Here is a 57,671-nt window from a genome sequence, read left to right on the forward strand (position 1 = left end):
TCTCGCGCGGGGAATGCAGCCGCTTTACACTATGGAGCGGACGACGAAGACATGTCTCAATCCCCTCTCGCGCGGGGAATGCAGCTAAAAAGACCTTAATCATTGTTCACTCCTTTTCTGTCTCAATCCCCTCTCGCGCGGGGAATGCAGCTCAAACTGGTTTAGACCTTGAGCATGGCGGGTTTGTCTCAATCCCCTCTCGCGCGGGGAATGCAGCCAATGACACGGTTAGTTATCTTACCGATCATAAGTCTCAATCCCCTCTCGCGCGGGGAATGCAGCTAATTGCTCATTGACGACCTGCGCCATGTCAGAGTCTCAATCCCCTCTCGCGCGGGGAATGCAGCCTCGGACAGCATTTTGCCGTTTAGCTCAATGCGGTCTCAATCCCCTCTCGCGCGGGGAATGCAGCTTAGCCGTCACTGGTGACGGCTGCTTATTTGGGGTCTCAATCCCCTCTCGCGCGGGGAATGCAGCGGCCTGCTCTAAAGCACTTGTAATACGAGCCCATAAACAGGCTTTTGCGCTAACCTCGGTCAATTTTGACCTAGGCAGATCCATACTGCATATCAAAATTACACAATATGATAATAAACATAAGCATACAGGAGCGCTAACCTCCCGGGGTTTTCATGAGAACCACAGGTTAGCGCAAACGGAGTTGTCTGAAGGTAGATTCCGCATCAAGTGCGGAATGACGGAGAGTGGTTGGCAAGCACTGTGTAAAAAGCTAAATAGTCAAACGGGGAGTATTCAAACATCTCCAAAAGGAATTGGAGCGTTTCTTCTAACAGTCATAATCCCCTATCAAACGGGGAGCGTCCAAACTTGTGAACAACAGCAAGATTGGGAGCTAGTTGTTTCGTCTTTATCTCCAGTAGTCTCAAACAACTAAGGATCACCCGGCCCGACCTACTTGTGCAATTCTGGGTCTGGGCCGGGTGACAATCCAATTTCCAAATTGTTAAAGAGCGTTGCGTCTTGGCGCTTATTCAAATGCTAATCAGGCGATTAACCGATAGCGGCCGAGGCCGAAGGTGGTTTTGCCGCCTATGCCGATAAGCTCGCCCAGTTGCAGCCAGGGGATGGCGTCGGCTATTTCGCCGCAATAGCTGGACTGGCCTTTCATGCCGCCGAATGGGATCTGCGCCTGTTGCTTGTTTGAAAAACGCTGCCAGTTTTCAAAATACATAAAATCGCTGTGTTCATGCTGACCCAGCACCGGGAGTGATTGGTGTAACCCTTGCAGTAGGGTGTTGTCGTCACATAACCAGAAGCGGGTCAGTAAGGTCAGCCGTCGCTTTATTTGCTGGCATAAAATGGCAAGCGGTGGCGACTTGCGCAGCTGTTGTTGTGCCACTTTGAGCCTTAACGGGGTGACAAATTCCAGTGCCACTTCCTGAGAAAATCCGCTATTCATTGGCGTGAGCCAGCTGCCAAGGACGGATGGCTGAATGCCCGGTTTAAGGCCATCAGGGGTCTGGCTGGCCACACTCAGCAATTGCACCCGAGTGCGAGCTTTGCCCAGCCCGAGTCGACAGCCGGCCTGCAAGGCTTCAACTATTCGCTCTGCCAGCTGGCATGCCTCCGCAAACAAATACAGAGTAAAGTGGATAAGCTCGCCTTTACGCCAGTGACTGCGCTGATCATCTTCAACCACCACCGAGTAAGGTTTGGGCTGGCCTTCGGCATGTTCACCAAAGAGCACAAAAAAGGCATGCTCATCATGGCTTTTTAATGCCTGCCCCAGCCAGCCGTGCCACATGCTGCCTTTAAATACCGGCAATTCGCAATCAGCCCCCAGCCTAAACGACAGGCGCAGGGGTAAAATGGTAAAGTGCCCGGCCACGGCAGAAACCGCATCATTTCTCATACTCAACTCCATATGATTTTTCTAGCGCCTCCAGCAGGCCCTGACGCTCCCTGAGCTGGGCTTTTTTCCGTCTATTGAGGTTGAGATAGTCACATAATGCAGTATTTCTGGCCAATGCAAGTAATCTGGTCGCGATGGCTATATCGCGCTCTTTCTCAGTCAGCTCAATCACAAGTGCGTTAACCTCGTGAGTCAGATTACGTTTGCGATTCACACTGTCCTGATCGGTTTTACCATTCAGGTTCAACAGCTCACTTTCTAATTTCTCAAACCGTAATACATAGTCAGGTTTACTGCTTGATATAGGAGCAATGTCTTCTGTTAGAGCGCTCTTTTTGAAAATGTCTGCATCTATCGTGTTTTCAGGGGCCCCTTCCTCAATCAGGGCGCTTAGTCTTCCTGCTGAAACAATTTCAGTGAGCGGTTTACTGTGGCTAATCGACGGAGCAATACCATCCTTTCTTGGCAATACCTCTTTACCATTATGCCAATCGGGCAGAACCTGTTTCTGCCTGCCAGCCATAGAATCACTATAGGTCATCACATCCGGATCTTTACTTTTCTGGCACTGCATATAGGTAAGGTTCTTGTGCTCGTTATTTTCTACGTCGGCAAAACTTATCATATGCCGGATCTGCGGACTGTTCTGCCACCCTGTTGTTGCCGGGCACTGACTTTCCATTAGGTCTGTAAACGAAGACATCAATTCGCTGATTTGCTCCACTTGCAAAGGTGCTTCGTTGTTGCTTGTTGTCACTGTCATGGCAGCAAAAGACACACCTCCAGCCCCTAACGGTCGGCCATGTCCTAAACTGTGAAGATGCCGCTGCGTATCTTGTGTTTGGCCCATACGTAAAACCCAGATTAGCGCCCCTAACTCTTGTGGTTTAAGGTTATGAAACACAAGGCGGCCACTGAATTCAGCGTTAGGTTTTACCAATTCTAAGTTGCTTTGAACTTTCACTTTTTTCTCAACTGCACTGGGTAAATACTCATTAAAGCGAGGCTGAGCCGGATATCTTTTCCAACCGCTGAGCTTATCCCCATCCCGGTATTGGGCAAGTTCACGTTCAGAATCTGAAACTTTCACTTCTGCATTGGCGTCTTTGTTGGGCTGTTCAAGGTAAGCGCCCAAATAGCTTGCCAGAGGCTGGCCAAGCACCACAGAGCCCGTTGTTTGAAATTGAGCATTTTGGCTTGTCGCATCAGAAAAAAAGACTCTGCTTTTCAATGAAAAGCCTCTGTCTCTCAGTGTACCAAACACCAGTTCAGCCATATCAAAGCAATACTGTGAATCATTCAGGGGCTGCTGAGCTTTAAGTAGCTGCTTTATCGAACGGTCGTACGTCAGCCTGGGCATTTTCGCAAACCCCATGTTCAGTACTGTGTTGTTTTTACCTACCAGTGCAAAGACCGGTATGCCGTACTCAGGATGCGGGTTCTTTTGTAAGTAACTCACCAGATCGGCGTTATTATTCTTGAACAAATTGTTTACGATTGCAGAAGAGTTGGTAAAGCCCATACTTTCGGGCTCTATGTCATAGTACACATAACTGTAGTTGTACCGGGGTTTACGTCTTTGTTCGTCATCTACAGGGCGGTAACTGCTGAAAACAGGTATTCCCTCGAGCTTGCCTTTACCAAAGTTACACGCTCTTAAAACATCAACTAGCTCCCCTTTCTTTTCAGCAGGCAAAGCGAGTGGTTCAATATCAAACCGTATCTTAGGTTTGTCCAGAGGGTACAGCTTGAATTTGTCGCGTGCGGGTTGTTTGTGAGATTGATTGATGAAATGACCTCCTTCAACCTCCCGATTAAATTCATTGTGAAATAGTTTCGTGTGTTCACAAAAGCGGATCTCCCAACATTCGCTCACTGCATTGTACTTTATCCAGGCAGACCGAACTTCACCGCCAGATATTTTCTTGGCGTAGTTGCTGTCTGAGTTAGAAATGTTACGCTCTGCAAAATGCCGTTCATCCACCTGACCAAACTTTCCAAAGCTGGCGATTTCCAGCACGCTGCGCAGCATCCCTTTTATGCTGCTGCCGGGGATGATCGGGTTGCCCTGAGGATCTCTGGCCCATTTTACCCCGGTCGGGGCGTTGTCTTGTTTTACGTGTTCCTGACCAACGCACAGGGGCGTTTGGTTTACCAGCGTATAGTCAATGGTGCCGCTCAGGCCGTTCTCAAACGGCACGTCGTGGCTCACCAGATGTGCCCAGTCGGGCATATACACCCACTTTGACAGGGGCACAAAATGATAAGGGGCATGTACCTGGGCCATTAGCTGATCTCCTTCTGTAAAGCCTGGCTTGTGTGCCAGCCCATAAATTGCTGTGCCACCGGGCGCCAGGCCCATTGCTCTGTGGGCTCTGCGGTTTCACTCAGCAAGGGGGTGTTTTGTTTTTGGTACCACAGCCGGTAAATGGCATGCTGTTCGTCAAGGCCGTCGCGTAACAATACACGCTGATCGCGATACACCTGATCTGCGCCTGCGTCTGTCTCCCTGTGCATGCGCACCAGCCGATACTGCTGTGGTGCTACCAGCCGGGCGCTTAGCGACACTTGCTCGTTACACCACTGACCTTCGATCACATCCTGACGCGCGCTGTCCAGGGTGGTGCACAGCACCAGGGCATCGCGCCACATTGCCCAACCTGCGTTTGCTTCTATCGACTGCACAGACTCCTGTAGCTGCTGTGCATTAACCAGCTGAGACTCAACTATCAGGCGTGCCGCTGTCAGCTCAGGGAGCTGGCTGCCAAGGCGCTTTGCACTGCCCGGCTGGTTTCGTAAGCTGTTATATACTGTTACGCTCATAGCGCGACCTCCTTTAACATCTCTGAATCTTCCCGACTTTCTGCGCCAGGTTGTAGCAGGCTGGTGCCTCTTCCGCTGCCTGCCCCGAGTGGCAGTAAGCCCTGTTCAAGATCATTGAGGGTGGCTTTGAGGGCCTGTTTGGTGGTTGTGTCCAGCTGCTCAAATCTGGCCTCATTGGCCAGCCAGACTCGTATGATCAAAGTCGGCTGATACAGCAGCTCTTCGGTATACAGTGCGCCCTTGCGAACCCCGCCGGTAAAACGGTCCAGGCTGGTGTGGCTGCGCACCTGAATATCTTTCGCCTTGTACACCACTTCGCAGTCATCTACCATCAGGCAGCCGGCAAATGAGTTGTCATGGTCTTTCTCATCCAGGTGGCCAAACAACTCATCCACGCCGGCAACGCGTTTTTGCCAGTCTTCATGGCTGTCCTGTGCTCTGGCTTCGGCGTATAGCTTGTTCAGGCGGCAATAATGAAATGCCACCCGGTGCGCCAGTATGCCTTTAATGGCACTGCCGCACAGCACCACGTGCTGGCCTTTAAGGTGTGGCCCCGGTTCGTCCCATGTCACCCTTGGCTCGCTGTAACACAAAATATCCGGGCTACGGTCTGCGCTCCCCTCAGCTGGTGATTTAAGTCGACTCACCCCGGCTCCAAAGCGCCAGTAATCCAGCCCTTTGACCTTCATTTCGCACAGCGCTTTGGTGGCTGCGGGTAACTTGCCCTCTGGCAGCCAATCCTGAATTGCTGAAAACGGCTCTGTTTGTGCAGCGAGGTTGCTATCTGGCTGATAAAACGCACGCAGTGCCGTGCGCGGATCATGTTCGGATGTTTTTTGCAGCGGTACGTGCTTAACGTCCAGCCCCAGCAACGCCATTTGCCCCAAACCGTTGCGAGTCGAGCCACCCAGTGCAAATTGTCTTTGTTGCCAGACAGATAGCACCTGAGCGAAATAACGCTTTGCTTCGTCCTGCGCGAGGTGCGCCGAGTCAAACTCATACTTAACCGTCAGAACAAAGCGGACTCCGGCGGGCAGCAATAGCTGGTCAAACTTGGCGTTGTGTTTGGCTACACCCCGGTCGTTAATGGCAACTCGCTCGCGATGGTGAGGTCTGGCCTGCAACAGGCTGGCCAGATAATCATCCTGCTCCAGCTGCTGCTGGCTCTGACAGGCCTGCACTGGCTGATGCTGTTTATCCACCACCACACCATGACTGACAGTCAGTGACGAGCGCAGCTCTGAACTGCCAAAAATGGCATCGCACAGTGCTTTACCCTGCTCGCGCAAGACTAACGTACGCCATACCCCTGTAACACTGGTTGCGGGCAAATAAGGTAAGCCATTGGCATCGCGTGCCAGCTGCGTATCAAAATTATGCTCACGTCCGCCTGAGCTTATGGCCATAGGCGCGACATTACTGACCAGTAATCTGGCTAATAAGTAGTGCTTCATTGTGTGACCTCCTCGTTACTCTGCGCCTTTTGCTTGTCCAGCAATGCCTTCATATCCTTTAACCCACCGGGCGTAGCCAATTCGTAGCGGCAGATCTGCTCCAGCAGCTGACGAGCCAGTACCAGCTCTATGGCTGAGCCATCAGCATTACAAAACAACGACTTGCTGGCTTCAGCAAAATGAGTAAAACCATCCACACCCTGCCAGCGAATGCCCCAGCCGTAGTCATCGTTGCTGGCTTTGCAGATATGGTCGCTGTCTTTGTCGGCAACGCCGTCACGACCAAACGCCCGCTCAAACCAGTCATCTGAGGCATGATTAAGCAAGTCTGCAATACGCCGCCACTGATTCTGCGACGGGCCAGCCTGGTAACTGGGTAACACATGATTGTAGCTGCGTGCCTGACGATAGTAGGTCAGCAAGGTCGTGACCTGCTCACGAACCCACATGGCTCGCTCACGCAACTGTTGCTCTCGGGTACCTTGCGCACGCAACCAGTCGATTAATGGCGTTGACAAGTTTCTGATGGCTTCAGCACTAAGTGACTGCGCGCCGCAGGTCGGGATGTCATCACAGCAGAACACCGCTTCGCGACACGGATTACTCTGTGTTGCCCACGCTGGATTGACCATCACCCAGCCCTGACCAAATTGCTTGTCTGTCCCTATTCCGTTTTGGCTGATCTCATGCAATACCTGCCGGGGCACCGCGCTGGATAAACGAAAACTCAGCACACTGCCACGGGTGATCACCCGCTGCTCGCTGTCAAAGCCACCGCGCTTTTGATTGAAGCGGCTCAGGGTATGGGCACGAATAAAACTATGGCGCGTATCCAGGCTGGCACCTTTAAGCTGAGGATGAATATCTTCTCCGCAGGGCATCACATGGTACATCCCCTGCGCGTCTACAAAAGCGCAGTCACTTAAACACCAGAGCGTCAGCCTGTCTGGTTCATCGCTTACTTCTGGCAACGCATACTCAATGGTCTGTATGCGCACCCGGCCATATTCATTTGAGCGTGCCCGGCCAATTCGGAATTCACCGTTGAGGGCATTCGTCACGCGCTGTTGTAATTCAGTGTTTTGCGGATCCATGGCCACAAACCCCACAAACTGCTGCCCGGGGTCGATGTGCCCGTAAGTAAACAGCTGACCTGGGGCTACTTTTCCTGTCTGAGCGCTCAGCGCCGTCTTGGTGTTTTGTCCACGACTTACCCTGATCCGCTGTGCACCTGCAGTCACGTAGTCGGCACGCATTTGCACATACTGGGTATTCGCCTCGCGCACAAAACCAGTGTGAGCATGATTGGTGATGTGCTCTGCAAACTGCGATGTTTGTGGTGCCACAACCGGCGCATGCTTTTGATGATGCCAGGACAATGGCACAGGCAACGCCAGTCGGTTATCCTGGAGCGGATAACACGGACCAAAACGCCAGGCACCACTGTGAAATAACGCCCAGCTTTGTTCGTCACTCAGTTCGCGATACAGCCGTCCCGCCAGCGCACCCAGCAGCGCACTACCTGGAATAAAGTCCAGGCTCATCTGGTTATTCACGGTTGCGTTGCTTTCACTGACCACAATGGGGTCGAGTGTGGTCAGCACAAAATATTGAATGGTCATGCCGCCTCCTTATTCAGAGTCACTGTTACCTGACCAAACCCACGCTGGCGCTTACCACCGAGCTCAGTGATCAGCAATAACGCATCGTCAATACACTGCACCAGCTCAGCTTCAGTATGCAGTGTCTGTAATCGCGCCCAGTTGGGATGATCATGGTTAAAAGTGAGCTCACACACCAAATTAACGGGGACCACAACTTGCGTGGCTCTCAAGCTGGTGTTTCTGGCAACACCGCGCTCGTTGACTGCAGTACTCTGAAGCACCCGATAGAGGTATTTCTGATGAGACTTGTGAAAAGTCAAAAATTGTTGCTCCGCCCTACTAAGCTCGGCACTGCTGAGCTGGATCACGCCCTGACTACACTCGGCCTGCTTGCCTTCATGCCCGAACAGGTAAGTCGCGACGTCTTCGTTATGTTCACCAAACCAGTCATGCTGCGCAGCCGTCTCAAAAGCATGGCGCAGCAACCCTTTAATGCTTTTACCCGGAATATAGGGCAACCCTTGTGCTGATTTGGCCACCAGCGCATCGGCATAGCTGCCACCCTCTTCACCGCTGCCAATATGCCAGTCACTGTGTAGGGTAAAGGTCAGTTGATATGTCATCACGACACCTCCGGTTGTTGCTTTGCCAGAACGCTTTTCACGCTCAGGCGATTGAGCTTTTCGAGCACCATCAAGTCGCTAAGTGGCGTAACCCAGCCGTGTTCGCCCTGCCAGTGCCAGCTTTCCTGTGGCTCTTTGTCCCGCGCGCTGAGCTGCGCAAAAGCCTGCGCCAGTTTTTGCTGCTGTGCTTTGTCGCCATTGAGCGCAAAGTCGCGATAAATCACGCGCTGCACCTCAGCCAGGTCGCCCATGCCAAGATACGTTAATACCTCTCGCCACTTGCTCAGCGTCATAGGTGTGCACTCCTGTGCCAGTAAATCAAACAAAGCGTTCAGGGCTTTTAAGGTCGGATACGACCCATACTCACTTAACAGGTAAGCCCCCAGACTGGTATGCAGCACGTCCTCACCCACTGTGCAGCTCAAATGGCGGGCCCTGAAAGTATCTAACCCATCACTGACCGTATTGGAGACCTGAACAAAGGCCAGTGCCGCTGTGCCATTGGCCTGCTTGGTCAGTGCCTTGGCCTGTTTACACAACTGCTCGGTCATTTCATGGCTGTGCGTGAAAGGGTGTTTGACCTTTTGGATTAAGACCCCGGCACTGGCTGTGAGCTTGCCGCTAAATGTGCTCTCAGCGTTGGCCGCTTTGATCACCTCATAGGTTGGCTTAAGCGCAACCCGCGATGTTTGCTCAAAAGCCGCACAAAACTGCGCGGTGTATTCCAGCGCCAGATCAGCACGGCACAGTAAGGTAACGTCGTCACCCCCTAGCACCAGCGGGCGCATTGGCAACAGTAGCTCCGTCAGTTCGCTGTTTTCTGCTTGCTCTGACAAAACCCGCCTGGTGAGCCACAACGTGGCCTGCTGAGCCGCTTGTTGCGTGGCAATGGCCATGGCCTCAGAAAAATCCCGGAAAGCGCTGCAATACACGCCATCATCTGCGTCACTCAAAGCCTTGTCCAAATCCTGTAGTACCTGACCCATGCCATTGCCATCTATGTGCAGCAGTGCAATGTCCATGTGCAGCTCACGCTCAGACTCAGGGTCATCTGCTGTCGCGCGAGGGGTTAACGGGAACTCAGACTCCAGATCAAGAGGAAAAGCGATTTTCTCAACCAGTTTGGTATCCAGTAACTCCCCGGTTGGTTTAAAGCGCGCCTGCAACGCACCGTCTTTATCGCGCAGATCCCAGTGATTATAGGCCTGCTCGTTATACCAACTGGGCAAGTCCACCAGCTCTTCGTGACGCAGCTTTACTGCCAACGATCCGGTGCGCTGCGCCCGGGCACACAGGGTTGTTGCAACCGGTAAGCTTGCAGGCTGAAAATTACGCGCCTGTGCCAATAAGTAAAGCGCGGCCTGTTTAGCATGTGCAACGCTTTCCCCCTGCGCCAGTGCATCACAATATTCCAGCCCCGGATAAAGCTGAGCAAAAGTTAAGGTCCAACTGTCGCGCAAGGTTTGCAGCGTTTCCTCGTCGTCGCTGCTGGCATAAAACGCACCGCCTTTGCAGCGAAAAAAGCGCACCTGCGGGTCGGGGTCTGGGTGTTCAGGTAACAAGTCGTGACGCAGTTGCGTAGCTTGTAACACCTGATAAAGCACGCTGTGTTCAGAGGAATCAATTAAACGGTCGAGCCGCTCGCTGGCGGCGACCACATCGCGTAATTTACCGGTTCGAAACAGATAGTGCTGGATCGACCTGGCTTCAAATAAGTAGCAGTAAGTCATCTCGGCTCCTTGTGGATGGAAAACCCGCCGACTTCAGGGAGAAACCCACAAATTCGGCCATAGCAACAAGGTAACGGATTGCACACAAAACGGGAGGATGACAAATTTGTCGCTTTAGAGTTAAAACTCTAAAGAAAGAAAACCCTAAAAAAGCACACGCCGGGTGATTTCACTATCAAACAAAATAATACAGTAACTGGCCGCCCCTACATGTTGTACCGGGTTCCGGATAACCGGTCGCAGCCCGAGTATAGAGCCTGAGGGAAACCTTCGCCTGACCCCGGCATTAAACAGAGCGAATTGCGGGTGTTCTTAAGTCGGCCACGCGTAACCTCCTGTAATAGTTATAGCGTGCCTTTGCATCTAGAGTTTATCCAGATACCGATTGGCGCAGCCCCGCTATACTCACAGTGGGCAGCGTAAAATACTGCCCGGTCGGGACAGGTAAACGATGTATGCGGTATGCCCTATGTAGCTTATGAATAATACATGAGTGACTCATGCGTCATTGCAGTTACCTGACAAGGAAACATTGATAAGCGGAAACCGTTATGAGCGATAAGAAAAAACGTAATAAGCAACAACAAGGTCAACTAGTCAACCCTAAGTATCTGAAAAAGAACATAGATAATGCCCCAACGGCCAACGAGGTAAAGTGCTGGACGCAAGATGACTATCAGAGCATTGAACTGGCCACTCAGCGCCTGAAAGAAATGTTTGTTGAAATGGGGCAAAAAACCCGCATTGAACGCGGACAGAAACCCGCTGAGCGGGCGGTTTTTCGTAAGCAGCATGGTATTGCCTACGGCCAGTTTGAGGTTCACAACAAGCTGGATAAGTGTTTACAGGCCGGTGTGTTTGCAAAACCGGCCAGTTATGACTGTGTGGTGCGCTTTTCCAGCGATACCACACCGGATGGCCCGGATCTGCACTCTACTTTGGGCGTGGGGATCAAACTCTTTGGCGTGAAAGGTAAAAAGTTGCTGGGTGACAGCGACAATGTCGACTTTATCATGCAGAACATCGACCGCTTTTTTGTTCGCGATGCCGCACAAATGTGTGCCTTTACCACCGCCGGCGTTATCGACCGAGACTACCCGGCCTACCTGGCCAAACACCCAAAAACCGCCGACGTACTGGATGACATGACCAAATCCGAGGCCAGCTGCCTGAGCGCCCATTACTGGGCAATCCTGCCGTTCAAACTGGGTGAGCAGAATGTCGTTAAATATCGCATTCGTCCGCTCGATACCTACCGGGGCTCACCTGCACAAGGCAATGACTACCTGGCGGATGACTTACAAATTCGCCTGCGACAGGGGGAAGCCAAGTTTGTCTTTGAGATCCAACGGCGTCCGCCCAATGCCTCCGAGAAGGACTTCCCCATCGACAATGCCATGGTCGCCTGGTCAGAAAAAGAAGCCCCCTTCGAGCCGGTTGCCACGCTCACACTGCCACAACAAGATATTTGTGCCATTGGTCAGGCCGAGTTTGGTCGTAATCTGGCCTTCAATATCTGGCGCACTCTGGCCGAAAACGAACCTCTGGGCTCCATAGCTCAGGCACGAAAAGTCGTGTATCAGGCCAGTGCCAATACCCGTCATCAGGCCAACGGCCAGCAGATGAACGAACCCGATGCCATCGACCCAAAGTTTACGGGTAATAGCGACGAAAGCAGCGACTGTATTGTACGGGCCGGTATTTATCCACCGATTGGCGTAATGCGGGTGGGTAGCAGTCAGGAGTACTTTATTGGTCCACAGGTGCCGAATCCTAAGCCTCGGCTGGAAAAAGACGCCTACCGCGATGACGACGGTCTGCTTAAGCGCCAGGCGGCTGAGTTTCGTATTTACGGTTTTAACGCGGCAGGCAAGCCCGTTAAAGAGCTGACTATGGATAACGCCAAGATCAGCTGGCAGGTTCACCTGGCTAATCAGAAGTCGTCCTGGTACGAGTTTCAGCTGGCACTGGATGTACCGGAAGCGGCCGATGCCCCGCCCAGCCTGTTGCGCAACAACAATGTTGCCGATCGCAACCGCTTGTTGATCGACGGCGGCAGCCATAAACTGGACAAAGCCAAAGTGAAAAAAGGCCCGCAATTCCAGGGCGAATTTATGGGCGAAGAAGTCTATCTGGGTGAGCTTAAGTCCGACGAGCAGGGCCGCCTGATTGTGCTTGGCGGCAATGGCGTATCGCGCAACATCAATGGCGATATTGCCATCACGTTTGCTAATAACCAGGGCTGGCACGACGATATTTCCGATGGCCCGGTCACCGCCGAGGTGGAGTATGAAGGCGTAAAATTGCAGGTCGACCCGGCCTGGGTGGTGTGTGCCCCACCAGATTACGCGCCAATGCAAAAATCCGTGCGGACCATGTGGGATCTGATGCGCTCAGTCGCGGTCAATGCAGATATGCTGACTCGCCCGGCGCGACCGTCTTTTAAACACGATATTTTGCCTATTTTCGAGCGCATGACCGACTTACAATGGGTGAACGCCGGGTTTGCCGCCGGGTTTGGTTTTAAGGCCCCCTTTAACTACACCAGCGAAGAATGGAAAGCCAAACTGGGCAACCCGTCCCCGGCTTATAAAGAGCTGCGCCGTACCTTGTCGAACAACTTCCGTCGTTACGGTCAACCCGGTGCACAGGCTGCGCAACTGTGGCCCTGGCTGTATGGCGATGCTTTGTCTATTCCACCAACGGGGTCTGAGCGTCAGCACTCCACCCTGTCTGCGTTACAACTGTCGTTTCTGGATCAGTGGGTTGAAGGAGACTTTACCGCCGACTATGTAGACCCGGCAGTTTGCCCGCATGCCGCTGAGCCCGGCGACATAGATAAAGTGCCAGTGGCGGAGCAACCGGATATGCTAACCCGGGGCGCATTAGATTTTTGTCTGGCTGATGCCTTTCATCCGGGCTGTGAAATGACCTGGCCAATGCGTACGGCCGGTATGTATATGGCACCGTTTCGGATTAAGCATGCCGATAAAGGGATCAGTAAAGACACCACCTATTATGGCGCCCAGATCAACGGCGACACCATTACCCTGGCACAGGGGCCGATCCTCGGTGGTCAGGTGGCCGGTGGTATCACCCGCTGGATGGCGATCCCCTGGCAGACAGACACCGCCAGCTGCCGCGATGGCTATACGCCCGATTACGACCCTTACCTGCCCACTTTCTGGCCCGCGCGGGTGCCGAATAACATCCTCAATGTGGCGCGCTATGAAGAAGCCATTAACCCGGCGCTGGACCCGCAAACCCGCGTTGAGGCATTCAATTATCGCAGCGACTGGCTCGATGCGCTGCCCTTATATGGTCAGCCGGCCACTTATACCGCCCAGATCAACAGCATGATCGCCAATTTCGATAAACTGGCTGTGGTCCAGGGTCGACCGGGTGCAACCGACAGTGTAGAGCTGCCCGCAACCATGCAGGTTGGGATCACTGCGGAAGATCACCTGTCCAAAGAGGCGAGTAAGGCAGCTGCCAAAGCGCAAGCCGACAACAAGCTTCAGACTGTTGCGCAGCTGGCCGCAAATCTGGTGCCCAGCCCGGATGGTCAGGATGCAACAAGGCCCGTCATGGCGACTTCGCGCTCTCGGGTAGACCTCGGAGTGATCGAAAAAGTCAGTCGCTTTGCGGCAAACTTTCCCAAGGACTTAAAATAAGGTCATACGCAATGACACAGGTAAAACATTGTCAGATTGCGATCATTGGCGCCGGGGTGGCAGGCTGTATTGCCGCCCTGGCGCTGAGTCGCCACTTTCAGGTCGTATTGATTGACAAGCAACCTGCCTGCCCCGACAAGGTGGGTGAATGCCTGCCGCCGGCTGCGGCGCGCATACTGCGAAATTTAAATCTGCTCAAGGACTTTGAGCAACGCCAGGATTTGCATCTACCACACTATAGCATGCAAAGCCGCTGGGGGAGCGAACAAAACCTTATTAACGACAACCTCAGTAATCCCGATGGCCTGGGCTGGCAACTCAATCGGGCCGGGTTTGAAAACTGGTTGCGCGAGCAAGTAATCGCGCATGACGTAGACACCCTCTGGCCCGCCAGATTACTGGACGCCCAGCCAGGCAGCGACGGCTGGTTGCTATATCTGGCAGCGCAAACCCAGGCCGCTCAACAGAGCATCGCTATCCCCTGCCATTTTGTGATTGATGCCACCGGGCGCCACAGCGCATTTGCCACTAAACTGGGGCTCAAACGCACTGTGCTGGACAAACAAATTGCCCTGTGGGCAAGCCTGGATTGTGGCATTAAAAACCAACTGGCCTGTATCGAAGCAAGCGAGCAAGGGTGGTGGTACAGCGCAAGGCTCCCGGCGCAACGCCGGGTACTGGCACTGCAAACCGACAGTGATTTACTCAACAAAGGCCTGCAACACGATTTGCCGCAGTTTTGTAGCCTGGCACGGACACAACCTGGATTAAAGACATTACTACCACAAGGCATTGAGCACTCGGGCACCATGCAGCTGCATGGTGTGGTATCGGCTAATAGTACCTGTCTGACCCAGGCAGCCGGGCACCGCTGGGCTGCACTGGGTGATGCCGCCTGTAGTTTCGACCCATTATCGTCGCAGGGCATGTTTAATGCCATGGCAACCGCCATGCAACTGGCCAACAGCCTGGGGGAGTATGGCCTGTGCGATGCCGACGCCGCCATTGAAGTAACCCGGCTGCATCAGGCACAGATCAAGTCTGTCTGGCAACACTATTTGAGCCATCGCGCGCATTATTACGCACAGGAGCGACGCTGGCCCGACTCACCTTACTGGCAACGTCGCCAGGCACACAAAAACGCCGAGTTCAGTTGAGCCCGGCGTGAGGTTCGCAATTCAAGTCCTTTTTAAATACCTGTCCATTTTTATATTTGCTCGTTTGTGGGGAGCAAAGGGGTATTATTTTACAATCAGCTGATCTTCATAGGTGTAGATGCTGTTTGGATCTGTCAGATTAAAGACTTTCACCGCCATGGTCTTACCTACTGCGTTTTCACACTCCAGGATTTGATATAACACTGGGTTCTTAGCCTTGTTGTCCACTACCGTGTCCAGTGTAAATACGTCTGAATGGAATGGCCCCTTGCGGTCTTCACCATGGAACAGACCCAAAGACACACCCCGATCTGCAAGAACGCTACAACGGGCGTCATTGTTTTGGTTATCAATCACCAGACGGCTGCTAATGTGGTAAGCCGTGTGATAGCCGTATGAGTATGGCTGATTCACGAAGTCACCCGCAGGCGTTAACTCGATTTGCCAATCAACGATGGGGGCACCCGGCACGTTAACCAGCACCTTGTACCACTCCCCCGCCGCATCATAACAGCTGACATGCAGCACTTTCTTTTCGGTCAGTGTCGCTTCAGGAATAGCAACGCCCATTTCAACTGTATTGCGATCCGCAATCGTCTTCACACCCAGATTCACAATATGACGGCCATCATTTGCAGAATACAGATTTGCAGATTCACAGTAAGCACCTTCACCACGCAGGATCAGTTGCGCTTCAAAGTTGTGCGCAAACTCACCGGTTAGCAATGCTGAGCTTACCGGGCCTGAGGTGTAGTTAGTCAAACGCTCGTATCCATCAGTATCAAACACGTTTTGATAAGCCGTTGCCTGGCTACCAAATGCACTGAACAAAGCGACTGCAGCAAATGACAAAGATAAGGTTTTCATGGTTATGTCCTTTTAGAAAGTAACGAATAAAAATGTTAATGGTTAAACTGTGCAGCGCGGGTCAACAGATTGACAATCGCCTGACCCTTACTGGCTAACTGAGGTCACCATAGCAAGAGAAATTCGCCCCGGACAAATTTCAAAAACAAGTAGATTTACTTGTTGAAAATTAAAAATTATCTAGTTTAATCATAAAGATAAAAACAACACTTGCCGCTGTCATAAGCATTAATCAGGGTTTCAAAAGCTGCTCCTAAGAGACCCTGTTTTATTCTGTTCAAAAAATAATGAAACTTCACCTGAGTCACTTTATTCACAATTCTCTATACCGACAAAGCTTGATCTACGACAAGTAAATTTGTCACTCAGCAGCAAAATTTCTCGTTGAACTGGGGCTTGCGCTGCAGCACCATGCGCCCTACTATTTGCGTGTTTTCTGAAGATAGCCAATCCGAGTACATCGCGGTGGTGTGTTTAGCATGACGGGTCAATGAGCCGGTCATGATGTGGTCACCCCGTGGCAAGGCGATAGAGCAACTATCCAGGATCTGTAACTGATTCGGGTAAAGGTAATACGCTGATGCGTCGTCAAAACCTGAGTCGCTTTGCTCAAGATCTGAAGGGGTGAGCGCGTGCACCACAAACAAGCACCGTTCACATATAGAGCCTGCAGGTCGTTATTCGCTGATACTATTTGGAGTCGCTATGCCTATTCAGCCTCAAGTACAAAATTTTGCTATTGACGCTACCCTTGTTACCGATTTAGTTGCCCAGTATGGCTCACCGTTACTGATGCTTGACTGTGATCAGGTGCGTGACCAATACCTGGCCCTTGCCGAAGCATTACCCGGCGTGCGTTTACATTACGCTCTTAAGCCTTTACCACATCCGGCTGTAGTGCGTACTTTATTGCAACTGGGTGCCTGTTTTGATTTGGCAACCAGCGGCGAAATAGCGCTGGTGCGTGAGCAGGGCGTTCCGGCTGAGTGCACCATTCATACGCACCCAATCAAGCGTCGCAGTGACATTGCTGATGCACTGGAGTATGGCTGTCAGGTGTTTGTGGTCGACAACCTCAACGAGCTGGCGAAGTTTCGCGAGTTTGCAGAACAAGCTGAAGTGCTGATCCGACTGAGCTTTCGTAACAGTGAGGCGTACGCCGACCTGTCGAAGAAATTCGGTTGCAGCCCGGCCGATGCAATGAGCCTGATCCGTCAGGCGCAGCACTGGGGTATTCGGGTTAAAGGCCTGTCGTTTCATGTTGGTTCACAAACCGCCAATGCCGACAAGTATGTCGCGGCTATTCAGGCGTGCAAACAACTGATGGACGACGTGGTGGCTGAAGGCTTGCCTGCACTGAGCTGCCTGGATATTGGCGGTGGTTTTCCGGTATCGTACGCAAGCAACCAGGTGGATATTCGTGCCTTTTGTGCGCCAATTAACGCGGCACTGGCCGAGCTGCCAGAGACGGTACAACGCATTGCAGAGCCCGGTCGCTTTATTGTCGCCGGTGCGATGACCTGCGTTGCCTCGGTGATGGGTCAGGCACAGCGTGAAGGCCGTACCTGGTATTATCTGGACGATGGAATTTATGGCTCTTTCAGTGGGCTGATGTTCGACATGGCATGCTATCCGCTACGCACTCTGAAGACCGCTGATGAGGTTTATCCAAGCGTACTGGCGGGACCAACCTGCGACAGCATAGACGTGATCTGTGATGCCGTTGAACTGCCTAAACTGGAAGATGGCGATCTGGTGATCACCCGCATGATGGGTGCCTACACCAGTGCAACAGCGACCGACTTCAATTTCTTCAAACGCGCCACCACTGTGGTACTCAATGAAGTGATTCAACTTCACCAGGCCGAATTCGGCAGCTAACTCTCCTACCTGTCTGAGGCCCTCCGGGGCCTCACTGCTTTGAAACTGCGCGACCTGTTTGATGCGTTTATTCACGCGACAAAGCGCATAACAACGGAAAGTGCGCAATAAATAACGCGCACTTTTAGTGAGCGATTTTCAATGCTGCCCCACTTTAGCACTGAATACCCATAACCACTCCTGAAATAAGAAGATTAATTACTTCTAACAATACTTGTACTAAGAATTAAATATACCACATATCCGACCAGGTGAGATTTTTTATTCAACCCGTTTGACTTTTGTTCAATTAAACCTAACTTTTAATACAACTCGACACACTGAGTTAACCAAATAAAAACAATTACCTTTATGACAACAGGAAAAACGAATGAAACATTCTTTAATTTGCCTATCGATTGTAAGTGCCCTTTCAAGTACTGCCGCGTCTGCGTCTGAACCCGACTACCAGGGTGCAGCCGCTGAACTGGCAATTAACAACACCTGCATCGTCAGATTCGACGACAAAACAGAAAAACTGGATGTGGAAGGCAAGGCCAGAGGCTTGCTGGCTCGCGCAAACGCTCAGGCAAAACACATTTATAAACATGCAATGAAGGGCATGGCAGTCAATATGAGCTGCGAGCAGGCGCGTGCAACTTTTGCAGCCGAGTCCGCCTCAATGCGCTTTACGCCAGACGGCGCCGTGTATGCCAGTCCGGCCAAAAAACTCGGCAAACCAGGTGGCGGTGGTTCGCAAGGCCAGACTATTCCATGGAGTGTCAGCCGAGTGGGTGGCCCGGTTGATGGCAGCGGTTATACCGCCTGGGTTATAGATACGGGTATCGACGTTGACCACAGTGACCTCAATGTTGACAGCAGCCGAGGCTTCAGCGCATTTAGTAAAGGTAAAAATGCCGGTGTGGACGACGGCAATGGTCATGGTACACATGTCGCCGGCACCATTGCAGCATTAGATAACGGCATCGATGTGGTTGGTGTCGCCGCAGGCGCCACCGTTGTGCCGGTCAAAGTACTCGACTCTCGCGGCTCAGGCAGCTGGTCTGGTGTATTAGCAGGTATTGACCACGTTGCAGCCAATGCGTCACCGGGAGACTGTGTCAATATGAGCCTGGGCGGTGGTTTCAACCAGGAATTGAATGATGCCGTTGAAAGCGCAGCGCAGCAATCAGGTGCTTTCTTTGTGATTGCCGCCGGCAATGAAAGCCAGCATGCCAACAATGTCTCACCTGCCAGTGCGTCACACCCGCGTGTGTATACTATCTCCGCGACAGATTCCAACGATCGCTTCGCCAGCTTCTCCAACTATGGTAATCCGCCGGTCGACTATGCAGCACCAGGTGTCAGCATTCTGTCAACGCGCAGCGGCGGTGGCACAACCACTATGTCGGGGACGTCTATGGCATCACCCGCAGCCTGTGCCGTGATCATGATGAGCAATGGCAATCCAAGAACGGATGGCCGTGCCAGTGGTGATCCGGATGGTAATGCCGACAGCATCATTCATTTATAAGTCAATGACGGCAGTTCAGCTTCAGTGCTGAGCTGCCTCTACAACGAACTAAATTACGCAATCACAGTGCAATTCCCTGCGCTTGCATTGACCGCACACCCGCAATGGCCTGCATGATATCCATAAAATACACATCCTCAAGCAAAGAGATCACATCATTCCATCTTGGATTAAATTCATTATTCTCCCAGCGTCTTAAGGTGCGCTCTTCTATGCCATAGCTGGCAGCAGATTCTGCCTGGGTGTAGCCTCTTAACTTACGCGCATACTTTAATAACTGTGCGCCCCTCGGGGCACGGAGTAAGTCAAATTCTGGTGTCTGCTCCAGATGCGGTGATGGAACGCCTCCTCCCAGAGTAAAGGGGTTGATCATAGTTTCTGTCGGGATCTTACAGGTTGCTGTGCTGGTCATATCCACTTCCTTACTTTTTTACGCAATCTTGTCATGTTACTCAACCACCTAGAGGCAATTGAGTCATTATCTACTATCAGCAATGGCTGTTAACGCGGACTGAATCCTTAAAACACCGCCAATGCGTAATTTATGAAAGATGATAGTTCAATTTTTTACGCAGATCAATGCGTAACTTTCAAATTTTTGCGTAAAAATTTGAATTGCGTTTTCTTATTCAAATTTCTATAATGCCGTACTGCTTAAAAATGTGACACCAAAGGCGTGGTATCAAACAATGGAAAAACAACACAATACGGAAGCTGATATCTCAGCATTCGCAGAACGCGTTGAATATGCAATTAAACCGCATAGCATTCGCGCCTTTGCGTCAAAAATTGATATTTCTGAAGGGACATTAAGACGCATACTCAAAGGCGAAGATCCTAAACTGAGTATCGTGGAGCGCATTGCACACGTTGCTAATGTTGACTTGATGTGGTTGATCCAGGGAGAAACGGCCGCGGAGTGTCCACAATCGCCGATCATTACCCAGCCACTGGTTAAACTGGATGAGTTTAACGAGGCCTTTGTGCTGGTGCCGGGCTATCACGTGTCGGTCAGTACTGGCCACGGTGCGTTTAACGACAATGCGCAGGTTGCGCGTCACCTGGCATTCAGAAAAAAATGGATCGACTACAAAAACCTTGATAAAAGTGAGCTGGCAGTGGTATTTGCCAAAGGTGACTCCATGGAACCCACCATTCACAACAACAACACGATTTTGGTGGATTTGAGTGATAAAAAGCTCAGTGAAGGTCTCATCTATGTTGTTCGCCTGGGTGAAGAGCTCTACGCCAAACGCTTGCAGCAATATCTGGATGGCTCAGTCAGGCTTATCAGTGATAACAAAGAATATGTTGAGCAGGTGGTGCGAGCTGATGAGCTGGAACAACTTGAGATTATTGGTAAAGTTGTGTGGATAGGCAAAGATCTGGCGTAATTAAACGCCAGGCTAGTACTTACCACCCTGTTCATTTGAACTGGTTACTATCTCGCCCTGATAGAGCTGATTGCGGCCACTGCCACCATTAAGGGTATCGTAACCCGTACCACCGGCGAGAATATCATTGCCCTCTTTGCCTTCGAGCACATCTTTGTCATCGCCGCCTATCAGGGTATCGTCGCCAGTGCCACCGACCAGCTTATCACGCCCGGCAAATCCTCTGAGTTCATCATTACCGACACCACCAAATAACCGATCCGCACCGCGTCCACCCATCACCTCATCATCGCCGCTACCGGCCCAGACGTGTTGCTCAATGGACATGGCACGACCGTCGTAACTGTCGTCGCCTTCACTCAAATAAACGTGAATTTGCTCAACCTGATTGGCATAGATAAATACACAGCTGGCACTGTCCGAGGTCGCTCTCATCACTTTAATGCGCCGTCCGTCCAGGGTTAGCCGGTAAGTTTCCGCCTCTGTCGTGCCAACTATATTTAGCACCACTATGTGCCTGACCGATTTTACAGCACGCAAAGACATGCGCTTTAATTCGACAATGGCGCCTCCACCCAGTCCGACGCACACGCCATCGGATGCGATCGCACCGCGAGCACCCACTATGCCCATAAGACCCAATAAAAACGCCACTAAGACCCGCTTAACCATATCCCTACACCCTTTTGAAAGCGTTGTTTAATCTGGCTGAGTGAATCTAGATGCCGAACTAATACCAGTATCACCTATAACCCGATTACCTACTGTCACTCTAGCGACACAGTGTGGACACAATGTGCAGATATAACACAGGGAGTTCATTTTAGTTTAGCTGCTCGACAGAAGAATGGTGAGGCAAAATTATGACGGTGGGATGCAAACCTTGTTGGGTATATGAGTTTTTAGTAAGAGCCCATTACGGGCTCTATGATCAAAAGATCCAGTTTAGCACTCACATGCCCAGTAGCGATTACCTGTTTCTGATTGCGGTGGCGGATTACAACGGAATGAATGTGCGCCACCCGCTACATTAGGGGTTTGTTGCTGTGCCAGTTGTTGTGTATCTGTAAGGCGTTTTAGAGCTGACTTTTTAATTTGTAATTTCATTTTCTTGTCCTTGAGTTGAATTTTTTATGATCATAAAACAGACCATCACAAACAAAATGACATTTTAGGAACAATAAATCAATGATTATTTTACCCTTTATGAATCGTCCGTCATCCACTCGGCCATACGTGCCATAATCTCCTGCTCAGTTAAATCTTCCTGATGCGTGCCTATGGTCCAGACGTGGCCAAACGGGTCCTGCAATGTGCCCGCTCTGTCGCCATAAAATTGATCCACCACAGGCCGTAGCTCGGTAGCCCCGGCAGCAATGGCCTGAGTAAAGGTACTGTCGACGTCGGGCACGTAGAGCATCAAACTAACGGGTGTACCACCGAGTTGCTGTGGACTCTTAAAGTGCATATCCGGGCACATATCTGACAACATCAGATGAGAGTCGCCAATTTTGAGCTCAGCATGCGCAACGCCGCCATCCGGCATAGGCAGCTGCATGATCAGCTCCGCAGCAAAAGCCCTGCGATAAAAGTCTATCGCCTGAGCGGCATTTTCGGTGATCAGATAGGGCGTCAGGGCGTGGTAGCCGTCCGGTATCGCTGAAACTGTCATGATGATTTCCTCGCAAGTTAGACACAGTGCCATGACTTGTCTTGTGGCTGCACGTATGGTCACGTCTAAGCCACATCGCTTGTCAGACAATCTGATCATTTAAAGCTAGCCCAGTTCGCCGAAAAGTCGAGTAATACCCCAGTTCAACACAAACCGCCGTAGCGTGTGTTCATGCCTTTTTCAGCGCCACAAAAAGCGCTAAACTAGGCGCTTTTAAAGCCCGACAGTGAGAGCACGATGCAACGTAAAAAGCTGGTAAACCACCTCAATGAGTTTCTGAAGCCTTTTCAGATCAAAGACTACTGCCCAAATGGCTTGCAGGTCGAAGGAAAAACTGAGATCCGTAAGGTCATCACCGGGGTAACAGCCAGTCAGGCACTGATTGATGCCGCGATTGAAAAACAGGCTGATGCCATACTGGTCCATCATGGCTACTTCTGGAAAGGCGAAGATCAAACCGTTACCGGCATGAAAAAACGCCGCCTGCAAGCCTTACTGGCTCATGATATTAATTTGCTGGCCTATCATCTGCCGCTGGATGTCCACCCGGAAGTTGGCAACAATGCACAACTGGGTAAGCTGCTTGGCCTGACTACTGAGCGTCCGTTAGAGCCCTGGAACAGCAACAGTGTAGCGGTAAAAGGCAAGCTGAGCGAACCTATGTCTGCGACCGATTTTGCCGCTTTGATTGAACAGAAGCTGGGTCGTAAGCCACTACTTAACCAGTCGGGCGATCACCTGATCAGGACCATCGCCTGGTGCACCGGCGGCGGCCAAAGCTTTATTGATCTGGCAGCCAGCCAGGGGATAGATGCCTACCTCACCGGCGAGGCGTCTGAACAAACCATTCACTCATCGAATGAGCAACAGATCCACTTCTTTGCCGCCGGACATCATGCCACCGAGCGCTACGGTGCAAAAGCACTGGGCGAATATCTGGCAACCCAGTTTGACCTGGATGTTGAATTTGTTGATATCGACAACCCAGTGTGACCTATGGCTAAGCGCACGCAACGTACCCTCAATCGCAATGAGGATCGCAATTTTAGCGAGTTAACCGGCAAGTTTAAGAACAACATTTATGGCACCTCCAAAGGCAAACTAAGAGAAGCCGTATTACAGCGCGATCTCGCACAGCATCTGCCCTGGCTGGGTGTTGAGTCAAATAAAACGGTACTGGATGTTGGTGGCGGACAAGGCCAGCTTGCACTGTATCTTGCGCAGCTGGGACATCACGTCACACTGGTGGATATTTCCGACGAAATGCTGGCACAAGCACAACAACAGGCAGATAAGTTGGGTGTCACAGAGCGAGTGACTCTGATCCACGCGCCGCTGCAAGCGCTCCCTGAGCTTTCACTCGGTCAGTTTGACCTGGTGATGTGTCATGCCGTGCTGGAATGGCTTACTGAGCAGCAACAGGCACTGACGCTGCTCACTCAGCGACTCGCCCCGCAAGGCTACTTGTCTTTGATGTACTACAATCGGGCGGCTCAGCGCATGGCCAATATGGTCTATGGTAATTTTGATTATGTGCGCAATGGCCTGCAGGTAAAACAAAAAGTTGGCTTGAGCCCGAACCGCCCATTAGAGCCGCAGGACGTCAATCTCTGGCTGAGTGCCCTGCCGCTGAACAAGCTTTCCCAGTCGGGCGTGCGCTGTTTTCACGATTACTTGCGAGATCCGGACAAAGGTAACAGTCAGTTTGATGACTTGCTTGAACTGGAGCTTAAATATAATCAACAGGAACCTTATGCCTCCCTCGGCAGGTATACACACCTGATGTTGCAGCACCAAGCGGCTACGGACGACCAATAAAAAAAGACCCTGGCACCCATTACCAGTGCCAGGGCCGAGACATGTGTCCAGGTCTTTGATCCTGTCGTCATACACTCACATTGCTCGGCAAGCGCATGTCAATGCCAAAGGTCGGGAGAGCAACGATTTAACCGTGGCACAGCAGTGTCAAAATGTCATCAACTATCCTTTGAATCATTTTGAAAAGCATGATTATCAACCACTTAAGGGGATTTTCTTAGTGGAGAAATGAGACAAAATTTGCCCATATAGCTGCGGGCGCTCGGTCGCTACGCCCTGCCCGCCACTGTCAGCAATCACCTCCAGCATGTCCTGATTATCGATCAGGGTGTAAAAATAAAAAGGCGTCTGGTCGCCCTGAGATCTCAGTTGCTGTAACAACTTCAACCCCGCCAGCGGCTCCTGACCTCGGCCCATATCTGAAATAATCAAAGTGTATTCATACATTTGCATTAGCAAGAGCGCTTCTTCACTGGATTTGACGGTATATACTCCAATATGATGACGTTCAAAATAGCGCTTTTCCTGCAAGTTATTGGTCGGATTATCGTCTACCCAGAGTATGCGTCCGATGGCACCGGATGGCTCGCCGTAGCGCAATTCTTGCATCTGCTCGGTACTGTGTGTCATTAATCCGATAAAGCACAAACAAGCAATCAGCAGCACCGGCAGCCAATAGCGAGTAGGTAAGGCACTATCATTGCGCACACCGCGCATTGGCACAGACTGAGCAGTGACAGCTTGTGTGGCTGTGCCGATGCCAGTTCCGGTTCCGAGCAGGGTACCTGTCAATTCGTGCTCACTGACTTCAATAGCAGGGGCAAACCGGTAGCCCTGACCGCGCACGGTCACGATACAGTTTTGTATAAGCCCCGCGCGGTTTAGCTGACTGCGCAGATCGGAGACCAGCTTTGGCAGCGACCAGTCTGACACCACAGTATTGGGCCACAACAACTTAACCAGCTCGGCATGCGAGCAGATCTGAGGACGGCGCTGCAATAGATAATGAAGAAGCATAAAGGCGCGGTCGTCCAGCTGAGTCGACCGCTCATTGATGATGACGCACTGCGTCGCGATATTCAAACGCGCATTGGCGAATTGAAATTCCATAACCCTGACAATATTCTTGTTATTATCGCACCAGCGTAGCGGATTTCTTATTCACATGCTAGTTACATGCACTTGAATAGTTATCAACTTTGGTCTTACTGGTGCTGTCCATTATACAAAAAAGATCAATTTATAAGTTTTAAAATCAATCGTTAAGCTTATTTTTCGAGCCATTCAAAGGCACGCTGCAAAAATCCAACCGCGTCTTGTTCGATGATCAGGCCATGAGCCATCACCAACCGTTTAGGTGCCCAGTCCAGCATGGTCGCCAGATGTTTACGAGCAGTATCATGATGAAAGATAAAGCTCAGCCGCCAGTCCAGCGGGGTCTGGCCTTCAGGTGCCACCACACCTGCCCCTTTGGCTACAAAGCGCTGGAAGGTATTCAGGCTGTCCGGATCAAAGTTTTCAATCAGATCGGTCACCAGTAATGTGCTACTGTGCGGATGGAAAAAAATCGCCTCTTCCATCGCAGGCGAGCCCGTAAAAAGCAGCGTTTTCAGTGTGTTATCCCAGGGATAGTGACGGTCATTGTCGAGGATCTCATCAAACCTGAGCGTGTCACACTTATCTTTGACCTCCTGGGTGCCAAAGGTTTGTGCTTCCGGATAGGCTTCCTGCCACGGTGCCATAAACAGGTGATGCAGATGGTTTGGGGCCACCAGATAGGCCACAGGCCCCAGCGCATCGACCTGCTCACGCAGCTCTGGCGTTAGGCGAATGGGGCTGTGTACCCATAAACCGCCACACGCCAAGCGCACTATCGTCATGCGGGTAGTGAAAGGCATGGTGAAAAAAGACACGGCTTCACCATCGAAAATCCAAATATTATCGTCCAGCTGTCTCATGCTCATCTCCCTGGGGACCTAGTTTCCCCTTAGTTCATTTACCTAAAATAAGAAAAAGTAATGAGATTAGAGGCTAACATAACTGTCGATAATTTATCCAACCTGATCCTGAGTGAGAAAAATTGATACGTACACTTAAGTTTACTGGCAAACATCTTTGAGTATTTGCGTACCCAAATCGCGCATTACCTGAGGCTCCGGGTGTGTATGAGCAAAGGTGCGTAATCCATAGATACTCACGATAAGGCTCCGTGCTCTGTCAAGGGGGCTGCGCGTACCTGTCAGCTCGCCCTGCTCAGCAATGCGCTCAAACACAGAGCAAAGAGCATTGCGCCACATAGCGCACTGCTCACTGAGAATAGCCTGTGCCTCTTCATCCTGCTCGGCCAGCTCATTCAGCGCTTTTTGCGTCAGGCAAAGTTTTTGTGGGTCGCAGCTCACACATTCATCCACAACATGAGTCATATAGGCTGCCAGCCCGGCTCTGGCGGATGTATGTTGTGAAAACAACCCTTGTAATTCTTCGCCGCGGTCGCGGTTGTACTGCTCCAGCGCCGCCAACAGTAAGCCCCGCTTGTTCTGAAACGCGCAGTAAATCGATCCGGGGTGTAAACCGGTTACAGCTTTCAGGTCCTGCATACTGGTTTTGGCATAGCCTTTTTCCATAAACGCCGTCATCGCGGCTCTGAGCACCTGCTCTTTGTTAAATTCTGCACTGCGCATCTCATTACTCTCCTCATTTCACATGGCGCATTTTACTCATTTTTGAACAAATGTTCAAAATATACTTGAACGCTCGTTCAAATGATCATATCTTGAATAAGCATTCAAAAACTAACCGGGTCCAACTATGACGAGCAAACTATTTGAAACTTATACCTTAAATGATCAGATCTCACTGAAAAACCGCATTCTGATGGCGCCGCTCACCCGCTGCATGGCGGACGACCAACTGGTACCAACCGATGCCATGGCCGAGTATTATGCGCGTCGTGCCGATGCGGGATTAATTATTTCTGAAGCAACCATTATTCGCCCTGACGGACAGGGTTACCCAAACACTCCTGGCCTGTTTACCCCTGAGCAGATAACCGGATGGCGCAAGGTTACCGACGCGGTGCACACCAACGGCGGTAAGATTTTTGCCCAGCTGTGGCATACCGGCCGGGTTGCACACCCGCACTTCTTTGACGGTGACAAAGTGCTGGCGCCCAGCGCAGAAAAAGTAGAGGGCACAGTGCCTCGCATGCGCGATTTAAGCTATATCACACCTACTCCAGCCACGCATGATGACATCTCCCAGCTCATTGCAGACTATGCACAGGCAGCCAGTAATGCCATAGATGCCGGTTTTGATGGTATCGAGATCCATGCCGCCAATGGTTACCTGATCGACCAGTTTTTACATTTCGACAGCAACAAACGCAACGACGAGTATGGCGAGACGCCGCAAAACATGAGCCGCTTTGCACTTGAAGTTATCGATGCGGTTAGTGAGCGCATTGGCGCCGAGCGCACTGCTGTACGGCTGACACCGGGTGCCTATTTTAATATGCAGGCAGATCCTCGTGACAAAGCGGTTTTTGATTATTTACTGGCACAGCTTGAACAGCGCACACTGGCCTTTGTACACATAGGTATCTTTGACGACGCGATGGAGTTCGACTTCCTGGGCGGCCGTGTATCCGATTATGTCAGGGCAAATTACAGTAACACGCTGGTTGGCGTGGGCGGCTTTACTCCCCAAACTGGGGAGCAGGCGCTGCGTGAGGCGCGTTTTGATCTGCTGGCAATTGGTCGACCTTTTATTGCTAATCCGGATTATGTGGAAAAAGTCAGACAAGGCAAACCGCTGACCGATTATTCCGAAGAGATGCTGGCAAGCCTGGTGTAATACCATGCCCATTCGATGCGGGTGAAGAGGCCCGCACAGTTTGTCGGATGCGTACTACTGCCCGGCAGGCTCACTCTGTGTTATCACCGGAAGTTGCTCGGCCTGCCAGTGAAGGTAATCACCGTTGAGGTGCAGCAAGCTGAACCCTTGCTGCGCCAGCGCCTGTTCGAAAATGGCCGCCCGTCGGCCTGAGCGGCAATAGACCACCAGCGTCTGAGTCTTTAGTGTATCCAGCAAAGGCTGATGCTGGGTGATTTGATCAAAGGGGATGTGAATGGCCCCTTTAATATGACCGGCCCGGAATTCTTTTTCGCTTCTGACATCCACGATGACATGGGGCTGCGCCGACATCTGATTTCGCAATAACGCCTACTGACTAATAACTTCAGTGGCAGCCTGAGCAACTAAGCTCAACAAACCAAACAACACACAAATACTTTGCTTAATCATAAAACACCTTTTGCTTCATAGACTTTGGGACTACAACAAGAATAGCAAAAGCACTGCCTGTTCACCCAACGAATAATTTACCCATAAAATAACCAACAAATAGAATAACCTTTCCTAACTCGTCAAGTTTACCCATCACGGAAACACTTTACCAGATGCACATTTTTCACTTTGAAAAACAAACATTTATTTTACAATTACTTACTTGTTTGATCTGGCTCATTGGTCTGACAGCTACGGCTATAGTCTAATACTCAGCGCCCTGATTAGCGACTATTACTAGTAGTTGGGTACGAAAGTACGTGCCAGAGTAAGTAAAAAAGGAACATCAACTCAAAACTTGAGCTTTTACTCTATTTTGCTATATTTTTTATCAGGCTCTACATAGAACAACTTTGCCCCCTCTAAAGGGACACACTAATAACGACGAATAAACAGTGCAAATTTGTCTTGGGAATTAAATATATTGGTTATGAATTCGTCACAATGACGGATGACAATAACATCAGTTCGTAAACCTTTCGGTTGCAGTAAATTGTAACCGGAAACGTGGCTTAGAAGTGCGATAGTTGAGCCGCCTTAAGTTCGGAAGAGCAATATGGAAAGCAAAAAAATCGCAGTCGTCACTGGTGCACTGGGTGGCATCGGTTCAGCTATCGTCAAAGAGCTGGTTAATGCAAACTGTTTTGTTGTGGCTGTTGCCAGCCCACGTCGTACCTCAGCGGACATCGACGCCTGGCTTAATGAACAGTCAATCAACCCGGCAGCCGTTCATGGCATCTTTTTAGATGTTACAGATCATGAAGCCTGCCAACAGCAGCTCAATGATGTCATCGATGAGTTTGGTCGCATCGATATTCTGGTCAATAATGCAGGCATCACACGGGATACCTCATTTAAAAAGATGACCCTGACGCAATGGCAGGAAGTTATCGACACTAATTTTAATTCCATGTTCAACATGACTCACCCGGTTTTTGCGCACATGTGCGCGAACAAATCCGGCCGTATCATTAATATCTCCAGCGTTAATGGCCAGAAAGGCCAGTTTGGTCAGGCCAATTATTCAGCCGCTAAGGCCGGCATGATCGGCTTCAGCAAAGCGCTGGCTTACGAAGGCGCCCGCGCAGGCGTGACCGTAAACGTGGTTGCCCCGGGTTACACGGCCACGCCTATGGTCGAAAAAATGCGTGACGATGTGCTTGAAAGCATCAAGGCACAAGTGCCGATGCAGCGCTTAGCCACGCCAACCGAAGTGGCTCAGTCGGTCGCTTATCTGGCGTCTGAGCAGGCAGCCTATATCACAGGTGAAACGCTGGCGATTAACGGCGGACTTTATATGAACTAAGCGGCGTATATCAGGATTGAGCACCCGCTCTGAAGTACCTGGGCAGTAACGCTACCTATACGGACTTTTTTGATAAACAGGAAGCACACCATGTACAACGATCTAATGAAAACTTTTACTGAGCAAAGCGAACAGTTTTTCTCTCCGGCAATCAAGTTTAACCAACTGGTTGCTAAAAACATTGAGCAACTGGCGCAAATTCAGCTGGATGCAACAGAAAACTTTACTAAGACGTCTGTTGAGCAACTAAAAACAGCTGCTGAAGTAAAAGATGTTAAGTCTTTCATCGACTTCAATGCCAGCCAGCTTACTGCGATGAACAAGCTAAGCCAGCAAATGATCGACGATGGTCAAAAGCTGACTCAACTTGGTAACGAGTTCAAAGAGCACCTTGACGCTATCTCTAAAGACAGTGTTAAAGCCACTGCTAAAGCTTAATCGCTGTCGTCTGCCCCTGCCCTGTGCGGGGGCATTTTTTTAGCCTGTTTTTTGTAGTGGCTGATCCGCTATACCAAACACGACACAAGACACGTGCAATCAATTTTCCTATTAGGACACGAGTAATGGATACCGATAACACAGATCTTAATAAAACGCTGACTGCCTGGTGGCAGTACAATCAAGATCTCTACACTCTATTCAGTAATAACCTGCTCAAAGAAAACCCCGTTCAACAAGCCCTGAATGAGCAAAGTGCCCGGGATTTTGGTGTCTGGTTGAACGAAATAGCGAAGCAGCCAGAAACCTTTGTTCAGCATCAGTTTGACTGGTGGCAGGAACAACTCAAAATCATGCAACAAACCTGGGGCCAGAGCTTCGACACTGAGCAACCAGATGTCATTGAAACAGAGCGCGGAGACCGTCGCTTTAAAGCCGACGAATGGCGTGACAACCCTTGGTTTAACTACATCAAGCAAAGCTATTTGCTGTTTGGTCAGTCTCTGCTGTCTTCTATCCGAGAAACACCGGGACTGGATGACAAGCTCAAAGAGCGCCTGGAGTTTTTTGCCCGTCAGGTGGTGAACTCAATCTCCCCCAGCAACTTTATTTCAACCAACCCTGAACTGCTAAAGCTGACCCTGGATTCCAAAGGTGAAAACCTCATCAAAGGCCTGGAGATGTTTAAGAAAGACCTGGCCAAAAGTGGTGATATGCTGCGTATCAGCATGACCGACGAGCACGCTTTTGAGTTAGGTAAAGACATTGCCACTACACCAGGACGCGTGGTATTTCAGAACCATCTGTTCGAATTGATCCAGTACGAAGCAACCACAAAAGACGTGTATAAAACACCGTTGCTGGTCGTGCCGCCTTATGTCAACAAGTACTACATTCTGGATTTGAAGCAGCAGAATTCGCTGGTCAAATGGTCTGTCGATCAGGGTCATACCGTGTTTATGATCTCGTGGAAAAACCCGGATGCCAGCATGGCCGACATCGGGTTTGAAGATTACGTGGTCGATGGCGTCATTGCCGCCCTGGATGCGATTGAAAAGCAAACTGGCGAAGCCTATGTAAATGCGGTCGGCTATTGTATTGCAGGCACGCTGGTCACCACCGCCATGGCGTACTTTGTCTCAAAACGCATGAAGCACCGCATCAAGAGTGCAACCTTGTTAACCACCCTGCTGGATTTCTCACAGCCCGGCGAAATTGGCGTTTTTGTCAATGAGCCCACCATTTCTGCGCTGGAGAAATACAATTTGCAAAACGGCATCATGCATGGCCACCTGCTGGGTGTGTCTTTCAGCATGCTGCGCGAAAACAGCCTGTACTGGAATTACTACGTTAATAATTACCTCAAAGGTGAGGCGCCGATGGACCTGGATCTGTTGTACTGGAACGGCGACAGCACCAACCTCACTGCAAAATGCCATAACTTTATGCTGCGCGACCTGTATCTGGAAAACCGCCTGGTACAGCCTCGCGAGATTGAAGTAAGAGGGACCAAAATCGACCTCAGCAAAGTGAAACAACCGGTGTACATGTTATCGACCCGGGATGACCACATTGCCCTATGGCAGGCTACTTTCCAGGGCATTCAGCACACCAGCGCCAAAACCACTTTTGTACTGGGTGAGTCTGGCCACATTGCTGGCGTGATCAACCCACCCGCGGCCGAAAAATATGGTTTCTGGTATGGCCCTGACGCGACCGGCGACGCCAATGCCTGGCTCGACAAAGCCAAGCATGAGAGTGGCTCGTGGTGGCCACACTGGGGCAAGTGGCTAAGCCAGTATGTGGATGAAAAAATCCCCAAACGCGCCACCAGCAACAAAGCAAACCCGGGCATTTACGCCGCTCCAGGTGAATACGTGAAAGTTAAAATCTAACCGACATCAGGGCTGCCAATTGGCAGCCTTTATTTTTGTCTGAGCAACTCTCTGTGTCCGCCAGACATCATATGCAAGCCACTCAAACGCACCGCCTGTTTACTTAATCGTGGAAAATCCTGCCGTAATTTATAACTGTGATAAAGATTACTATAAATACTGCTGCGAGACAGTTTGTCGAGCTGACCGAGAAACTCCTTGGCACTGTGTGCTTGTCCCTCAGACGCCTGTGCTCGGCAGCATGCCTGATAGCGCTTTAGCAAGCTAACAAGCGTGAGCCCTGGGTCTTTTTGCCGCAGTGCCAGCTCCGCTTCAATGAAAAACGCAGTGCCACTCCAGTAAACGCGTGCATGAGCGCGCAGCCGCCACATGTCTTCACTCACCCGGGCAAGTGGCCCCGGCGTTTCCCAGGTGCCCAGCCGACCCCGCTCCAGACCGGCCATGATCCGCTGTACATACTCATCTGCATTGATCACCCCGCCATGGAGCATAATGACGTTTTGCAAATAGGTAGCCAGTCCCTCTGCGAGCCAGAAATCCGGATAATCGAGCAAAGGATGATATAAATGGGCCAGTTCATGATACAAAGTCCAGTCGCTGATCAGCTGCTGCGGTGTGGCAAACTGGCTGACGTGCAGCTCTATGCCATCCACCTCAGCGCGGTTAACCGCGCCCCAAGGCACAGGCTCACTACTCAAATACACGCTCTTTAACTTCACCGGCAGATGGGATTGCGCCAAGGGCCCCAGGGTCTGCTCTGTCACTTTTATGCCCTGGTTCAGCCAATCTTTTACAATGGCTTGGCGCTTGTCATCCAGCGCTTGTATACCCTGATAAACCAACTCGGTGGCAAAGGCGTTTGAGCACAGTAATAGTGCAGCTATCAATCCCCGCATAATGTCTCCCGTTGGCGTCTTCCTTTCACCATACCACATACTGCGTGTTTGTCGTGGGCTGAACCTGGGTATTTTACTTATAGTGTTGGGCCCCACTCTATGCAGTGAAAAGTTCACTCGTTAAGAGCAAAATTTCTTGTTAGACACAGCTGTCAATTGCTCGTTTAATGCGCCCCATAACCTATACTCATTTAAATTCATTTTTTACTCGTTAAGGAACGTTAATGACAGATTTGATCTCTTCTGAGCAGGCACGTGAATGCTACAACGTGCGCCACTGGAGCCAGGGCTTCTTTGGTATCAATGATCAGGGAGAGGTAACCGCCATGCCGACAGTAGATAACCCGGGGCACGCAGTTACTTTGACACACATTGCCGCGCAGATTAAAGCGCAGGGCTATGGCTTACCCGCTTTAGTGCGGTTCCCACAGATCCTTGAGCAACGCGTCAATGACATCTGTCAGGCGTTTAATACCGCAATTGCAGACTACCAGTATCCCAAAGACTATCTGCTGGTTTACCCGATCAAAGTGAACCAGCAACGGGAAGTGGTTGAAGGGCTTATAGCCAGTCAGGACGGTAAAGAGAAAAAGCAACTGGGCCTTGAAGCAGGCAGCAAAGCCGAGCTATTGACTGTGCTGGCGTTGAGCGAAAAAACCAGTGCCGTGATCGTCTGTAATGGCTACAAAGACCGCGAATATATTCGTCTGGCGCTGATCGGCGAAAAGCTCGGCCATCGGGTGTATATCGTGCTCGAAAAACGCTCCGAGCTGGATCTGGTGCTGGCCGAAGCCAAAGCACTGAATGTCACGCCAAGACTGGGCCTGCGTGTTCGTCTGGCGTCGCAGGGCAAAGGTAAGTGGCAGGCAAGCGGCGGTGAAAAGTCTAAGTTTGGCTTGTCCGCTTCTCAGGTGTTAACTGTGATCGAGCAGCTAAAACAAGCAGACATGCTGAGCGCATTGCAACTGGTGCATTTTCACCTGGGGTCGCAAATGGCCAACATTCGGGATGTACGTTTAGGCGTAAGCGAAGCGGCACGCTTTTACTGCGAGCTGCGCAGACTGGGCGCTAACCTGATCAACCTGGACGTGGGCGGTGGCCTGGCGGTGGACTATGACGGTACACGCAGCCAGTCGCATAACTCAATGAATTACAGCCTGGCTGAGTACGCCAACAATGTGGTGTACACCATAGGTGATACTTGTCAGCAGTATAACCAGCCAATGCCGACCATTATTTCGGAATCGGGCCGGGCGCTGACGGCACATCATGCGGTGTTAATCACCGATGTCGTAGGCACTGAAAGCTACCAGCCGGAGCAGCTGAGCGCGGTTGCCAGCGATGCCCCGCAGCTGCTACGTAATATGTGGCGTTCGTGGCAGGCACTGAGCGAGCAAAGCGACGACAGAGCCCTGATTGAGCTCTATCACGATACACAGTGCGACCTGGCGGAAGTGCACGGACAATTTGCCATGGGCTTGTTGTCGCTGGAGCAACGCGCCTGGGCTGAGCAGGTAAACTTGCGTATTTGCTACGAATTGCAGCAAAGAATGGACAACAAAAACCGTTTTCATCGTCCGATCATCGATGAGCTGGGCACCAAACTGGCCGACAAGTTCTTTGTGAACTTCTCCTTGTTCCAGTCACTGCCCGATGCCTGGGGCATAGATCAGGTGTTTCCTGTGCTGCCGCTGAGCGGTCTGACACAGGCGCCGAAAAAGCGTGCGGTGCTGCTCGACATCACCTGCGACTCTGATGGTGCGGTGGATCATTATGTCGATGGTCAGGGCATTGAAAGCACCCTGCCTGTGCCTGAATACACGGCGGATTCGCCCTACTTGCTGGGCTTCTTCCTGGTCGGTGCATATCAGGAGATCCTGGGCGACATGCACAACCTGTTTGGCGACACCCACAGTGTGGTGGCCCGGGTGGATGCGCAGGGTCAGCTGCAAATGGACGAGGTCGACGCAGGCGACAGCGTGGCAGATATGATGCGTTACGTACATCTGGACGTAGCGGCATTTAAAGAGAATTTTATTGCCCAGGTGAATACCCGACTGGAAGAGGCCGATCGGGCCATGTGCCTGAGTGAACTGGCGTCGGGCCTGGAAGGCTACACCTATCTGGAGGAGTGCTAAGTGAAGCAGTTGTTCGACCATTGCGATCACTCGTTATACTCAAACGGCATGACGTTTTTGCGTCAGCCCATGGTGCGCGACATCGCCCATATTGAGTCCGACGTGGTGGTATTGGGGTTACCATTTGACTTAGCCACCTCAGGACGCCCTGGTGCCCGCCTGGGCCCGGATGCGATCCGTCGCGCCTCGGTCCACTTAGCCTGGGAAGGTAAACGCTACCCCTGGCACTTTGCTTTATGGGACAAAATTAGCCTGCACGATGCCGGCGACTTTACTTATCCGGTGGGGGATCCGGAATACTTTACCGCGCAGCTGGAGTTGGCGGCAGAGCAGATCCTCCATCAGGGTAAAGCCTTACTTGGACTGGGCGGCGACCACTTCGTCACCCTGCCCTTGTTACGGGCACACCAGAAGATACATGGCAAAATGGCCTTAGTGCATTTTGATGCCCATACCGATACCTACAGTCAGGGCTCGCGTTATGACCATGGCACTATGTTTTTTCATGCCCCCAGAGAAGGGCTGATCTGTCCGGATCACTCCATTCAGCTGGGGATCCGTACTGAGTTCGAGCAAAGTAATCATGGCTTTGCCGTGGTCGATGCGATGCAGGCCAATGATATGGATGCCCACACCATTGCCGAGCAGATCAAGGCCCGAGTCGGCGACCTGCCGGTCTATCTGACCTTTGATATCGACTGCCTGGACCCAGCCTTTGCGCCTGGCACCGGCACGCCGGTGTGTGGTGGCCTGAGCAGCGACAAAGTGCTGAAGATCCTGCGCGCACTGCAAGGGATTAATATCGTTGGCATGGATGTGGTGGAAGTCTCGCCCTCATACGATCAGAGCGAGCTGACGTCTATCGCCGCGGCCACCATCGCTTACGAATTGCTCCATTTGTGGGCCATTCGTCACAAATAATTTAAAGCGCCTGCGGGCGCTTTTTTGTTGCTATCACTTACCTTCATCAATATGAGCATGCCAATACCGACCTTGGCTATCGAATTAGTAAAATGAAAGCAGCAAACACATTGCCCTACAAAACACAGCAATGATAGGGTATAGTCAAATCCGTGGTTAAAATAGATACATATTTGGTGTTTAAATTGAGCGAAGTTTAAGCATTAAAATAAACTTATCTTTATGATATTGAAGGAGCAATCATTGGCCAAAAACCGCCCACTTATCATCGCTGGTTGTTTGAGCTTTCTGGCATCACTGTTTCACCTGCTGTGTATCTGGGGAGGTCCGGATTGGTATCTTGTGATGGGCGCAGGGCAGGCAATGGCGGACATGGCCGCAGCGGGTGATCTTTACCCTACGCTGATCACTTCCTTTATTGCGGTCATGCTTGCAATTTGGGGTGTGTATGCGTTGTCTGGTGCCGGTATCATCATACGACTGCCGTTTTTAAAAACCGCTCTGATACTCATCACCAGTATTTATTTGCTACGTGGAATCGCAGGGTTATTTGCTCCCTTTGCGAGCACATCTGCAGCGATACAGCAAAACTCTACCACCTTCTGGCTGGTGAGCTCGCTCATTTGTTGTGCTTATGGGGCCTGCTACTTGTTGGGCACCATCAAGCTATGGGGTGAAAATACTCACCCCTGAAACGCGGTACTTTGTTGCTTTTAACACAAAACTTCCGTGCAAAAAAACACCCAAACCATGCCTTTTTCGTATCCTCTTTTTTTCCTATCACTGCTAACTTATTTCGGTGCTTTTGGCGAGTTCGTTCAGGGAACAGCCTTTAGCAAGGAAGCAAAATGATGTGTCGTGCCCTGCAACAGACAGAATAAACAAACGCACATCTACTGCGAAAAAATGGATGAAGTCTCTTTGGTCAATTGGAATGGTCAAGCTTATGAAAACACCTCTTTATGCAACCCTCTGTGCCGGGGCGATGGCGCTCGGTTTATCACTTCCTCTGCTGGCAGCAAGCAGCGACAACGCCAACTCCGGCGTGGGGATTAATCTCACTGGTATTAATTACTGGTCAAGTCAATGGACGACGCTGGATGTGATGAAGCATGCCTCTAACGGCAGCGGCCAGCTGTGGGCCACCAGCAATGCCCATACCTGGGAATTTAACACCGGCGATCAGGCACTACTGGATTTGGACGAGCAAGGTTGGCCCCGCACTTTACCTGCGGATTCGCCCGACTCGCCTTTTCACTATGTCACCACCATTATTTATCACGATAACCCGCACCATCCGGTTGGCGAGTTTGTGATCTTGTACGAAGGTGAAGGTGAGCTCTATTACTCGGGCCCGGAACTTATCAGCTCAGCGCCCGGGCGCGACGTGGTGCGCATGACTGCAAATAGTTTTTTCCATTTGCAGATCCATGCCACCGACCCAAACAAGACCGGCAATCATATTCGCAACATTCGCATTATTGCCCCAGGCGGTAGTTGCAGTGACGCCGCGACGGATTACGCCGCCAGTGCGGCGGACTGTGCCAGCCCTGAACAGTTTGTGTCGTTCGAGCACAGCTATCAGGAACGGATATTCCATCCGCTCTTTTTGGATGATATGCGCAAGTTCCGTACTTTGCGTTTTATGCAGCTGCTGAGCACCATAGACAACCCGGTTCAGCACTGGGCGCAGAGAAACCAATACGATTACGCCAGCTGGGCCCTCAATGGTGGCAGCCCCTATGAAGTGGCCATTGCCATGAGTAACAAGCTGGAGGCCGAGCCGTGGTACACACTCCCGGTTCGGGTGGACGATGACTATATCCGCCAGTTTGCCCGATTGCTAAAAACGCACAGCGAGGGGGATTCTGCGATTTATGTGGAGTTTGGTAACGAGCTGTGGAACAACGCCTGGCCGTATATTTTCGACGGCCTGTATCTCGAGGAGCAAGGTAAAGCCCTGTGGCCCAACACCAGTTACCACGATATTGAATATCGCATGAACTACTACGGGCTGCGCAGCACGCAGATGTGCGACATCATTAAAACAGAGTTTGCCGAGGAAGCACAGCGCATACAATGCGTGATGGGCGGCCAAACGGGCGTGCCCTGGATCAGCGAGCAGGCACTGAACTGCCCGATTCACGCAGCGGGCGTCGGCCAGCGCTGTGCCGACAACATGGATGTACTGGCGGTGGGCAGCTACTTTGCCGGTTACTTTGCCGACCAAAAATATCTGCCCATTTTACAGGACTGGGCCAGTGAAGGGGCCGAAGGTCTTAACAAGCTGTTTGAGGAAATGGACTCGGGCGTACTGTATGGTTTGACCTATAACCCCGATGAGCCACCCTGGTGGCAGGCACCTGAGCATGGCGCACTGGCACAGGCCAGAGATAACATTCAGGGCAACCTGGCACTGGCCGAGCAAGATGGCCTGATGCTGGCAGCCTATGAAGGCGGACAGCATCTTACCTATGCCGGAGATATTCGCGATGGCCGCGATACCATCAGCGAAGCCTTGTTCCTGAGTGCCAACCGCGATCCGCGCATGGCTTCCGCGTTTACCAACCACCTCAATGACTGGCAGGCGTCTGGCGGAGGACTCTACGTGGTGTTTGAAAGCATCGGCCGGTGGGACAGTTGGGGCGCATTTCCGCTCAAGGAGTATCAGACCCAGGCCCGTGCGCAGGCACATAAATACGATGCCGTACTGAGCTTTATTGAGCAGACGCCCTGCTGGTGGACTGGCTGCGAGCAAAACGCACAAAGTAGTGGTAATACCGATAGCTTGCCAGCAAGTGAAGACTCGCCTCAGGCCGCGATGTTGAAGCTGAGCTCGTCAGCCTTGTTTGACAGCAATGGCGTTGGCCTGAGATGGGAGTTCAATCATGTTGCCGCGATACCGGTGAAGTTTCAGGTTTATCGCGATGCGCAACTGATCTGGCATACCACCGCCAACAACTACGAAGATCACTGGCTCCCGCTTAATCAGGACTACCAGTACCAGGTTCGTGCTGTACACAGCGAAACGGGCACAGTGATAGCAGAGGCAAGCCTGAATACCAAAGCCGGTGACAGCGAACCACCCACTGCCCCCGCTCAGTTCAGTGTGCAGTCGGATGGCGCTTATGGCGCAACATTGCAATGGCAACCCAGCGCAGATAATCAGGGCATCCGCTTTTACAAGATTATCCGCAACGGTCAGCCCTATACCCTGAGTGATACAGCCCACTTTGACGACCCCTGGCCACCCAAAGGGGAAGTCAGCTATCAGGTTATCGCCATTGACCTGGCCGGCAATCAGTCCGATGCCTCGCCTGTCGGCACCTTGCTGATCCATTAGTCTATTTTGGTTGCCAGCCTCAGCTGGCAACCAATGCCAACTGGCAAAGCCTCATTTATCACGCTTTAGGTGCCGTAAACCAGCCACACATGCCGACACAAGCCACCTAAAACATGCCTTATTGATTGATTTGTCATCAGTCTGACATTTTTTTAAATTTTTTGCTAAAGAAGTCGCACAGCCGGACGATACACTAATCATGGCAGGCAGCGACTATCTCTTCCATCGCCATGACTTTAAAAGCTTTATCAACTTATACCCCAAGATAGTGCTAATCGATACGGCTCGTTCCTGGTTTTTTGGCTTTGAACGAGCAATCCCTTTTTTGATACCAAAACAGCCATCAATACAAACAATAACTTGTGGTTCCGGGCAATAATCACGCTTTGTCGTATAAATGGGCGTCTTCCATCAGCTGTGCCAAAAGGTTATTAACGAACTGATTATCGAGCCTGCCCAGTGAATCATGTAATTGCGCCAATCTCTGATCCCTTTCACTAACAGCCGGGTTGGTTCTCTGCTCATCTGACTTATTTAGTACTTGTTGTGAGGCGCCGACTTCGGAGGCTTCGTTTTGCTGCGCTTTTCTTGGGTTGTATACAGCATACAGTGTGCCGTTGCGCTGTTTGGCTTGCACTTTGCGCTGATGTGCAAGTTCAAATGCCAAAGAGTTTAACTCTTTCAATGACTGGGGTGTTACATCCATACTCATATAGGCATCGCCCAGCGCTCGCTTATCCTGCTCGTTGAGAAACGACGTGATATCACCAACCGCTGCGTTGACGTCGCCCTCTCGGAGGGGCTTAATTTTCAGAGATTCTGCAACATCTAAAGTCATTTCTTCCAGAGTCTTATCATTGACCACTAATTCCGGATACTGCTGCGTCCTAGCACTGTTGAGTGACTGACGCACAATATCTAGCCTTTGCTCATAAGCCATATACTTAGGAGGTACAGCCTCTTGAAGGTTCTGCACTGTGTGAGACATTAAGCTCTGAATGTCATGGGCAGTGCTACTTAGCGTTGAGGTGGAGCCCTGGTTAACAGCAGATCCTGAAGGGTATGCTCCAGACACTGTTGTCTGCGCCGGTTTGCTCATTGCCTGGTTTGTCGTTACGGGTTTGTCTGGTTTAGACGAGTTGATATTTAGCATCCTTGACCTCCCTGGATACTTAATGAGTGCTTTTTGGAATATACACTGAGTGCAGTATGAGCATTTTAATATTTAAATTCAACGACAAACAAACGATAACAGCCATCATAACTAGCCTATAAAAATGCCTCCCTGCTGCACGCCAATTTGAGAGTAGGTGTTACCCTTAGGTTCCATTGCCACACGAAAATGTGCACCGTACGCAGCGGGAAATGCAGTGATAGTACCGGATATCCGTCAAGCTGATTTGGTTCTTACGTACTGTAGCCATCGCTTTATGTCCTCAAGCGTAGCTGGCCTGCCAGAAGTATGCCAATAATGGAGTGGGTGTCATCCTTAGATTTCCTATTCTTAACCCTATGTAGAGTATGTTGTGACAGGCAGTTACACAAAATTGGTTACAGCCTCTACCCCAGAGAAAACAATGCCGCTCACCTTAAGTGAACGGCATTACCCATCCGAAGTGCTTTTTAAGCCAACAGCGTTATGGGCCATCGCTGCACCTTAGAATAGGGTGAAAACCTTGATCATTAAACTTTACCCCTGAAGGGTGGGTCCTGCCCGCATACTGGCTATTGATTGGCTTCCTTCCATTAATAAGCGGGATATTGTCTGCACTCTTTGTAACATTAAGTCAGCTTTCTCAAAGCCTCTTTAGCTCTGCTCAGAAGAGTCAATTCATCAAGATCTTCATCACCACGTAAATCAGGGTCGCCGCAATATGCGTCTACATCAGAAAACAAGTCATTTAGCACATCATAGATATCATCAGGAATTTCTCTTGATTCATTCTTGAACATATCCATGTACGACGCCTCGAATTGACCTGCTGTTACCTCACCAACTACAAACTGGGTCACTAGTAGAATATATGGTTCTAGCCACTCAATAGAGCTCATAACTTACCGTCCTGAAGAACATGCTGTAGCTGCTGTGGGTTAAGTTTCCATCCACTTAAGAAGCTACCATCCGGCTTTTGAATTACCGTTAAACCGGATTTGGGATCTGTGTGGAATGTAACACTGTTTCCCCTATAGCTCCCCTGTATTTCTTTAGTTCCAGAAGAGTTCAAGTGCTTCTGAATTGCTTGATTATATTTCTGAGCGTTCACTTTGCTAAAGTTACCTTCCACTCCAAAGTCTTTAGCATGTTTGAACTTCTTCTGCAACTGTTTACCAGTAGCGGGGGCAACCTTGCTAAAGGTTGCACTGTTTGTAACATCGTTACCAAAACCCTTTTTCCTGTTCTTTGACTTAGCAACAGAAACAGCAGCATCGTAGGCCTCTTTGATTTCTCCATCCGTGAACTCAGTGCCAACTAACAGATCTATCGACGCACCTAGCTTTTCAGCACCAGATTTAGAGCTATCACGAAATACCGTATTCAGGTCATCAACGATGCTAACTGCTTCATCTATTCCCGCTTGTTTAACATCATCCTTGGTAATTTTTCCGGTCTTTTTGTAAACAGCATAAAGCTTCTTGGTGGTCTTCGCCGCCGCAATAACCGCCCTTAAAACCCGCCCATCGGGGTCAATGAAATTTTGCGGGTTGTTACCTGCATAACTATAGGCTGAAAAATGCTGAGGTTCAGTAAAACGCTCATCCACCGCAAAGAGCGGATCTGGTGAAATAAACTGGCCATGAACACTGCTTAGATAGCGCTGTTCAAAGTAGCCCAGCGCGGATATTTCATCAAACTCTTTGCCGGTAAAGCGGTACGGGGTGATGCTATCATTGCCCAGACTCAGGGTTTGATTGCCATAGGGGTCATAGTTTACCGCACTGGTAACACGTGCTCCGGCGTCCAGGCTCAGCTCAGTTGAGGCTAGGTGATTCGTCAGATAGAGCTGCTCAGCCTGATAGGCCCCGGTCCCCTGACGCGACAGCGCAATACGCTTGCCATTAAGGGTGACATATTTGTACAGCTGGCCATGTCTGAACTCAATGTCCCGGTCGACATAAACAACCGTGTTGGTCAGCCCGTCGGCAGCCTTGCTGTATTTGTACAGGCGCAGATTGTCATGGTCATAGCCAAACGCAAGCGTACCGGCATCCGCTGAGACCGATGTCAGACGGTTCTTTCTGTCCCACTGGTAATGAGTAGACCCATCGGTGATTCGGTTACCTGCTGCGTCGTAACTCAGTGCGGTATCCGCACCTTGTGCACTTACCTGAGTCAGTGCATTCGGCCCACCTGGCTCACCGGCGCTGCGTCCCAGGCGCTGCCACGCTGTTTTATCATGTAAGCCACCTCCATAAGCATAGTCTGTGTGGTCGCCACCTTGGGTTAGCCCTGCCAGTGTTTTTGCAGACAGAATCGATTGCTGACTTGCTTGCAAGCGGTTGCCAATCAGATCGTAGCGGTAACGATACTGGGTGCCACCTAACTGGCTATGGATAAGCCGGTACCAGTCGTCATACTCGAACGTTGCCGATGTATTTAGCCCGGCAATCACACTCGAAGACACCCCCAGATGCTGTGCAATTTGCGCTAAAGAGCCCGCGTCTCTCAGGTCGTCAATTTGAGTCAGATTAGATGCGTTGTCATAGTGGTAACGCATGTCCTGATAGCTCAGGTTGCCTTTGGTGCTGCTCAGCCCTGTGAGTCGGAGCTGTGAGTCATACTGGTAGGCACGCTCAACCCCGTTACTCAGTACATAACGTTCAGGCAAACCCGACGCTGAGTAGGTAAATTCAGCAGCAACCCCTGGCACCTCACTGACCAGCCCGCGAATATTATAGCGGTAGGTTAGTCGGGTATTGTCCGGGTAAATGTAAGCACTCAGGCGATTAACCGCATCGTACTCAAAACCAATTTGGTAGTTCTGAACCGCCTTTGACGGCAGAATGATCTGCTTGTTGATTTGTGCAACCTTGCCACGCTGAGTATAGCTATAGGTTTGATTGCCTGCGCTATGAGTGACGGACTTCAGACGACCTGCATAAGCATGACTAGCCGGGTAATAAGCAAATTGCGTGTGGGGTTCAAGCTGTGCAATATTGACCTCTGGCGACCAGCTTGTTCCTTTAGGGAGCGCTTGCTGAGGCAAATAGTAGCTGGCCAGCTGGCGACCCAGACCATCTTGCTTATAAGCAACTGGCAAACCACGGGCATCCATTGTTGCCAGCAGCTGATCGGCCTTATACGCATACCATTTCTGACCACGGTTCGGGTCATTCACGTAAGTTAAGCGTCCCTGCTGATCGTACGCCATGGAGCGCACATTGCCCTGTGGGTCGGTGTACTTGGTTAGTCCACCCAACAAGTTGTAATCATACTGAGTTTGCCAGGTGTTTAGCGAAGACAACTGACCATCAGAGGATACTGCTACGGTCTCATCAACGTAGCGCAAACGCCCGCCGGAGAAATCAAACCCGTCATAAGTCAGGCGTGTCGCTGCCCCAAAGTGAGGGCTGGTAGGGTCGCTTTGCTCTGCATCCAGGTGTAACTCAGATAACGGAGAGTAAGTGACCGATGCAAAAGCCTTACTGCCGGAGCCATTGTTATAACTGTATTCCTGACGTATCACCCGACCCAACGCATCGTAATGGAATCGATCAGAAGCCGTAACTTGCTCCAGCTGATAACCATGACCCGTGGCAAAGTAAGGCAGGTAATTCGCAACGGGCAGACCCCGTTCGTTGTAGTCAACCCGTTCACTGACAATCACCTGACCGGCTCGCTCGCTGTCTGAGCGGACCATCATTTTACGGCTCATACCATCAAGATAAGTGGTGCTGCGGCGATACTGTGCATCAGCTACTTTTTGCTTGGTGATCACTGTATTGTGGTCACTCAGGCCAATGCTGTATGAAAATTCAGAGGTCGGTGAAGTCAGGCTGTCGCCCGCTTTTACGACTTTGGTCAGGCGGCCTAACCCGTCATATTCAAAATACGATTTTTGCTTATCATAATGCTGGTATTCAGTGATCACGCCCAGGCCAAAGTCATAATCCGCTTTGGCGATAAGCGTATCGGTGCCGGTATGCAAATCGACCTGTGTAACATAGGTATTCAGAGTTGAGTCATAGCTCAGGTTCGTTGCATGTCCGGGCTCCTTACCCCACATTGCGCCGTACACGGCCGTAACCTGACCATACTGGTTATACTTTTGTCTCTTTACATCAACAAAGCCGGTTGGGCTGCTTGTATCATACCAATGACGAACTTGTGTCAGCAGACCTTTGCTGAGACTGCCCTGTTGACCGGCAAAGCTTTCATCGTCGTAAAACCATTGCTGCTTAGAAACCAGGTTACCCGCCAGGTCGGTGATCACCGTCTGAGTGGGCAAAGACACTATGCCGTTATGTTGAGACTCCCCAAGCTGAGCGGTAAAGTCATTGCGAATAATACGTGCATCTTGCCACTGACCATCTTGTCGTCCCGATTGCTCAATGTAACGCGCGTTACCATAGTTGTCGTACTCATATTTTTCATAAAGTACGATGGGCTGTGCACTGCTGTTCTCAATGATTTCCTTGCTCGATTGCACCAGCGCAGCAAATTGCACTGAGCGCTCATCGTTCACGCCCTGATGCCAGACGCGTGGCTCATACGTAAAGCGTTGTATGTCGAATACGCCGTCCTCACTTTGACGGGTAAGCTGTGTTAAAGTGCCAGCAAGCACTTCATGTGTTTCACCCACATCAAAGGTTTGCAAGGTTTCCAGTGCACGCTGGTTAGCGCTGTTCGGTGTTGTGGTAACAACCTGTTTAAAACCCCGGAAAGCCTTATCTGGCGCAAAGTAATAACTATCCTGATAGCTAAACTGCTGAACAGAGGTGATACCCGTTGTTTTGTCATTGGTTGAAATTTGCGACAGTACGGGCATAGATACCGGGCTGCTTGTTTGCCACGGCTTACCAGCCTGCTGCGCCTGATACATATATTGTGCAATTGACTGATAACTCAGATCAGTCACCAGCCCCATTCCGTTGTCTACTTTGGTCAGTACATTGGCAGGCTCAGAGCCAAACAGATCGGCAAACAGCACCTTATTACCAAAGCTAGGTAAATGCCAAATGACATCGGTACTGCCATTACCATTGACATCGGCAAGATGGATACCGTCAACGCCCGATAAATGAGGTGAATCTACATTGTATTGCTGAGAGAACGTCGCAGTGGTCGCGTTCTGAGTGCTCACCCCTTTGTTTAACCAAATTCGGGCCCGCGCGCCAAATGCGAATACCACATCGGCTCTGCCATCTGCGTTCATATCCGTAAACTGCACATTTTCCACATTAGGAATTTGTAACGTATTACTAAAGGTGACAGGATCTGCAAAGCCATCGAGTCCGCGGCTTGGGAAATATCGGATTCGGCCATGAAACAAGGCAACCAGATCGGGCAAACCGTCTCCGTTCATGTCTGCAAATTTGATGTTGCTATCAGCAAATTCATAGGCTGCCGTTTGGCTGTGCATAGGCACATTGATTGGATCACTCCAGCCGCTTTGCAGGTTCAACTGTGCAATATGACGATAAACGCGTCCCCGGTTGGCGTGGGCATACAAAATATCCGTTCGTTTATCATTATTGATGTCAATGAGTATCGTGTTGGGGTTATCCAGCTGGTAACGCAGACCATCCAGTCTGTGCGTGGTCTCCCACTCATTCGACTCAGTCAGTTGCTGGACTAACGTATCGCGACTGCGACCTATCAGCAGATCGGTTTTACCATCGCCTGTCATATCCGCAAGATGGATGTTTTTTAAACTAAGACGGTAACTGGATGGCTTTAACATCCTTGCCGGTGCTTGCCACACAGGCTTGCCTTCGCTATCAGAGCCGGCGTTGATCCAGTAAGCGTGATTTCTCAGTCCGGTGTTGAGTACGTCAGTCAGGCCATCGCGGTTCATATCCACGAAGCTAATGTCTGAGCCACTAAAGGGGATCCCGGAGGCACTGTCAAGCTGCTGTGCTTCGTAGTGTCCGGCATATTCGCCGTACTCAAAACTAACGCTCGGCTGACGAATGAGCTTGTCACCAGAGAAGGCTGTAAATGATTTCAGACGAGACTGCGGGTGCCAGTCCGTCGCGCTATGGTAGGTAAGCTCATAATGAGAAATGGCTTTTTCCTGAACCTTAGACGTAATCCCCTTCAGGCGATAGTTCATCACGACAGCAAAGCCGGGTTTGTAATTCACAACCGCGTCACTGCGGCGCTCATACTCCAAAGCGACAATCACATTGCCATCGCTGTAACTTATTTCAATCGGATAAACGGTGTTACTGTTGTCCAGCTTTTGATAGGTGATTTCCAGGCTATTGCCTGCAGAATCGGTGATCTTATCCAGATGCCAGGCAAAAGTCTGGCTATTACCTCTGACTTGTGCAGCGCTGCTACTACCAAAATGCCAAACACTGCCATCCGGAAGTTGTGCCTGCCAGCCCGTCGAGGAAAGTGTATAAATTGTCGGATCACCGGATAACTCCGCCTGATAACGTTGCCCCCCAATGTGAACCAACTCAGACCCGTCCGATAATACAAAGCGCTGAGTGGCAGTACTGTAATCAGGTAACCCCTTGTCAGTTTGATGCTGAATGACAGGAATTGACAGCTGATGTCCGATACCCACCAGCCCGTTGCCGAACCCAGAGTTGTAGTTAATACTCAATTGGGGGCTGAGCGTGCCCCGAGCAGCTGGTAAAGTGATGGGTAATGAGAACCCTCCACTGCCCATGTTTCCGCTGGCAGAATAAAGCTCCCCCAAGCCAAATTGGCTACCGGGTCCAACCGGTAAGCTAATATGTGTTTGTTGCAGTGCCGAATTGTCTATCGCATGGCCATAATAAGACGCACTCAACAAAGACAAGCTTACAAGAAGCAGCTTGTTTCTTAGTTTCATAATAAGTCCTGTTATTTTTTTGGAGAAAGATGATCACCCAAGGGTGATCATCTGATTAGAGGTTAATAATGAGAGGAGTTATTCGCAGACTTGTACAGGTAAGGGCCTTTGCTTGTCATAACCCAATTACCTTTCTGTGGTAGCACATCTTTACCACTCGTCAGCGTTTTCAGAGCCGCTGGATTGAAAATATTAAGGCCGCCAACTTGCTCATAACAACTTGAGTCATATACCCGTGACGCATGCTGATGTGAAATGTCGATCTTAATATCTCGGATCTGGTCCGCAGGCAAATGTTCAAACTGCCCTGCAGCGCCCAGTCTCACCTTCAGCAACCAGTCAGTTGCACCGACATTTTGCTCATTAAAGGCATTAATCACCGACTTTCTGTCATGGTTTGAGTCAATGTGTGCATTTGAGCTACCGATGATCTTGTCGCCATTGATCAACAGCTTACCATTTGTGCCTACACGCCAATTGCGCAGCGGGTAGTGGATAAACTCATCTTTTACCGTATGTTCACCATTTTCATAAACATAAGTGCCCGCATGTGATGTACGCATGACAGACATACCACTCATTTCAAGCTCAACAGGCAGTGTTTCAACCGATGCACCAAATTGTGTCTCGATGTTAACACTGATCCCTTTGATCTTGTTCAGGTATGTACCACCACTTGCAAGGCAGTTCATTGGCTCATAGCCTGGCGGAATATTGTCTACTATGCGGGCTGGCCCACCAAAGTTCTCGTCAAAGCTCTTCGCTGTGCTAAAGCGCAAACCAAGCAGCTCTTGCATTGAAGTACCTTGCATTATTCTGAGCACTTTACTGTTCAACACCCGAGCAAACGCTTCTTCCGCTGTACAACGATTCTGAGAATCAAAACAGGCATTTTCTGGCGTTGGGTTAGGGTAGTAAATGATTTCTCCAAAGAAATCGGTGTCGTAGTAGCCAAAACCGTCTTCCTTGAGAGAGTAGGTACTTACTGACTGCTCAACGGACAGCACATTTTTGGCTGTATTGAATGCTTTCAGCGAGTTAAATACGGCATTCAACTCTTCGGCATTGCGAGCACGCATCACGCTTTGGCTGGTGTGATCACGATAGTTAAACGGCGTATTCCATTTGTTTTCTAACGCAGCCATTGCGTAGTACAACCACTCTTGCGCCATGTCAAACGAATCCTGAGACGTCAGCATTGCTTTGCTCAGACGCTTACCATGGATTGGATCGGCAACATATCGTTTAGCCAAGTTACTTTGTAGCTGTTGCATCTGAGACATCACCCAAGACGCTTGCTTGTAAATACCAACTAAACGCTCAGCTTCATGAGCCGCTTGTAACTCTGCCTGAGCAATATCCAGTTGCAGTGTTTTGGCTTCAAACCACATTTGACGGATACGAATTTGCTCATGTAAATCCAGATAAGCGTTTTGAGCGTCATTAATTTCTACTCGCTCTTCCGCACCCAATCGAGTGCTGAGCGCCAGCAATTGACCTTCTTTTTTAGTACCTTTGATTTGCTTATTAATGGCGTTGATTTCATTAGCAGTTGACACGGCTTGGAGCGCTGCGCCTGCATAGTTACCGGTTGCCAACGACGCGCCGATACTAAGTACAGAGCCAAATAGTGACGACTTACGCGCAGCACGCTGAGCATCAGCCCGTATTTTCGCCAGTTGTACCTGAATGTCTGCCTGCTTGTTACCATACTTAAGAGCAATGTTTGAAATATTCTGATTCAAGTTCTTCTGGTTTAAAATATCTTCCAGAGTGGTGTGGATCAGACCTGGTTCGAACTGAGCGCCCGCCCCTTTTTCAGCCGCAAGTTGGTCACATTTTTCTTCGGTCAGAATACCGTCTTCAGGCAGTTCGTAGGTCACAGCACCATTCGTGGCATCTGTCAGCAAGCAATACCCAACCAGGTTGCGCATTCTTTGATTTGCACGATCAAGGTTTAGCTTAGCCTGTTCAATACTCTGTTTCTGCCAGTGCGCCTGGCTGCCTTCTGTTGGTTCACTTTCTGATAAACAGCTCGCGTTACTTGAAGTACAAGAGAGCACTGAAAACTCCCAACCCAACAACTGTTTGAGCTGCTGATTATACTGAGAGAACTTCTCATTATGGCTTTGTGCTATGGTGTCCTTGGTTTGTTTAAAGGTGTCATAGCTTGACAATGCCGACGTGTACGCTGTGCGCGCATCGCTGATAAGTTTAGGTACTAGATTATCGGAGATCAGATAATCAAAGGTAGACGCAACATTGTGGTTGTGTAGTACAGGGAATGCACCATAAGGTAAGCCAAGCAAGTTGGTTTCACCTTCCAGCCATGAAAGCATGCTCTCAAGGCGCTCATAACTAGCCGTGAACTTGTTATAAGCTACTGGCAGTTCATCCACATCTGAACCATTGGTGATGGCCGTGCGGAATAATCCCGTCAGAACGGCATTAACAATTTGAGCATCCTGGCGCGCATTCGTAATTTGCGTAATTGCTTGGGGATAATAAGCCTCTTGCAGATCTCCCGAAAGCATTCTCGCTTTATAGTACTTGTGCATAACATCAAGCTTCTGTGCCATGACATTATATGCCATCACCACATCTTTGTAGCCACCAAACAGCACATGTACGCGTTCAGTTCTAACGCTACCATCAGCAGAGCGACGCTTAACTTCCTGCAATGCACCATCAGTGTATACTGGTCTGGCCAGCTCACCTTCCCAGTATCGTGGCGAACGCTTGCCTCGCACAGCACTATACGCATCGAGTTGTGTCGCATAGCGCGTCGAAGTATTGGCCAATAGGGTCCTCAACATGGCATAGGCTCTGCCTGCTGCAACCTCAGCATTGGCCAGGTTGTTCAGTTCAGTTTGTACCGAGTCCTCTGCTAGCTTGCTTCTAAGCGCCTTATCCATATATTGATTAGACAGAATCAGTTCGGCTTCTGCCATGTCATGGATAACATCCAGCCATAGCTTATGCACAATCTCATCCTGAGCATATGTAGGCTGTGCCATCATAGCCTCTAACTCAGACTTAACAGACTCTGCGCGATTACGTGCTGTAATATCCCATAACTGGCCGAAGTCCATAAACTCAGGTCCGGAGTTAATCGCTCTGTTGACTATGTCATGGCTGATTCTTGAGCGCTCAAATAAACGTGTTTGATATCTGAATGCAGCACTATCTTTGGCATACAGACCGGCAGCCTCGTCATCCATAGGGATATTATCGGCTTCCTCTTCATACAGTTTTTTGCGTAGCAAATAGGTCTCGTCACGGCGGTTGTTAACCTTGACCGAGGCCGTGTTAGATCTGAGCGAAGCGCCTTCTGTATAGGCTAGGGCTGTCAACTCAAAGGTATGAGTACCAATCGCAAAGGAATTACCAGAAGACCAGGTACATGTTTGTGCATTACAGCTCACATTTTGCTGATGATTATTTACAGTAAACTCATACGCATCCGCATCATTTGCTTTAGGCCAGCTCACGTCAAAGGCGCCAAATGCGTTCTGTGGTGCGCTAATTGCCGGGTTTTTAGGCTTCTCAGGCTTTTCTACGTAGACAGAAGTGGTCACCGAGGATGAACACTCATCAGCTTCGCTACATGCGCTAATCGCAAGCGTTACCAGGCCATTTGGCAGGTTGGTCAAAGACAGGCTGGTATTTTGAGTGGTAGTAACACTGGTACCACGTGCAACACGGTAGCTGTATGGTCTGGGGCCATTCACATTGGCATTCCAGCTCACATTAAAGTGACCATCTTTGTCACACACGTTTTGGCCAGAGGTACGACACTTGTTGCCAGTCAGGGTGCCAAAGGTATTGACCTGCTGAACAGCAAACGGCGTGTTGTCAATGGAAAATGCTGCAGTTGCCGTGTTTGAGCAGGTTTCATTTAAGTGACTGTGTTGGTAACACGCTTTAACACTGGCGGTGTAATTACCGCGAGGCCACGCATTAAAGTTTACGTCTACATTGGTTGCTTGGTGGCGCTGCCAGTCACCATCACTCGTTGTTTTCAGCAAGTAGTAGATATCATGGTCTTTCACGGTAACGCCAGACCAGCTAATCTTGCCCGTTCCTTTATCGACTGTAAAGTTGCCGATTGGAGGAACCGGTGAGCGCTTTATCACACACAAAGTACGTGGTGAAGAAGCACGCAACGGCGTATGCACTGTCACACTGTAGCAGTACTGCCCATCATTTTTGTTACTGAGACTAACATTGTACATGCCACTTGTATTTGACTCATGCAATTGTCGGCCAGCACTATCCATCACCACATATCGAGTTGCTGCGGTAGCACCAGCTGAGGCACTTGACCAATGCAACTCAAAGCTATCGCCCTCAATAATATGACTTGTCTCACCATTCACCTTGGCGGTCAGGTTTGGTCCGTTGAAAGCAAAGTTGGTTTTTACGGTTAGCGTACTATAGTCGCCACAATTGGTATCAGATTTACATGCTCTGACTTTAAACTGGTGCTCGCCATCGTGACTCACGCGGATCGCTTTCTCAGTTACGCTGAGCTTTTCAGGAGTCAAAGTCACACCGTCAGCAGTACCGCTCAACTCATAAAACGCTACATCGGAGATAGAATTCCAGATAAGCGTGAAATCACCTTGCTCCATTGTCACAGTACCGTTCGAGGCCTGATATCGCGTCACAGTCGGAATGAAAAAGGTAATGCCCGAGTTGGCAATCGGTACCAACGCATGACGGTCTTTCACCCCCAAAGTAACAGCATCTGGCCTGGCCTGAACAGTCACCTGAAGCTCATCACTGTAGGCCGAGCACAGGCCGCCTGTAATACAGGCGCGTACTTTATATTTATACGTTTCGCCATTAGTCAAATTGGACATGCTGGTTGACGTTGAAGTCAGCTTGGTATCACTTCCCTCAAGTTGATAATACAGGTTAAAACCATGGCTGCCAGCTTGTTTGTTTACCGGGCTCCAGTTCAGAACGGCTTCATTGGATGTCACAATAACTGACCCAGTTTGTCCGGCAACACCCAAGTTTTGGGGCGTACCAGGGTCCAAAATGGAAATATTATTACTCAGTTGAGAATAACCAGTGCATCCTTTTGAGCTGCCACTGCCATTGCACCCTCGGATCCGAACTGAGTAGGTCCCTGCGCTTGCAAAGGACACTGAATGTGAGCCGCGTGAAGCACTCGCTGAACCATAGTTAGTCCAGCTACCGTTGCCTTTCTTTGTTTGTATTTCTATGGTACCGGCACCATTGAACCCTTGCCAGATTAGTGTATTACTGAGGCTGTAAGTCTTATAATGCGCGAATGCACCGGTACCTCCGGCTATCACATAAGTCGATTTACACTGACTATATTTAGTCGTTTTATAAGCGTGCCTTTTCTCTTCAACACCACCGACTCCAAGCTTAATATTGTAGTACACATAATCAGCACTTCGTTCAAGGCAAAGTGAATAGCGTCCCGAATCTGTGAACTTATAAGACGAAGACCCAGACCCCATTTTCGGAGTACTCTCCACAAAAGAGTGACTACCGTTCGGCTTGGTTACCCGCATCCGAAAGCTAGTTATATCTATATATCTTTTCTGTGGCCATCTACTCAAGTCATTGCTGGGGATGCTTTCAGCATTCCACTGATAGTTGACTGTACTGCCAACCGGATAGTAATTATTTAGACTGGAGGTCGTTGCTGTACGTAAGCGACAATAGCTTTCGGTAAATATCCCATCGTACTTGTTGTCTTTGAATTCACTATCATACGTACTTGTTTTCGTACAGTAGGCAAATGATTCAGCTGAAACCATTGCACTACTGAATAATAACAGTGCTTTAATATTTAACTTCATTGCTTTTATAATCTCCTTTTGCAATGAGATAAGAAGGCCTCAAATTGATAACCAGAGACCAGTGTTGCAGAGCGCGGGGTAAGTATTTACCTTAGACAAAATGTAAAGCAGATTAAGGCGAGAGCATTCGCACAGCTGAAAAAAACGGCTTATTCAGCCCACATTTTATTAACAAAAAAATGCCAACGAGGGTACTCACACATTAGAAACAAAATATACGTCAAATCATACAGTAAACATCCCACCTCGTAATTATACCCGCAAGAGGAACAATTGCAATCCCGCTACATCAAACCATTGATTAATTAAACTTTTGTACACAATGAGTTAGCTAAATAATCATAAAAACAAAATCCAAACACCAAAGTCCCTTTATCATAAAAATGTAAACTTAACGTTTAAGCCAGTCATGTACGAACAATAAAAAAGCAGAGATATCCATGATGGCCTGATACCTGTGATACATCTAACCGCCGGTCTGTATTTAAACAGGCTGCCAATCAATATCGTTCAAGGCCATTGTGCAAACCGCGACTCGTAAATGACTATTGCAATCGCAAACAACTGAAGCTGATCGGCCCAAACCTTGGCCATGTTGAGCAACTTAGTGCAATCAATATAAGCGTTTATTAACAACATGATGCAAAAAGCACATGTGGCAGAGCTTCTGAGCTATTTTTGCACTAGCTACTAGTGAGCAGAGAAAGGTGTCTGGAGTTGTTGCACAGCACGTAAATACTCAGGCTTGTAAAAATGGGGAAGATGTACGCAATACATTGGCTAGTTGCATTTGGCGTGCAAAGGTCACTGGACTGATGAACCGCCTGACTTAAAAGACAAAGGCATATGCGACAATGCATATGCCTTTTTTGATTGCGCAGTTAAGCGCGAATAGAGGTTAAGCTTTACGCCAGGTGGTTTTACCGGCGCTGTCTTCCAGCACCACGCCCATTGCGGTCAAGGCATCACGGGCAGCATCGGCTGCGGCCCAGTCTTTATTCTCACGGGCAGTTTTACGCTGCTCGATCAAGGCCTCGATTTTTGCCACTTCGTCTTCATCCTGGTCACCATGCAAAAAGGCTTCCGGATCTTGCTGAGCAATGCCCAGCACTTCAGCCAGCTTCACCAGAATAAAGGCATGTTCGCCCGCCGCTTTGGTATCTGAGTCTTTCAGCAGGTTGACTTCTTTGGCCAGTTCAAAAATCACAGGCAACGCTTCTGGAGTATTGAAGTCATCGTTCATCGCCGCTTCAAAACGTGCCACAAATGGGTTGCCCGCCAGTTCAGTCTCAACCAGTTCAACACCACGCAGAGCGGTGTAAATACGCTCTAATGACGAACGCGCCTGCTCCAGGTTCTCCTGTGAGTAGTTCAGCTGACTGCGGTAATGGCCGTTGATCAGGAAATAACGCACAGTTTCACGGTCGTAAGCCTTAAGTACTTCGCGTACCGTAAAGAAGTTGCCCAAAGATTTAGACATCTTCTCTTTATTGACCTGCACCATGCCGGTGTGGATCCAGGTATTGACGTAACGACCATTGTTGGCACAGCAAGACTGAGCAATTTCGTTTTCATGGTGCGGGAATTGTAAGTCTGAGCCACCGCCGTGAATATCGAAAAATTCACCCAGGTGCTTAGAGCTCATCGCACTACATTCGATGTGCCAGCCCGGACGACCGTCACCCCAAGGTGACGTCCAGCTCGGCTCGCCGGCTTTGGCTTTTTTCCACAGTACAAAGTCGAGCGGATCGTCTTTGCCTTCAGCCACTTCAACGCGTGCACCCGCCTGCAGCATATCCAGGTCCTGCTGAGACAACTGGCCGTATGCTTCAAAGGTCGAAACGTCGAACAAAACATCGCCATTTTTTGCCACATAGGCATGGCCTTTTGCAATCAGGCGTTCGATCATGGCAATGATTTCATCCATATGACCCGTTACGGTCGGCTCGATGTCCGCAGGCAGGATATTTAATGCCTCAAAGTCTTCGTGCATGGCCTTGGTCATACGTACTGTCAGGGCATCGATCTCTTCGTTGTTCTCTGCAGCGCGCTTAATGATTTTGTCATCCACATCCGTGATATTACGTACATAAGTGACCTGGTAGCCCAGGTGGCGAAGATAACGATTCATCACGTCAAAAGAGACATAAGTACGGGCGTGGCCTACATGGCAGAAGTCATAGATAGTGATACCACACACGTACATGTCTACTTTGCCTTCCACAAGCGGTTTAAACTCAGTCTTTTGACGTGTTAGTGTGTTGTAGATCTGCAACATGTAGCATTATTCCTAAAATTTATCCAAATTCTCTGCAATCATATCACTTGCATTACTTTGTCTCTATAAAAAATCATGGCTAAAAGGCTGGTAAAAATAACAGTTAGTTGACAATTTCGCCGCTCACCCTCTTCGGGACTTTGTAGTTATCAATTTGTGCTATAAAATAGGTTCCTAAATTGAAATAGGTAAATCAAGGACCTGTTATGGTTGTTTTACAAACAAACTTTGGCGATATCAAAATCAACCTGTTCGCTGACAAAGCGCCGGCAACGGTTGAGAACTTCTTAAAGTACGTTGAATCTGGTTTTTACGACGGCACTATCTTTCACCGTGTGATTGACGGCTTTATGGTTCAGGGCGGCGGTTTTGAGCCAGGCATGAACCAAAAAGAAGTGGGTGGGCCGGTTAAAAACGAAGCCAACAATGGCGTTGCCAATAAAACAGGCACGCTGGCAATGGCACGTACGCCAGATCCACACTCAGCTACAGCGCAATTCTTTATCAATGTGAACGATAACGACTTTTTGAACTTCAGCAGCGAAACGGCGCAAGGCTGGGGTTACTGTGTATTCGGTGAAGTTGCCGAAGGCATGGACATCGTGAACAAGATCAAAGGCGTTGCAACCGGCTCTGCGGGCTTCCATCAGGATGTTCCTCTGGAAGACGTTGTGATCGAAAAAGCGTTTGTTGCCGAATAAGCGACCGTTTTTATTGATTAAAGAAACGCGAAGTAACCTAATCGGGACTTTCGCGTTTCTCTGTTCCTCTACCGCTCCAACCTGAAGTTGTCTCCATGCGCAAAAGCTACTTTATTTCTGATCTGCATTTAACCGAGCACCGCCCCGATATCACCGCTGCTTTTTATCGTTTTTTAGAACAGCATATGCGAGAAGATGTGGATGCTCTATATATCCTGGGAGACTTTTTTGAAGTCTGGATTGGTGATGACGAAGGTAACCCGCTGGCACTGGAAATAGCAACCAAACTACGCGCCATTTCCGAGCGTGGTATTAAACTGTTTTTTATTCATGGCAATCGGGATTTCCTGGTTGGCCAGCGCTACGCCGACTTATGTGGCATGACCTTACTGCCTGAGCAAGCAGTGATCGACCTGTACGGCACCCCAACCGTGATTTTACATGGCGATGAAATGTGTACACAGGATGAGGTCTATCAAAAGTTTCGTAAGAAGAGCCGTGGCTGGTGGTGGCCAAGACTGATGTTGTCGATGCCGCTGTGGTATCGCCGCAGAGTTGCGCGCAATGCCAGAGCAAAGAGCAAACAAAGCCAGATGGGCAAAGCGCCTGAAATTTTAGATGTGACCGAAGAAGCGGTACTGGCAATGTTTGCACGCCACCAGGTCAGCAACATGATCCACGGCCATACGCACCGCCCGAATGTCCATCAACACCAGGACAAAACCCGCACTGTGCTGGGCGACTGGTATAGCCAAAGTTCTTATCTAGTCGTCACTGAGCAAGGTCAAAGCCTCACTCAGCATCCCTTTTCAGACTAAACTTGTCTAATTATGCAACCAGCGCAGGCGCACCACTGTGGAATTTAAAGTCGCTGTCTGGCGTTAAGATCAGGTCATTTTCAATGGCTTTAAATTCAGCTACGCGTGCTGCGATATCAAATCGCTGTGGATCGGTGGCATTGGCCACCTGCTGAGCCAGTTCCAGATAATCCTGATAATGACGTGCCTCTGAGCGCAACAACGAGACATAAAAGCGTCCGATGTCCGGCTCAAGGTGTGGTGCCAGTTTCGCAAAGCGTTCACAAGAGCGTGCCTCGATAAACGCACCTATGATCAGCTTATCAATCAGCGCAGCCGGCTCAAAAGTGCGCACATGCTTAATCATCCCAGAGGCATAGCGAGAGGCATTCAGGCTCTGAACCCGCAGTCCCTTCACGTTAATAATATCCAGTACTTGCTCAAAATGATGCAGTTCTTCTTTGATTAACCGTACCATTTTGTCCAGTATGTCCTGGTTATAGGCATACTCGGGCTTGGCCGTTAGGCTGCCAATGAGCTCGTTCTTGCTGGCACTAAACTTGCCATCGCCAACTTTACGATAGACAAAATCTTCATAGGGCTTGATCCAGCCAAGCAGGGTCTGCGCTGAGGCATTGTCCAGGGCATATTTACGGATCAAAAATGCCGCGCTCTGAGCCGC

General features: G+C 50.1%; 41 protein-coding genes and 1 CRISPR repeat array (1 of these 42 running past the window's edge). Of the genes, 17 read left to right on the plus strand and 24 right to left on the minus strand.

Annotated elements, in window-relative coordinates; genetic code table 11:
* Positions 1-53 precede the first annotated feature (53 nt).
* Positions 54-477: direct repeats of the CRISPR family, unit length 32 nt; unit sequence GTCTCAATCCCCTCTCGCGCGGGGAATGCAGC.
* Between the two features lie 526 nt (positions 478-1,003).
* Genes cas6 through TW77_RS18290 form a run of 7 tightly spaced genes read right to left on the minus strand, consistent with a single transcriptional unit; the run spans position 1,004 to position 10,107 of the window.
* Complete coding sequence (gene cas6 / locus TW77_RS18260; protein WP_046006419.1) at positions 1,004-1,873, minus strand: CRISPR system precrRNA processing endoribonuclease RAMP protein Cas6; 870 nt, start codon at positions 1,871-1,873, stop codon at positions 1,004-1,006.
* On the minus strand, positions 1,863-4,160 hold the full coding sequence (locus TW77_RS18265) for a TIGR03986 family type III CRISPR-associated RAMP protein (RefSeq protein ID WP_046006420.1): 2,298 nt from the start codon (positions 4,158-4,160) through the stop codon (positions 1,863-1,865). The genes cas6 and TW77_RS18265 overlap by 11 nt, the downstream gene beginning before the upstream one ends.
* Positions 4,160-4,696, minus strand: a complete 537-nt coding sequence (locus tag TW77_RS18270) for a hypothetical protein (protein ID WP_046006421.1) — start codon at positions 4,694-4,696, stop codon at positions 4,160-4,162. Before TW77_RS18270 ends, TW77_RS18265 begins: the two co-directional genes overlap by 1 nt.
* On the minus strand, positions 4,693-6,150 hold the full coding sequence (locus TW77_RS18275; RefSeq protein WP_046006422.1) for an RAMP superfamily CRISPR-associated protein: 1,458 nt from the start codon (positions 6,148-6,150) through the stop codon (positions 4,693-4,695). Before TW77_RS18275 ends, TW77_RS18270 begins: the two co-directional genes overlap by 4 nt.
* Positions 6,147-7,772, minus strand: a complete 1,626-nt coding sequence (locus TW77_RS18280) for a hypothetical protein (protein WP_046006423.1) — start codon at positions 7,770-7,772, stop codon at positions 6,147-6,149. The genes TW77_RS18275 and TW77_RS18280 overlap by 4 nt, the downstream gene beginning before the upstream one ends.
* Entirely contained in the window at positions 7,769-8,377 is a 609-nt protein-coding gene (locus tag TW77_RS18285) for an RAMP superfamily CRISPR-associated protein (RefSeq protein ID WP_046006424.1), read from the minus strand. Before TW77_RS18285 ends, TW77_RS18280 begins: the two co-directional genes overlap by 4 nt.
* A complete protein-coding gene (locus TW77_RS18290) occupies positions 8,377-10,107 on the minus strand; it encodes a Cas10/Cmr2 second palm domain-containing protein (RefSeq protein ID WP_046006425.1) in 1,731 nt (576 codons plus the stop codon). Before TW77_RS18290 ends, TW77_RS18285 begins: the two co-directional genes overlap by 1 nt.
* Before the next feature lie 551 nt (positions 10,108-10,658).
* Between TW77_RS18290 and TW77_RS18295 the strand changes: the two genes are divergently transcribed.
* Both TW77_RS18295 and TW77_RS18300 read left to right on the plus strand, forming a co-directional pair.
* Positions 10,659-13,781 carry a LodA/GoxA family CTQ-dependent oxidase gene (locus TW77_RS18295; protein ID WP_046006426.1) on the plus strand — a complete coding sequence of 1,041 codons (3,123 nt, stop codon included), beginning with the start codon at positions 10,659-10,661 and terminating at the stop codon, positions 13,779-13,781.
* A gap of 11 nt (positions 13,782-13,792) precedes the next feature.
* A complete protein-coding gene (locus TW77_RS18300; protein ID WP_046006427.1) occupies positions 13,793-14,938 on the plus strand; it encodes an FAD-dependent monooxygenase in 1,146 nt (381 codons plus the stop codon).
* A gap of 84 nt (positions 14,939-15,022) precedes the next feature.
* Here the strand turns inward: TW77_RS18300 and TW77_RS18305 are convergent, their stop codons facing one another.
* Both TW77_RS18305 and TW77_RS18310 read right to left on the minus strand, forming a co-directional pair.
* Complete coding sequence (locus TW77_RS18305) at positions 15,023-15,805, minus strand: hypothetical protein (RefSeq protein ID WP_046006428.1); 783 nt, start codon at positions 15,803-15,805, stop codon at positions 15,023-15,025.
* 365 nt (positions 15,806-16,170) lie between these two features.
* Positions 16,171-16,446 (minus strand): hypothetical protein, encoded by a 276-nt coding sequence (locus tag TW77_RS18310; protein WP_046006429.1) that lies wholly within the window; start codon positions 16,444-16,446, stop codon positions 16,171-16,173.
* Between the two features lie 64 nt (positions 16,447-16,510).
* Here TW77_RS18310 and TW77_RS18315 point away from each other — a divergent pair, with 64 nt between their 5' ends.
* Entirely contained in the window at positions 16,511-17,686 is a 1,176-nt protein-coding gene (locus tag TW77_RS18315) for a type III PLP-dependent enzyme (protein WP_046006430.1), read from the plus strand.
* A gap of 370 nt (positions 17,687-18,056) precedes the next feature.
* The gene (locus TW77_RS18320) at positions 18,057-19,199 is read left to right on the plus strand and encodes a S8 family serine peptidase (protein ID WP_046006431.1); all 1,143 of its coding nucleotides are present in this window, start codon (positions 18,057-18,059) and stop codon (positions 19,197-19,199) included.
* A 61-nt stretch (positions 19,200-19,260) separates the two neighbouring features.
* Here the strand turns inward: TW77_RS18320 and TW77_RS18325 are convergent, their stop codons facing one another.
* Positions 19,261-19,611, minus strand: coding sequence for a helix-turn-helix domain-containing protein (locus tag TW77_RS18325; RefSeq protein WP_240479516.1), 351 nt, complete (start codon positions 19,609-19,611; stop codon positions 19,261-19,263).
* 277 nt (positions 19,612-19,888) lie between these two features.
* Here TW77_RS18325 and TW77_RS18330 point away from each other — a divergent pair, with 277 nt between their 5' ends.
* Positions 19,889-20,593 carry an XRE family transcriptional regulator gene (locus tag TW77_RS18330; RefSeq protein ID WP_046006432.1) on the plus strand — a complete coding sequence of 235 codons (705 nt, stop codon included), beginning with the start codon at positions 19,889-19,891 and terminating at the stop codon, positions 20,591-20,593.
* A 12-nt stretch (positions 20,594-20,605) separates the two neighbouring features.
* On the opposite strand, the gene TW77_RS25245 is transcribed toward TW77_RS18330, so the two are convergent.
* The 3 genes from TW77_RS25245 to TW77_RS18340 all read right to left on the minus strand — a co-directional run bounded on the left by TW77_RS25245 (position 20,606) and on the right by TW77_RS18340 (position 22,265).
* A complete protein-coding gene (locus tag TW77_RS25245; RefSeq protein ID WP_052713262.1) occupies positions 20,606-21,265 on the minus strand; it encodes a calcium-binding protein in 660 nt (219 codons plus the stop codon).
* A gap of 273 nt (positions 21,266-21,538) precedes the next feature.
* Positions 21,539-21,700 carry a hypothetical protein gene (locus TW77_RS25600; protein WP_164488169.1) on the minus strand — a complete coding sequence of 54 codons (162 nt, stop codon included), beginning with the start codon at positions 21,698-21,700 and terminating at the stop codon, positions 21,539-21,541.
* Positions 21,701-21,797: 97 nt separating this feature from the next.
* The gene (locus TW77_RS18340; RefSeq protein WP_046006433.1) at positions 21,798-22,265 is read right to left on the minus strand and encodes a VOC family protein; all 468 of its coding nucleotides are present in this window, start codon (positions 22,263-22,265) and stop codon (positions 21,798-21,800) included.
* A 237-nt stretch (positions 22,266-22,502) separates the two neighbouring features.
* Between TW77_RS18340 and TW77_RS18345 the strand changes: the two genes are divergently transcribed.
* Both TW77_RS18345 and TW77_RS18350 read left to right on the plus strand, forming a co-directional pair.
* The gene (locus TW77_RS18345) at positions 22,503-23,258 is read left to right on the plus strand and encodes a Nif3-like dinuclear metal center hexameric protein (RefSeq protein ID WP_046006434.1); all 756 of its coding nucleotides are present in this window, start codon (positions 22,503-22,505) and stop codon (positions 23,256-23,258) included.
* A gap of 3 nt (positions 23,259-23,261) precedes the next feature.
* Entirely contained in the window at positions 23,262-24,083 is an 822-nt protein-coding gene (locus TW77_RS18350; protein WP_046006435.1) for a methyltransferase domain-containing protein, read from the plus strand.
* Between the two features lie 195 nt (positions 24,084-24,278).
* On the opposite strand, the gene TW77_RS24435 is transcribed toward TW77_RS18350, so the two are convergent.
* The 3 genes from TW77_RS24435 to TW77_RS18365 form a co-directional block, all read right to left on the minus strand.
* Positions 24,279-25,193 (minus strand): winged helix-turn-helix domain-containing protein, encoded by a 915-nt coding sequence (locus TW77_RS24435; RefSeq protein ID WP_052713263.1) that lies wholly within the window; start codon positions 25,191-25,193, stop codon positions 24,279-24,281.
* 158 nt (positions 25,194-25,351) lie between these two features.
* Positions 25,352-26,041, minus strand: a complete 690-nt coding sequence (locus tag TW77_RS18360; protein ID WP_046006436.1) for a DUF4336 domain-containing protein — start codon at positions 26,039-26,041, stop codon at positions 25,352-25,354.
* A 141-nt stretch (positions 26,042-26,182) separates the two neighbouring features.
* Positions 26,183-26,764: a TetR/AcrR family transcriptional regulator gene (locus tag TW77_RS18365; RefSeq protein ID WP_046006437.1), complete on the minus strand. Its 582-nt coding sequence runs from the start codon at positions 26,762-26,764 to the stop codon at positions 26,183-26,185.
* Positions 26,765-26,891: 127 nt separating this feature from the next.
* Between TW77_RS18365 and TW77_RS18370 the strand changes: the two genes are divergently transcribed.
* Entirely contained in the window at positions 26,892-27,935 is a 1,044-nt protein-coding gene (locus TW77_RS18370; protein ID WP_046006438.1) for an alkene reductase, read from the plus strand.
* Between the two features lie 54 nt (positions 27,936-27,989).
* On the opposite strand, the gene TW77_RS18375 is transcribed toward TW77_RS18370, so the two are convergent.
* Positions 27,990-28,286 carry a rhodanese-like domain-containing protein gene (locus TW77_RS18375; RefSeq protein ID WP_240479517.1) on the minus strand — a complete coding sequence of 99 codons (297 nt, stop codon included), beginning with the start codon at positions 28,284-28,286 and terminating at the stop codon, positions 27,990-27,992.
* Between the two features lie 697 nt (positions 28,287-28,983).
* Here TW77_RS18375 and TW77_RS18380 point away from each other — a divergent pair.
* From TW77_RS18380 to phaC, 3 genes are all read left to right on the plus strand, one after another.
* The gene (locus TW77_RS18380; protein ID WP_046006439.1) at positions 28,984-29,733 is read left to right on the plus strand and encodes an SDR family oxidoreductase; all 750 of its coding nucleotides are present in this window, start codon (positions 28,984-28,986) and stop codon (positions 29,731-29,733) included.
* Positions 29,734-29,823: 90 nt separating this feature from the next.
* On the plus strand, positions 29,824-30,171 hold the full coding sequence (locus TW77_RS18385; RefSeq protein ID WP_046006440.1) for a phasin family protein: 348 nt from the start codon (positions 29,824-29,826) through the stop codon (positions 30,169-30,171).
* Positions 30,172-30,296: 125 nt separating this feature from the next.
* On the plus strand, positions 30,297-32,066 hold the full coding sequence (phaC, locus tag TW77_RS18390) for a class I poly(R)-hydroxyalkanoic acid synthase (protein WP_046006441.1): 1,770 nt from the start codon (positions 30,297-30,299) through the stop codon (positions 32,064-32,066).
* A gap of 29 nt (positions 32,067-32,095) precedes the next feature.
* On the opposite strand, the gene TW77_RS18395 is transcribed toward phaC, so the two are convergent.
* Positions 32,096-32,962 carry a hypothetical protein gene (locus TW77_RS18395; RefSeq protein ID WP_046006442.1) on the minus strand — a complete coding sequence of 289 codons (867 nt, stop codon included), beginning with the start codon at positions 32,960-32,962 and terminating at the stop codon, positions 32,096-32,098.
* Between the two features lie 224 nt (positions 32,963-33,186).
* Between TW77_RS18395 and speA the strand changes: the two genes are divergently transcribed.
* The 4 genes from speA (at position 33,187) to TW77_RS18415 (ending at position 39,364) form a co-directional block, all read left to right on the plus strand.
* Positions 33,187-35,100: a biosynthetic arginine decarboxylase gene (gene speA / locus TW77_RS18400; protein WP_046006443.1), complete on the plus strand. Its 1,914-nt coding sequence runs from the start codon at positions 33,187-33,189 to the stop codon at positions 35,098-35,100.
* The gene (gene speB / locus TW77_RS18405; RefSeq protein ID WP_082078973.1) at positions 35,101-36,021 is read left to right on the plus strand and encodes an agmatinase; all 921 of its coding nucleotides are present in this window, start codon (positions 35,101-35,103) and stop codon (positions 36,019-36,021) included. It abuts the gene before it with no gap.
* 243 nt (positions 36,022-36,264) lie between these two features.
* Complete coding sequence (locus TW77_RS18410; protein WP_046006444.1) at positions 36,265-36,714, plus strand: hypothetical protein; 450 nt, start codon at positions 36,265-36,267, stop codon at positions 36,712-36,714.
* A gap of 253 nt (positions 36,715-36,967) precedes the next feature.
* Positions 36,968-39,364: a hypothetical protein gene (locus TW77_RS18415; protein ID WP_046006445.1), complete on the plus strand. Its 2,397-nt coding sequence runs from the start codon at positions 36,968-36,970 to the stop codon at positions 39,362-39,364.
* A gap of 379 nt (positions 39,365-39,743) precedes the next feature.
* On the opposite strand, the gene TW77_RS18420 is transcribed toward TW77_RS18415, so the two are convergent.
* The 5 genes from TW77_RS18420 to cysS form a co-directional block, all read right to left on the minus strand.
* A complete protein-coding gene (locus TW77_RS18420; RefSeq protein ID WP_046006446.1) occupies positions 39,744-40,517 on the minus strand; it encodes a hypothetical protein in 774 nt (257 codons plus the stop codon).
* A 629-nt stretch (positions 40,518-41,146) separates the two neighbouring features.
* Complete coding sequence (locus TW77_RS18425; RefSeq protein WP_046006447.1) at positions 41,147-41,416, minus strand: colicin immunity domain-containing protein; 270 nt, start codon at positions 41,414-41,416, stop codon at positions 41,147-41,149.
* Positions 41,413-47,370, minus strand: coding sequence for a toxin TcdB middle/N-terminal domain-containing protein (locus tag TW77_RS18430; protein ID WP_046006448.1), 5,958 nt, complete (start codon positions 47,368-47,370; stop codon positions 41,413-41,415). The genes TW77_RS18425 and TW77_RS18430 overlap by 4 nt, the downstream gene beginning before the upstream one ends.
* 62 nt (positions 47,371-47,432) lie before the next feature.
* A complete protein-coding gene (locus tag TW77_RS18435; protein ID WP_156158707.1) occupies positions 47,433-52,790 on the minus strand; it encodes a fibronectin type III domain-containing protein in 5,358 nt (1,785 codons plus the stop codon).
* A 1,321-nt stretch (positions 52,791-54,111) separates the two neighbouring features.
* The gene (gene cysS, locus TW77_RS18440; RefSeq protein ID WP_046006450.1) at positions 54,112-55,491 is read right to left on the minus strand and encodes a cysteine--tRNA ligase; all 1,380 of its coding nucleotides are present in this window, start codon (positions 55,489-55,491) and stop codon (positions 54,112-54,114) included.
* Positions 55,492-55,697: 206 nt separating this feature from the next.
* Here cysS and TW77_RS18445 point away from each other — a divergent pair, with 206 nt between their 5' ends.
* Positions 55,698-56,192 carry a peptidylprolyl isomerase gene (locus TW77_RS18445; RefSeq protein ID WP_046006451.1) on the plus strand — a complete coding sequence of 165 codons (495 nt, stop codon included), beginning with the start codon at positions 55,698-55,700 and terminating at the stop codon, positions 56,190-56,192.
* Positions 56,193-56,287: 95 nt separating this feature from the next.
* Positions 56,288-57,010 carry a UDP-2,3-diacylglucosamine diphosphatase gene (locus TW77_RS18450; RefSeq protein ID WP_046006452.1) on the plus strand — a complete coding sequence of 241 codons (723 nt, stop codon included), beginning with the start codon at positions 56,288-56,290 and terminating at the stop codon, positions 57,008-57,010.
* Positions 57,011-57,020: 10 nt separating this feature from the next.
* Here the strand turns inward: TW77_RS18450 and miaE are convergent, their stop codons facing one another.
* A protein-coding gene (gene miaE / locus TW77_RS18455) for a tRNA isopentenyl-2-thiomethyl-A-37 hydroxylase MiaE (protein WP_046006453.1) crosses the window boundary here: on the minus strand, positions 57,021-57,671 show its 3' portion. Its footprint extends 141 nt past the window's final position; 651 of the gene's 792 nt are visible here — the last part of the coding sequence; the start codon falls outside the window, past its right edge; the stop codon is at positions 57,021-57,023.

The sequence above is a fragment of the Pseudoalteromonas rubra genome (genome assembly GCF_000967655.1).
GTDB classification, from domain to species: domain Bacteria; phylum Pseudomonadota; class Gammaproteobacteria; order Enterobacterales; family Alteromonadaceae; genus Pseudoalteromonas; species Pseudoalteromonas rubra_A.

Coding starts and splice junctions, on each gene's coding strand:
- TW77_RS18285 (WP_046006424.1), bottom strand. CDS start 8,377: ATGACATATCAACTGACCTTTACCCTACACAGTGACTGGCATATTGGC.
- TW77_RS18320 (WP_046006431.1), top strand. CDS start 18,057: ATGAAACATTCTTTAATTTGCCTATCGATTGTAAGTGCCCTTTCAAGT.
- TW77_RS18385 (WP_046006440.1), top strand. CDS start 29,824: ATGTACAACGATCTAATGAAAACTTTTACTGAGCAAAGCGAACAGTTT.
- TW77_RS18315 (WP_046006430.1), top strand. CDS start 16,511: ATGCCTATTCAGCCTCAAGTACAAAATTTTGCTATTGACGCTACCCTT.
- TW77_RS18450 (WP_046006452.1), top strand. CDS start 56,288: ATGCGCAAAAGCTACTTTATTTCTGATCTGCATTTAACCGAGCACCGC.
- TW77_RS18365 (WP_046006437.1), bottom strand. CDS start 26,764: ATGCGCAGTGCAGAATTTAACAAAGAGCAGGTGCTCAGAGCCGCGATG.
- TW77_RS18370 (WP_046006438.1), top strand. CDS start 26,892: ATGACGAGCAAACTATTTGAAACTTATACCTTAAATGATCAGATCTCA.
- TW77_RS18300 (WP_046006427.1), top strand. CDS start 13,793: ATGACACAGGTAAAACATTGTCAGATTGCGATCATTGGCGCCGGGGTG.
- TW77_RS18425 (WP_046006447.1), bottom strand. CDS start 41,416: ATGAGCTCTATTGAGTGGCTAGAACCATATATTCTACTAGTGACCCAG.
- TW77_RS18295 (WP_046006426.1), top strand. CDS start 10,659: ATGAGCGATAAGAAAAAACGTAATAAGCAACAACAAGGTCAACTAGTC.
- TW77_RS18420 (WP_046006446.1), bottom strand. CDS start 40,517: ATGCTAAATATCAACTCGTCTAAACCAGACAAACCCGTAACGACAAAC.
- TW77_RS18290 (WP_046006425.1), bottom strand. CDS start 10,107: ATGACTTACTGCTACTTATTTGAAGCCAGGTCGATCCAGCACTATCTG.
- TW77_RS18265 (WP_046006420.1), bottom strand. CDS start 4,160: ATGGCCCAGGTACATGCCCCTTATCATTTTGTGCCCCTGTCAAAGTGG.
- TW77_RS18325 (WP_240479516.1), bottom strand. CDS start 19,611: ATGACCAGCACAGCAACCTGTAAGATCCCGACAGAAACTATGATCAAC.
- speA (WP_046006443.1), top strand. CDS start 33,187: ATGACAGATTTGATCTCTTCTGAGCAGGCACGTGAATGCTACAACGTG.
- TW77_RS18330 (WP_046006432.1), top strand. CDS start 19,889: ATGGAAAAACAACACAATACGGAAGCTGATATCTCAGCATTCGCAGAA.
- TW77_RS18415 (WP_046006445.1), top strand. CDS start 36,968: ATGAAAACACCTCTTTATGCAACCCTCTGTGCCGGGGCGATGGCGCTC.
- TW77_RS18305 (WP_046006428.1), bottom strand. CDS start 15,805: ATGAAAACCTTATCTTTGTCATTTGCTGCAGTCGCTTTGTTCAGTGCA.
- TW77_RS25600 (WP_164488169.1), bottom strand. CDS start 21,700: ATGAAATTACAAATTAAAAAGTCAGCTCTAAAACGCCTTACAGATACA.
- TW77_RS24435 (WP_052713263.1), bottom strand. CDS start 25,193: ATGGAATTTCAATTCGCCAATGCGCGTTTGAATATCGCGACGCAGTGC.
- TW77_RS18275 (WP_046006422.1), bottom strand. CDS start 6,150: ATGAAGCACTACTTATTAGCCAGATTACTGGTCAGTAATGTCGCGCCT.
- TW77_RS18380 (WP_046006439.1), top strand. CDS start 28,984: ATGGAAAGCAAAAAAATCGCAGTCGTCACTGGTGCACTGGGTGGCATC.
- TW77_RS18340 (WP_046006433.1), bottom strand. CDS start 22,265: ATGACAGTTTCAGCGATACCGGACGGCTACCACGCCCTGACGCCCTAT.
- TW77_RS18270 (WP_046006421.1), bottom strand. CDS start 4,696: ATGAGCGTAACAGTATATAACAGCTTACGAAACCAGCCGGGCAGTGCA.
- TW77_RS25245 (WP_052713262.1), bottom strand. CDS start 21,265: ATGGTTAAGCGGGTCTTAGTGGCGTTTTTATTGGGTCTTATGGGCATA.
- TW77_RS18345 (WP_046006434.1), top strand. CDS start 22,503: ATGCAACGTAAAAAGCTGGTAAACCACCTCAATGAGTTTCTGAAGCCT.
- TW77_RS18445 (WP_046006451.1), top strand. CDS start 55,698: ATGGTTGTTTTACAAACAAACTTTGGCGATATCAAAATCAACCTGTTC.
- phaC (WP_046006441.1), top strand. CDS start 30,297: ATGGATACCGATAACACAGATCTTAATAAAACGCTGACTGCCTGGTGG.
- cas6 (WP_046006419.1), bottom strand. CDS start 1,873: ATGAGAAATGATGCGGTTTCTGCCGTGGCCGGGCACTTTACCATTTTA.
- TW77_RS18430 (WP_046006448.1), bottom strand. CDS start 47,370: ATGAAACTAAGAAACAAGCTGCTTCTTGTAAGCTTGTCTTTGTTGAGT.
- cysS (WP_046006450.1), bottom strand. CDS start 55,491: ATGTTGCAGATCTACAACACACTAACACGTCAAAAGACTGAGTTTAAA.
- TW77_RS18375 (WP_240479517.1), bottom strand. CDS start 28,286: ATGTCGGCGCAGCCCCATGTCATCGTGGATGTCAGAAGCGAAAAAGAA.
- TW77_RS18360 (WP_046006436.1), bottom strand. CDS start 26,041: ATGAGACAGCTGGACGATAATATTTGGATTTTCGATGGTGAAGCCGTG.
- TW77_RS18395 (WP_046006442.1), bottom strand. CDS start 32,962: ATGCGGGGATTGATAGCTGCACTATTACTGTGCTCAAACGCCTTTGCC.
- TW77_RS18350 (WP_046006435.1), top strand. CDS start 23,262: ATGGCTAAGCGCACGCAACGTACCCTCAATCGCAATGAGGATCGCAAT.
- TW77_RS18280 (WP_046006423.1), bottom strand. CDS start 7,772: ATGACCATTCAATATTTTGTGCTGACCACACTCGACCCCATTGTGGTC.